A 56,850-nucleotide genomic window follows, 5' to 3' on the forward strand; every position below is an offset into this window, starting at 1 on the left:
CTTTCGATCGGGTCCAACAATAATGGATCTGTCTCGGCATCGGAACCTGCGACACGGTCGCAGGTTGGATTCACCGGCGGGGCACTATCAACATGGGAATGGTCCTGACCTGTGGTTTCCTGTCGGGCAGTTGGTGATTGAAGCCGATTACCAGCTATAAATCGACCACGCCGTCGCTGATTCGCGGGTGGCAGGGCAATTGGTTTGCGCGGAGGCGATGGCGGGGATCCCCGCGCCTGCGATGGTGACACCGGGTGGCCACGTTCGACGACTTGATGACAGATCTCCGTACGGTCCCGACGTGGGTCGCTGTTGTACAGGGGATTGCACGGTTGCTGGCGCGGGTGTGTGCTGTGGACTATGCGTCGATGGGATCCGCTCAACCTGCGAATGTTGGAGGTTCTGCGGGTGATCGCTGCTGGCGGTTGTGGGGATGATGCCGGGTCTGCAATGAAGGTGTCGGCGCGAGCACTGGAGGCGCGTGGGTTGGTAACCGTTACGAGGCGGGATGGGTGGTCTGCGGAGGTTACGGATGCCGGCCGCTTCTATCTCGAGCATGGGTATCATCCTGATCGCCCGACCGACTGCCGGTCCGGCGCTGCGGCCGCGAGAGTGCGTGCGCGAAATCCCAAGCAAGCGCTGCCCGAACAAAAACGGCAGTCGGCACCGGCGGCTACGGTTCGGGTTGCCGAGGATCGGCGGTCCGCGGCGGCAAAGCTGGTTGCGGACTTGGTTGGTGGCGACCGGTTTGTGGTCGAGCGACCGAGCGATGAATCGGTTGCCGAGTGGCGCAAGATCGTCGATTTCGCCAAGCGTCACGGAATGGTGCCGACAGGCCATACGTTGGTGAAGCGCCGGACGGATCTGGGTGCCCTGGAGATAGTGCTGGTGGCTGGGACTCACCCGAATTCCGGTCCCGCCAAGAGTGACCCGGCCCGTCGGGTGTTGGTTCCTGAGAGGGTCGATGAGCTGCATCCTCTGCTTGTGGATTTGCCCGATCTCGCGGCGGTTTTTGACATTTCAGCGTCACTGGTGCCGCGGGCGCAGAGGATTATGCACACGATTCTGGTGGAGGCCGCAGCGCGGGGATACGCGGTCGACTGGGCGGAGAACCCGTCCGACGGTGCCGAAATCACGGCCTGCAATCTGGTGTTCCGGGTGTCTTTGGCGGAGGAGCGTGAGGAACGCGAGGTCCTGCCCGATCCGGATGAACTGAACGGTCGGAAAGTGTATGAGTGGCAGCGGTTTCCGCTGGCCAAGCGCGTGGTGCCCTCCGGGCGGCTCGTGCTGTCGCTCACCGAGGTAGGCGATCCAAGCTATCCGTATCGCAGGTGGTGGGCGGATCGAAAGCGGTGGTGCGTCGAGGATCGTGTCTCGTCGTTGTTGGAGGCGGTGCCGCGTCGAGTGCGTGAAGTAGAGGATCGGCGTGTCGCTGCGGAGGAGGCCGCGGATCGACGTCGGCGCGATTGGGAAGCGGCGATGGATCGCGCGCGTGCTGAGTTAGCCGAGCACAGTCGTGTCTCGGCTCTCGATAGGCAGTTGGCTGATTGGCAACGGGCTCAGGCGATCCGCGCCTTCTGCGCTGCCTGCGAACAGCAGACAACCGAGGTGGAGGTGGACGGGTGGCTGCAGTGGTGTCGTGAGTATGCCGACCGCGTTGACCCGGCGTTGAACGGTACGGCCACATCGCCAGAGATCGACATGAAACCGGAGAATCTTCGGCCCTATCTGCGGAATTGGAGTCCGTACGGGCCGGATAAGCGGACCTACTGGTGAGCCGAGTCGCGTTGATGCGCTTGGCGTAGAGCTTCCAGCGGGATGCCGAGGTCGCGTTCGATCGCGTCGGCGTCGCGCTGATTTCCCGACGAACGTAGAGCTGTGACGGCTCGCTCGATAAGTGCGCCCAACCGATACACCTCGGCTCGGAGCGCAAGCAGTTCGTCGTAGCGATCGTGAGCCTCCGCGCCGCACCACTGCCGCACCAGTTCCCGAGCGGGTGCAAATTCTTGGTCCACCTCTGCACAGATTTCGGCGCTGATCCACCCATCGCGAGCACTGCTCGATGCGTACCCCCACCGATTTTGGTGTCGGGCTTCGGCCTCGCTTTCCTCGACCTGTGGCAGGACGACGTCCGCGAACTTGCGGGCAAGGCTCTTCGCGATGACCTGGGTCACGCGCCAGGGCACCAGCAGGCACCCCTCATCGTCGACAAACGACGCAGGGTCACCGGCGATGGACTCGCGGTCGAGGTCGAGATCTCGGGCGAGTGCGTCGACGTCATGGATCTTCAGGATGCCGGAATCGCTGTTGTACAGGAACTCAACGAGGTCATAGTCGGGTAGACCGCTTGCGAGCATATCGAGGGCATGGTCTTCGGTGCTGCCCCGAATGTATTCAGAGCCGTCACGCAGCGTCGCCCAGCGTTGTTCGCGGGCTGACCACTCCTCGGCCTGGTCCCACGGTACTTTGAGTCGTCCGGGCGGCACCCATTCTGATCGTCCTTCGAATTGATCGTCGGTGAACTTGACGAGCACACGCGGTGGTTTGGCAGTGCCGAGCCGAAGTACTTCCACACAAGTGACTGGGTCGGTACCTCGCTGCCGATACGCCCAAAGCTCGCCGACCGCCACCTCGGCCAAATCACGCGGCATGCTGTCTCCCTCGAAGATGCGGTGCTCCCGGTGTCGGATAACCAGTATGTGTACTCGTCGCGAATTCCGTGCCTGTGATCCGGACATGTTGATTGTCCGGCGTTCGGATAGCATTGCGCCGCTGGGATGTTCATGATGTCGAACGGGGGCTGTGCGTGGCCGAGTTGCGTACGGGAGAGGTGTTCGCCGGATATCAAGTCCAGGAAATTCTCGGCCGGGGTGGTATGGGGACGGTATACCTGGCTCAGCATCCGCGGTTGCCGCGGTTGACGGCGCTGAAAGTGCTTGATGCTGCGTTGTTTACGAATGCAGAGATCCGGGCCCGGTTCGAGCGGGAAGCAAATGTCGTCGCGCGGTTGGAGCATCCGAATATCGTCGCGATCCATGATCGGGGAATCGACGGTGAGTCGATGTGGATCGCTATGCAGTACGTTGCGGGCGGCGACGCGGCCTCGATAGGCATCGTCGACCCGCGTCGGGCGGTTCGGATCATCGCCGAGACGGCCAACGCGCTCGATTACGCCCATCGCCGGGGCGTGCTTCATCGAGATGTGAAACCCGCCAACATCCTGTTGGCCAACCGTGAGTCCGGCGAGCCGGAACGCGCACTTCTGGCCGACTTCGGCATCGCCCGACTACGCGATGAGGTTGGCGGGCTGACACGCACGGGGACGTTCACTGCGACCTTGGCGTTCGCGGCGCCCGAGCAGCTGGCGGGCGGCTCGGTCGATCATCGCTGCGACCAGTATTCGTTGGCGTGCACGCTGTTCGCGCTGCTGGCAGGGAGCGCGCCGTTCGCGGCGACCAACCCCGTGGCGGTGATCGAGGCGCATATGCGGCAGCCGCCGCCACCATTGAGCAGCCGACGCGGCGATATGCCGCCCGCGCTTGATGCCGTGCTGAGCCGCGCGCTGGCCAAGCATCCCGATAACCGGTACGGCAGCTGCAGCGAGTTCGCGGCCGCGGCTGGTGAAGCTCTGCTGGCGAGTGCAGCGCCTCCTCCCGCGCCGCCCACCGTGGCCCAGCAATGGGCACCGCCCTCCCCGGGATTGCCGTCCCACGGCCACCAATACCTGATGCCGATGCCGCAAGCGAACCTTCGGCCCAGTCTGCAGCCATCGATGCAGGCACCAGCCCCCAGTTACCGAGCATCAGGGGTTCGCCGCCCGATGCGGCGATGGTTATTGGGCGGTCTGGCCGTGCTCGTCGTTCTTGCGGCCGGTGTAGGGGTGGCCATTGTGGTGAACCAGCCGAAGTTGGGGCCGTCAACGACCTATGAGATTCTGGGCAATGCCGGGGGCCCGGTGACCGTCAGTTACCGGGACCAATCCGGTACGCACCGGGTAGCGAACATCTCGCTGCCGTGGCAGCTGACCGTTCGGGTACCGGAAGGACAGGAGTACTGGGTAAAGGGCGAAACCGCCACACAGCTGGGTCTGAATCACGATCTTCATTGCCGAATCGTGCGGGATGGCCAGGAATTGCATGCAGAATCGGCTCCCAGCTACCAGAACGCCATCGACTGCTCTGTGTAGTGGCGTTTGCCTCTCACACCAACGCCTTCGCCGACTTGCCGACCGCTGAATCCTTCGGCAACGCAACAACTCCCAAGACCGAGACGAAACAGCCGCCGAAGAACGGCACTCCGAAAGAGAACCGGCAGCGGTTGGATTCGCTGACCACGCAAGAGCAGGACGCGATCCCCATCATCCAACCCGCTTCGGTCGGCAACCGGGACGGCCTACCCGCCGACAGTCGGCCTAGTTGAGGAACGTTCGATCTCTGCGACCTTGTTGGTTCCCAGCGATAGGGCTCGGTGAATTGCGCTGCCACTCTTGCCCTCGGCGAACGATCTTGACGCGGTTCAGCCAGCGGGTCCTCGGCCCAGATCGCGTCGATCAGGACGCTTTGCTCGACCGCGCGCCCGCCCGCGAGCACCAACCGCACCAGCAGCCCCGCAATCGGGATCCAGGAACTGCCAGGACTGCGTCACCGCGAGACTGTCGAAAGGCATCGAGCAGCGCGAGGCGAGGCCGCTCATCCTCATCCACCGGTCGATTTTCGCGCAGATGTTCCTGACTCCGCCAACTCGAGCGATATAGGGCTTTCGCCGTCCGCGCCGTACTTCGGCAGGTAGATCCGCGAATGCCGTTGCGCTACACCGCATCACATCGCCGCTACAGCACCCCGGTCGTGCTGAGCTACCGTCGTCGGCGTCGAACCGCCCTCGGCTGTTGGACGCCGATCGAATACGAGACCTTCATGACCCCACCGGCCGGTCAGGCCGGGTGATCGAACCTATCACCCGGTCGTGCAGCAGTCCCCATAGCGAATTTCAGCAGCCGCTGGACTCGGCCCCTCCGCCTCGCGGCGCGATGATCGGGCCGTTGGTCCCGTCGGGTAGGCGTTGCGACACCGACGTGTACGTACTTATCGTGAACATGCGGTCGCCCAATGGATTCCAGTAGCGCAGATCGGTCAGCCACCCACGTAGCCGCGCGCGTACCGGGAGCCGCACCGACACCAGCGTCCCTCCCACCGCGGGAATCGGCTCACGGCGTACGTAGTGCTCCATAAATCAAGCATCGCTGCTCGGACTCACCGAGGAAAGACCCCGAAAATCTCAGCAAAGGTCAACCTTCAAAAGTTGCCGCAAACCTCGCGAAGGGCCGAATACCTTTGCGCCACACCCATCTCGCTGCCGCAGCAGCATCTCCGCCGGGCGCGCTGAGTCGGTGCGGAACCGTGGGTGTCAGCGCCGTGGGCTGTCGTGTCAGTGCCGTGTGCGGTGTGAGCGGCCCGGCTCACCCTTTGCCTGTTGGAAGAGAACAGGTTTCGGAAAGGAAATCATCTCATGTAGGACGTAGCGATTGTGGGCGTGCCTGGGTGGCGCGAGACATTGTCAAATCCTGTGGATGTGCTTGCCACACCGGGTGCTGAGACAATGCTCTGCGGGCGGTGCAAAGTCAGTAGCTCCCGTACGGCGGCGGATATGGCGAACTGGAGGGTTGTCGTCTGGCGGCGATCCATCGGCCGGTAGGTGTGGCAGCGGTGAGGCCGAGGATTGCTCCAGACAGACCGAGGGTAGCCACGCCGATGATGGGGCTGTAGCCGACGGTGCTGACCAGGCCGCCGACCACCCCCAATACCGAGACTGCCATCAGCAGCGCGCGGCCAGCGGTCTTGCGGGCAAACAGAAGTAACGCGCCGAGCACCCATAGCAAGGCAACGCCACCACTGATCGCTCCCGCAGTTTGAATCGCCCATCGCGAATCGCCGGGCGCATGGCTGGAGTTGATGATGGCGATAAACGCACCGATCACGCCGAGCAGCCCAAGGATCAATCCGAGGATTCCGGCCGTGACTGCCGTTGCTCCGGAAGGGGGCTCCGGTGCCAGGTAACCAGCAGGTGGCCCGTACGCCGGTGGCGGGGGATACATCGGCCGGGGCGGCTGAAACCTCTGCGGCGGTTGATAGTTCGGCTGTCCGTACGGGTTCATCGACTCTCTCCCCTTCGTTCCGATGGATTCTACGTAGGCTTCACGCGCACCTCGAATCGTGCCTCCGCTGCGGTCACGCGGGCGAGGGTTCGGAGTGTTCCAACGCCACGCGACACCACGCGGTCGGCGCCACCGACCCTCCATCCACGTGCCGACCGAGCCTGGAATCCGCTGTGCGATCTCAACTCCGGCGGACAGCTGATGTGAAGAGTTCACCTCCCAGGGGTAAGGCCCGCGCTGGGGCCCTGATGCACCGCGACGAGATGCCGGGAGATATTGTCGAAATCCTGTGGATCAGCCAGTTTCAGGCGACCACCGTTCCGGCGGTATCGGCCGCGCCGGTTGAGGCGGGGTGATCTCGCGCGGCCGTTCGAGGAGCTTGCCTTTGTGGAACAGCGCTCCGGTGCGGACGAGAGCACGAGTTCGGGTGCGTTGACCTTGTGCCAGCGGGCCTGGGTGGCTTCGATCAGCTTGTAGGCCATGGCAATTCCGGCGGCGCGAGAGCCCGGCCCCTTGGTGACCTTGGTTCGCAACCGTACCGAAGCGAAGGTCGACTCGATCGGATTTGTGGTGCGCAGGTGGATCCAGTGCTCGGCCGGGTATTTGAAGAACTCGAGCAGCACGTCGAAATCATCGTTGACCTTCGCGACAGCTTTGGGATACTTTGCGCCGTAATCGATTTCGAACGCTTTCACCGCGATCTGGGCCTTATCGATATCCTCGGCCATGTAGATGTCCTTCATCGCCGTGATAGCGCCGGGCTGTGCCGATTTCGGCAGCGCAGCAAGAACATTCGCCGATTTGTGAAACCAGCAACGCTGCTCACGGGTGGTCGGGAACACATCCCGCAGTGCGTTCCAGAACCCGAGCGCGCCGTCGCCGATCGCCAGTACCGGTGCTGTCATGCCACGTCGGCGGCAAGATGGGCACGACGGCATGGTGGAAGTGGTCATCGGCATCACCGCTCCAGCAGCCGCAGACTGGTGCCGAGCAACTCGTCCATCGCCGCTGGCGGATGGATGGCGAGCCGGTTCCGAGACCGGCGGCCGATGAGCAGCACGCGATCCCCAATGAACAGGCTCACGCGGCGACGGAGCCGGAAGGGGATCCGGAAGAACTCGTCTCCAGTTACGACAGCAACGCCGTCGACCGCCGGACTGGCGACGAGGAGCCCGTGCTTCTCGCAGCCGATGTCCAGGTGAGTCCCTGGCACCCACCCGAGCCTGGCGAGCAGATGCCGATCCAGGATCCGGCCGGCTTCACCGACTGTTGACATCCCGTAGACGACGTCGTCGCTGGCGCTTCGTACCCGGACGGGAACCGAGACCGGACCATGAATCAACTCCTGGAGGGGAGCTTGGGGCGGGACGATGGGCGCGATCATCGCAGCCACCTCCACCCCGGGAGTGCGGTGCCGCCCGACGGTGCCATGGAATCCGGCGTAGGCGTCAGAAGTTTTCGCAGGTCAGTTGCTATCGCCACAGATAACCTCCGTGTGTTCGAGTGCACTCGAACACCGGTCCGTCAGATGTGGCACGTATGCCGGATTTTTGTGCGCCTAACTCAAACCCTTTCAAATCTGCCGCGTCCCCTGGAACACCTCATCGCCAAGCTTGGCGAGCAGCCTGCTGAGGCAAGTAGTGCTCAACGCAAGAATCTCGTCCACAAGGTCTCATCGGCGAAGAGTGAGCGACGACCGTACAAGCCGAACCGGAAGCTGTCACCGGAAGAAGTACAGAATCTGGTGGCCCGTTATGAAGCGGGGATGTCGATCGCTGATCTTGCTCGTCAGTTCGGAATGCATACCCAGACGGTTGATTGTCATCTGAAACGACAAGGCGTTCAAAAGCGTGGAACTTTCAAGTTATCCCGTGAGCAAGTCGCTGAGGGAGTAGATCTTTACGCCGATGGCTGGTCGACCATAGAGATTGCCGGGAAACAACGGCGCGTTCGGATTCCGCGTCGGATCAGCGAAAAGTGCTGCGCCAGCGACTTTCTCGGCAGGTATAAGACCGTGTCCCTGGCCGACTTCCTGCACGAACATCGACGCCACATGCGAGCCCTGTGAGTACCCGACAATCGCAAAATCGGTGTTCGGGCATCGAGTTGCTTCGTCGCGCACCATATGCCGCGTGCGCTCGATACCCCCGGTGACCGACTCCGAATACGGCACGGCCGCACCGCCGTTCACGCCACCGAACGCCGCTTGATACGGCACGTATGCACGATCGACCTTACCTGCGGCCCGAACCATCAACGGCCCCAATACCGCATCTCCGAGGAACCCGGAATCGGTGTGCGGGTCGGCATCCGGCGCCGACTCCCGGTGCCCTGCACCCCAACCACGAACAACGGCATACACGCTCGCGAATCCGGCGGCTGCGCCGAAGCCACCCCGCCCACACTCGCAACCGCGAGCGCCGACACAGTCACCGCAGACAACATGCGCGGCATCAGAACCTTCTGTCGGCTGCCAGGAGGAAGGGACCACTTCGGAGCCGGTTTTGCCATGAGTATGGGACCACCCTGTTTGCCACTGATGGGACCACCTGACTAGCGGTTTTGCCAGTTATGGGACCACCCGGCGTGGCTTCGGGGCTTCCGGTCGCTCGGCCGCTGTATTGGCCAGATGAGCTACCGGGAGGTTTCGGTGATCGAGATCAGGGAGATGCTGCGGCTATGGCTGCAGGGTCGCGGCTTGCGGGAGGTGGCCCGGCTGTCGGGCACTGACCGCAAGACGGTGCGCCGGTATGTCGAGCGAGCGCAGTCGTGTGGCGTGGACCGCGACGAGGGTGTGGAGCAGTTGACCGATGAGCTGCTGGCGGCGGTGATCGCCGGGGTTCGCAGGTCTCGACCGAACGGTAAGAGCGATGTGTGGGAGACACTCGCCGGTCAGTCCGAGCAGATCAAACAATGGCTGGATCAGGGCCTGACCCTGACCAAGATTCATATTCTGCTGGCCCGCCGTGGCGTGGTGGTGTCGTATCGGACGTTGAACCGTTACGCCACAACGGAATTGGGGTTCGGGAAGCGGCGCACGACCGTGCGGGTGGCCGACTGCGAACCCGGTGCGGAAGTGCAGGTCGACTTCGGCCGGCTCGGGTTGCTGACCGACGTCGAGGGCCGTCGCCGGGTGGTGAAGGGTCTGATCTTCACCGCGGTGTATTCGCGGCACATGTTCGTCTTCCCGACCTACCGGGAAACACTCAACGACGTCATCGCCGGATTCGAAGCGGCGTGGGTGTTCTTCGACGGTGTGTTCGCTGTCGCGATCCCGGACAATATGAAAGCCATCGTCGACCGGGCGAACGCGACAGATCCCCGGTTGAACGATTCGTTCCGCGAATATGCCGAGTCTCGTGGGTTCGTGGTTGATCCGGCGCGGATCCGCAGCCCGCAGGACAAGCCCCGCGTCGAACGCTGTGTTCCTTACGCACGGTCGAATTTCTTTGCCGGAGAACAATTCCGAGACCTGGCCGACTGCCGGGAACGCGCGCAGCGGTGGTGCCGGGAGACCGCGGGAATGAGAATACATGGCACCACGCGACTACGTCCGGCCGAAGTGTTCACCACCGACGAGCACCCGAAGCTGAAACCGTTGCCCGACACTGCCTTCGATATTCCGACCTGGGTGAACCCGAAGGTCGCCCCGGACCGGCATGTTCAGATTTGTCAGGCGCTCTACAGCATTCCCGGTGATCTCGTCGGGCAGCGCCTGTCCGCCCGCGTCGACTCGCAGACGGTGAAGCTCTACTTCCGTGGCGAGTTGATCAAGGTCCACCCCCGAGTCGGAGCCGGTCGCCGCCAAACCGATCCGGCCGACCTGCCCAGCGAGCTCACCGCCTATGCGATGCGAGACCTGAATACGTTGCAACGCAAAGCATTCGATCACGGCGCTCATGTCGGTTCCTATGCGGCGGCGGTCCTCGAGCATCCACTGCCCTGGACGAAGATGCGGCAGGTCTACCGGCTGCTCGGGCTGGTGCGCCGCCACGGCGCCGACGCCGTCGACGATGCCTGCCGCCGAGCACTGGACGCCGAGGTCGTCGACGTCGGCGTCATCGACCGCATGCTCACCCGCGCCACCACCGGTCAGCAGCTGACGCTGCTGCCGCCACCGGCTCCGTCCCGGTTCGTCCGTTCCACCACCGATTTCGCGGTCAGGAGGCCGTCATGAGCGCCACTCGCCGTCCCGCCGCCGACCCGGCGGTCAAACCGATCGAGATCACCCCGGAGCTGAAGTCGCTGATGCGCAGGCTCAAGCTCGGCCAGCTCCTGGACACCCTCCCCGAGCGGTTGGCGTTGGCACGGTCGAATCGGCTGCCGCACCACGATTTCCTGGAAATGCTGTTCGCCGACGAGGTCGCCCGCCGCGACCGGCAATCCGAGCAACGCCGCGCCAAGACCGCCCACCTGGACCCGCAGATGCACCTGGCGGCATGGGACGACTCGACCGCGGTCACCTTCGACCGCGAACTCTGGGCCGAACTCACCTCGATGAGGTTCCTCGCCGACGCCTACAACGTATTGATCATGGGGCCGGTCGGGGTCGGAAAGACGTTCCTGGCCAACGCATTAGGACACATCGCGGTCCGCCGCCACCACACTGTTCACACCGAACGCGCCGACAAACTGTTCAAACGACTGCGCGGAGCACGCCTCGACAGCAGCTACGAAGACGAGATGCGCAAACTGCACCGCGTCGACTTGCTGATCATCGATGACCTGGCCCTGCACCGACTCGAAGCACCCGAGACCAACGACTTCTACGAACTGATCGTCGAGCGCCACCGCAAGGCCTCCACGGTGATCACCAGCAACCGGGAACCTCCGGAGATCCTGACCATGATGGCCGACCCACTGCTGGCGCAATCGGCGATGGACCGGCTCCAGTCCGCGGCCTACGAACTCGTCGTCGAGGGCGAATCCTACCGGCAACGGCAGAAGCCCCGCCGCGGCAAACCAGCCGATCCGGCCCACTCGGATTGACCAACAGCCCGATCGTCGGCCACCATCAGCACACGGCCCGCGACCGGACCCAACCCGGTCCCATGCTCATGGCAACCCAATGGTCCCTTCAGGCTGGCAGGCGACACCTTCCGCCGCTCAGCGAGACAACTCGTCATTTGAACGCCTCCCTCCCACAACAGATCCCGTCAGAACGAAGAGGGCACGACGGTGCACGCGGACGTGACAGCGCCAAGCAAGGTGCAGCAACGGACTCCTGCACCTGCCCCGGACAGGGGATCACTCAGATGGATTGATGGAAGATGACGCGCGAAACACGTTCCATGGCAAAGGAAGTGGTCGCGCCTTCGGGTTCTGTCATCACAGTTCCCCGGAATGCTCCGCCGCCTCGGCGCATCGCCGAAACGTCTTGGAGCGGTACTGCCCCGCAGCTCGGGCTAAACCTCGTTTGCTGAGGGTGTGCCCGCACTGGGTAGGGCCAGTTAGACCTACTGATGTGACGCTCGCAACAAAAATTCTTCAGCTGTGGTGCGTCTAGCCGCGAAATAGGCGGCAAAATGCTGTCCAACCAGGCAAAGCACGGGACGAGGCTTGTCTCCAATTCGATGGCATCCCGCAGTCGGAACTCGTTCTGGCTCGATGGGTTTGATGCCGACTGTCCTATGCCAGTGATCGTCCTCAAGGTGAGTGCCCTGACCTGCGGTGAGGAAGTAGGTGCCGATGTTGCGGTGGTTGATGGTCTGGAGGGTGAGTAGTCGATTCCTTCGGGACCGTCGAGGAGTAGGAGGCGTTGTCATCGACAGGCGTCAGCACCGATCACTTTGCGACACTGAGGGTTACGTTGTAGATGCTACCGCTGGGTGGCGGGTCCGCTGGACGGACTGCGACTGGACGGGTGGGAGACGCGCGGTCCAGGCTTGTCGACAGGAATCGGTGACGGCCGGTTCGTCGACGAAGGGGAGGGAACACCATGCCGTTGTACATGGCCTGGCGCGGGTCGCTGGAGGACCAAGGGCTATACTGGGCGCAGTGCGAGAACGGCCAGAGCTGGTCCGATCAGCAACTGGCGGTCGGGGGGTCGGCCGATCGTCCCACTCTTGCGAGTTGGCAGGGGCGTCTCTACATGGCGTGGCGGGGCATCGGATCTGACGACAGCACCAACGACAAAGGTCTGTACTGGGCGAGCTTCGACGGTCGGCAGTGGAGTGAGCAACAGCGGATCGAAGGCGTCGCTTCCAACTTCGGTCCATCGCTGGTGGCGACGTACGATCGGCTGCATCTGTACTGGAAGGGCTCGACCACCGGCGACGACACGGATGACCGGATCTATCACTCGATCTTTGACGGCACGGCATGGTCGCCCCAGCAGGTGCTGTTCGACGGACATGAGATCACCAACCACGCGCCGTCCGTGACCAGCACCCACACCTCGCGAGTATGGATGGCGGTGAAGGGTCGCGGGGCGGATCAGTCCATCACGTTGTTCTATTCGTCCGATGGAGTTTCGTGGAACTTCGGCGATGCTGTCCGCGGCCCCGACGGGGGCACACCTCTCGCACCGAGCGTCATCGGCCGAGCCACCTTCGGCGGAGGAGATGACCGGCTGCTGCTGACGTGGGTGTCGCCGGACTCGGCCGTGCACTGCGCGACTTCTGAGGACAGCGGTCGCCACTGGTCATCGGTCAATATTCCGGCCACCTCCAATGGGATCGTGGGGCTGGCGGCCTGGGGATCGGCCGACGCCTACGCTGTCTGGCGCGGGGACAGCGACGACCACAATCTGTACTGGGCCGATACCGAGGGCGGTACGACGTGGTTCGATCCGCTCACGAACGCGCCCCTTGCCGGAGGCGATCGGCTCATACCTTTCCGCGCATCGGTCGTCGGTCCCGCGATGGCCGCGTACGGCACCATGTGGAAATGACCAGGCGCCGGTCGATTTCGTGACGCGGATGAGCAACGGGGTTGCACCGGCTGCTTCGGGTTCAACAGGGAGGATCCCCAGGTCTAGGGATATCGGCGGGCCGCACGGGCGGACAAGGGTTGGGGGCAGCTCAACTCGCGAAAAGAGGTAATTATCATGGGTTCTGTCTTCGATGCGGCGGTCGGCAAGGACGGCACGCTGTTTTATACCGTCTCGGCCGACAGCAGCGTGCACGAGGGTTTCTCGAATGCGATACCGGTGCTCGGGCCGAGTTTCGCGCCGGCGGGAGCGGGTGTTGCCACCGGGATTCAGTCCGGCAACCAGTTCGACATCTTCGTGGTGGACAACTTCGGCAGGCTCACGGTCGCCTGGTCCGCGAACTTCGATCCGTTCCAGTCCAGTGCGCTGACCTCGAACGAATTCGCCCCTCCCGGAGCGCATCTGGCGACGGGCACGCAGGCCAACAATCAGCTCGATGTGTTCGTCGTCGGCAACGACGGGGCGGTGTACGTGCTGTGGGAGGCCCAGAACGGCGGATGGACGCAGCCTATCGCCCTCACGCCGGTCGGCTTCGCCCCTGCCGGAGCAGGTTTGGCGACCGGTCGGCAGGCCAACGATCAGCTCGATGTGTTCGTCGTCGGCAACGACGGCATCCTGTATGTGCTGTGGGAGGCCAACAATGGTGGATGGTCGCAACCGCTCCCCCTGACCGATCGCGAATTCGCCCCGCACGGAGCATATCTCGCGACCGGTTCGCAATCGACACTGAACGAACACAACAGCCAGCTCGACGTCTTCGTGATCGGCAACGACGGGGCCCTGTCCGTGCTATGGGAGGTGAACAACGGTGGATGGAACGGACCGTCGGCGATCACGCAGCCGCACTACCTGCCGCCAGGTGGCGGATTCGGTGTGTTCCTGCAGAAACTGCAGGGCGATCCGCCTTCGCATCAGCTCGATGTCGCGTTCGTGGCCCCCGACGGTTCGCTGTCGGTGATCTGGGAGGTCGACAACGGCGGATGGTCCGCGCCAGCCCCGATCAGCACGCCCGGTCTGGCGCTGCCCGGCGCGCCGGTCTCGGGTACGTTGTTCGACACGACGTTGTTCGCGGCGGTGCTGGTGCCGACGGTCGACCAGACCCTGGTGCAGTACGAGGTCTTCGGCGTCGGCGACGGCTGGAGCGGGCCGCATCAGCTCACTGCGGCCGGGTACATGTCCGAGCGTGCCAACAGCTCGATTTCGGTGCTGAAGACCGAGCCGCCGCACAACTCCGTCGACATCGTGCCCTTCATAACCTTCATCTTCTCGATCCTGGACGGACCGAAGGATCCCAAGACGCTGGCCCGAATCCGTTGGGAGGCAGGCGACCACGACCAGGGGGTCGCTCGGGCGCTCGAGTCCGTCGCCATGGCGCGTGAGCTCGTCTTCGAGGACGTGAAATACCGGCCGATGCTCGCGCAGCGGCTGCTGGATCCGGCCGGTCTGTATCTCGGACTGGTCGGACGCGCGGCCGAGGCCGCACAGTTGGATGCGGAATCCGCACAGATCTACGCGAGTCTCGCGAACGCCGACCCGGCCACGCACGACAATCGGTTCCAGCAGGCGCAGGCGCTGATCGCGCAGGCGCAGCAGCTGTTCGCGGCGAACCAGCCCGCCGATGCCATCGCCCGCGCCCAGGACGCGGTGGCGATCCTGCGAACCCTCGCGCCCGACAGCGACGCCTATCTCGGCGCGCTCGGGAACTGTCTGCTGTATCCGCTGACCGGATTCCTGATCTCGACGCAGCGCTGGGACGAGGCCATCGCCGCCGCACGGGAGGGCTCGGCGGCGTTCCAACAGCTCGCCACCACCGACCCGAATCAGCCGGTGCACCGATACGACCTCGCCCGCGCGAATATCCAACTCGGACAGGCGTGGTGGGGCAAAGGCGATCTCACGCAGGCGTTCGATCGGATCGAGGCCGCTCTCGCGATCGCGCGGAAACTGGTCGCCGAGGATGTGAGCTATCGGGGTGCGCTCGGCGAATGGCTGCTGTACCCGATGACGACTTTCCTCATGGTCCAACAGCGCTGGGACGAGGCCATCGCGGCGGGTGGGGAGGCGCTGACCGTGTTCGAGCAGCTGGCGGCCGCGGAGCCGAACGTTCCCGGGCACCGGTACGACACGGGGCGGGCGCAGATCGAGGTGGGAGAGGCGTGGTGGGGCAAGCCCGATCCGACTCGGGCCATCGACCATGTGCAGGCCGCGATCGCGATCATCCGCAGGCTGATCACCGACAATCCGACCTACCGCTATGCCCTAGCACAATGGCTGGAGTTCCCGCTGAGTGCGTATCTGCAGGCAACCGGTCGGCGGGCCGACGCGATCGCCGCGGAGAGCGAGGCCGTCGACATCCTGACCGTCCTGGCCGCCGCCGACCCCGACCACTACACCACCCGGCTCGCCGCGGCACGCCGGCGACTCGCCGACCTGCGCGCGGGAGCCTGAACGCGTCGCGCCCTCACTACCGTGAGCTGGCACGACCCCAATTGCCACATTAGACCGGAACATGATGGCGCAGCGATCGTTTCCGGGCAGAAAGTCCCAGCGTATCGGGTGGAAAATGGGCCACGATTACGGCCTTTCGTGACATGATCAAGTCGGTTGTCCAGATCCTCGCGGTGCCTCGTCAAGCTACGCATGGAAGGTAATCCGGCAGCCAGATCTTCGAGTCGACGGCGAAGTCGCGTTTGGGTTCGGCGTGCTGGTTGCGCCGGCGGATGTAAGCGCCGATGGCGTCGTCCTGTTCGCCGTGGCTGCGGCGGTCGGTGCCGCCCAGGGCGAAGTACCGCAGCGCGGTGAACTCGCACTCGATCCAGTTCAACCAGCTGGAATAGGTTGGCAGGAACACCAGCTCAACGTCGTTTCCTGTGCACCAGTCGAGCACCTCACGGCGTTTGTGCGGGGAGAAGTTGTCGACGATCACGTACAGTTTCTCACCGGGCCACCGAGACCGTAGCGACTGCAAGAACGAGCGAAACTCGGTCCAGCGCTTGCGATCTCGGATCCGGTAGTACAGCTGGCCGGTGGCCAGGTCGAAGGCGCCGAACATGTGTCGCACGCCCTGGGTGCGGTGATAAGTGGCCCGCAACCGCTTCGGCTCGCGTCGCGGCTGCCAGCCGCGGCCGGGCACGGGGTTGCAGGTTGAGCGGCCCGAACTCATCGACACAGACCACACGACCGTCGGCGGGCGGGTGGTCGTAGAGGTCCAGTACCCGGTTCATCTTCGCGGTGAACTCCGGATCTTTCCCGGCCTTCCAGGTCCTGGTGGCCTGCCATGAGATGCCCTGATCCTTCAGGATCTTCCGCAGCGTCTCCCGGCTGAATCCGGCGTAGGAGTCAGAAGTTTTCGCAGGTCAGTTGGTGTCGCCACAGGTAACCTCCTTGTGTTCGAGTGCACTCGAACACCGGTCCGTTAGATGTGGCACGTATGCCGCGTTTCTGTGCGCGAGGGGGGACTTGAACCCCCACGTCCGTGGACACCAGAACCTAAATCTGGCGCGTCTGCCAATTTCGCCACTCGCGCTTGATGGTACGACCGTCCAAACTCTACCGGGGTTGACCGGGGAAGCGAAGCTTGGGGCCGGGGTGTCGTACTCATGAGTAACCCTACCAGGGATTATAACAATCTGGTAACTGTCAACATGAGGGGCGCTCATGTTTCATACGCGTTGGTAACCGAGTGGACCAGCGGGTTCAAACATGAGGAGGGGTCATGTTTCTACCGATTCTGGTACGGAGGTACCTGAATACGTGTGGGTAGCGGGCGTGGCTGGGGGCAAACGTGAGGATTTCCTCATGATTTTGTGCCATCCTCGCCCGTACCAAGCCGATTGGCGCAGGAGCGGTCGTGCCCGGGAGGGAGCGGCGTGTCCCCGCAGGCGTGTCGCAACGAGAAGGAAGTCGAAGCGTCTTGACTATCAACGAGAGCACCGAGACCGGTACGGAACAGGCGAAGGTAGTTGGGGCACAGCGCGGTGCGAACGGTACTAATGGGGCGGTCAGGGCACCGCTCGTCGATCGTTTACTGACCGGGACGCCGTATGCACTGGCGTTCGGCGGTCAGGGCGCCCAGTGGCTGGGCGAGCTGGAGGAGATCGGGCGCGACAGCGCGCTGGAGCCAGAGTTGACCGCGCTGGTCAACGAGGCGGCCGCGCTGCTGGAACCCGTTGCGGCGCAACTGCTCGTCGTGCGCCCCGTCGGCTTCGATCCGATCGGCTGGATGCTCGAGGACGAACTGGTCGACGCCGACCAGGGCGAGACCTCGGCCGCGCCGTCGGCGGCGGAACTGCGCGCGGCGGCCGTCTCCATGCCCGGCGTGCTGCTGACCCAGATCGCGGCGCTGCGGGCGCTGCGGCTGCAGGGCCTCGACCCGGCCGCGCACGCGCCGGTCGCCGTCATCGGCCATTCGCAGGGCCGCCTCGCCGCGACGGCGATCGAGACCGGTGGCCGTCGCGACGCCGAACTGCTCGCCATCGCCCAATTGATCGGCGCCGCGGGCAGTTTGATCGCACGCAGGCGCGGGCTGATGCCGGTGGGTGAGGCCGCGCCGATGGTCGCGGTGTCGAATGTGGACCCGGAGCGGCTGCGCGCGGTGGTCGCCGAGGTGTCCGAGGGCGTCGATCCCGCTGCGGCGGCTGTGGTCTCGATCCGCAACGGCCGCAGGCGGGCCGTATTGTCCGGCACCCCGGCACAATTGGCGCGGGTGCGGGAGCACTGCGCACGGATCCACGAGGCGGAGAGCCGGGAGCGGGACGGAAAGACGCGCGGCGGTGCGGTTTTCGCGCCCGTCTTCGAGGACGTGGCCGTCGATGTCGCCTTCCATCACCCGGCGCTCGCCGAAACCGTCGACCTGGTCCGCGGCTGGGCCGCGCAGTGCGGTATCGACGCCGAGCTGGCCGGTGGGCTCACCCGGGAGATCCTGGTGGACCCGATCGACTGGGTCGAGGTGGTCGACGGTGCGGTTGCCGCTGGCGCGCAATGGATTCTGGACCTGGGGCCGGGCGATCTGCTGACCCGCCTCACCGTCGGCTCGCTGAAGGGCTCCGGGGTCGGCATCGTCGCCGCCGCTACCCGCGCGGGCCAGCGCAGCCTACTCACCCCCGGCGCCGCGCCCGAGGTGGCCAAGCCGTGGTCGGCCTTTGCGCCGCGCCCGGTGCGCCTGCCGAACGGGCGGATCGTGGTGGAGACCGCGTTCACCCGGTTGACCGGACGCTCGCCGGTGCTGCTCGCCGGTATGACCCCCACCACCGTCGACGCGAAAATCGTTGCCGCGGCGGCGAATGCGGGCCACTGGGCGGAGCTCGCCGGCGGCGGCCAGGTGACCGAGCAGATCTTCGCCGACCGGGTGGCCGAGCTGAAGACGCTGCTGCGGCCCGGCCGCACTGTGCAATTCAACTCGCTGTTTCTCGACCCGTACCTGTGGAAGCTGCAACTGGGCGGTAAGCGCCTGGTGCAGCGGGCCCGTCAGGCGGGCGCCCCGTTCGACGGCGTCATCGTCACGGCCGGTATCCCGGAGCTCGACGAGGCCGTCGCGCTCATCCGGGAGCTGACCGAAATCGGTTTCTCCCATGTGGCTTTCAAGCCGGGCACGGTGGCGCAGATCCGCGCCGTACTGCGCATCGCCGACGAGGTCCCGGACTACCCGGTGATCATGCACATCGAGGGCGGCAGGGCCGGCGGCCACCACTCCTGGGAAGACCTGGACGACCTGCTGCTGGAGACCTACGCGGAACTGCGCTCCCGCGACAACGTCGTCGTCTGTGTCGGCGGCGGCATCGGAACCCCTGAGCGCGCAACGGAATACCTCACCGGTGAGTGGGCGGCCGCGCACGGCTACCCGGCGATGCCGCTGGACGGCGTGCTGGTCGGCACCGCGGCCATGGCGACGCTGGAGGCCACCACCGCGCCCGAGGTGAAACAGTTGCTGGTGGACACCCCCGGCACCCCGCACTGGGTCGGCGCGGGCACCGCCTCGGGTGGAATGGCTTCCGGCCGTAGCCAATTGGGCGCCGACATCCATGAGATCGACAATGCCGCCTCGCGCACCGGCCGCCTGCTGGACGAGGTGGCCGGCGACGCCGCCGCCGTCGCGAAGCGCCGCGACGAGATCATCGCGGCCCTGAACGCAACGGCCAAGCCGTATTTCGGCGATGTGGCCACGATGACCTATCTGGAGTGGCTGGAGCGCTACGTCGAACTCGCCGTCGGCCTGGACCGCCGCAAGGATTTCGACTGCGGTAGCGACCTGGGTGAGGCGTTCCTCGACGCCACCCGCTCGGTCTGGCTGGACATCACCTGGCGCGACCGCTTCGCGGAAATGATGCGGCGCACCGAATCCCGGATCAACCCGGCCGACCGCGGGGAAATCCCAACGCTTTTCGGCACCGACGACGAATTCGAGAACCCGGTCGCCGCGCTGTGCGCACTGCGCGAACAGTACCCGTCGATCGCGAATACGCTGCTGCACCCGGCAGATGTGCCGTTCTTCATCGCGCTGTGCAAGACGCCGGGCAAGCCGGTGAATTTCGTCCCGGTGGTGGACGGCGACGTGCGCCGCTGGTGGCGTTCGGATTCGCTGTGGCAGGCGCACGATCCGCGCTACTCCGCCGATCAGGTGTGCGTCATCCCCGGCACGGTGGCCGTCGCGGGCATCACCCGGGTGGACGAGCCGGTCGGCGAGCTGCTCGACCGTTTCGAACAGGACACCGCCTACTCGCTGGTGCGCGCGGGCGTCGTACCCGTCGCGGTGGACGCGCGCCGGGTCGCCGGCGTCACCGCGGGCCCGATCGATACGGTGCTGGCCGCGCCGGACGTGCAGTGGGCGGGCCGCACCACCATCAACCCGGTGCACCGGCTCGGCGATCTGGACGAGTGGACCGTCGACGGCAAGGGCGCCGTGCATCCGCGGACCGGCGCCACGCTGGTGGAGACCACCGGACCCGAGGACGAGAGCGCCTACGTCGAGCTCACCGTTCCGCTGCTCGGCCGCGACGCGGTGCGGATCAGGATCACCGTTCCGGTCTCGACCTACAACGGTGGTGCCCCGGTGATCACCGCCGCCGATGCCGATACGGCGATGAAGGCGCTGCTGGCCGTCGCGGCCGGTAAGGAACTGCCCGAGGTGAAGGGGCGCACCGCGCACCTCAACCTGGCCTGGACCCCGGACCTGCGCGCCGACCATGCGGGCGTCACCGGCAGCGGCCTGCCCGCCAATCTGAGCACGCTGGGTCGCACCGTCCCCGACGTGCTGGTCGGCGCGTGCTGGCCCGCCGTCTTCGCCGTGCTCGGCGCGACCCGCACCGCCGATGACGAGAGCGTCATCGAGGGCATGCTCGACCTGGTCCACCTCGATCACCAGATCGATCTGGTCGGTGAATTGCCCTCGGCCACAAGCGTTCTCGCTGTCCGCGCGGAGGCGGGGGAGACGCTCGACACCGATATGGGCCGGGTGGTCGAGGTCAAGGTGAAGGTCACGGCGATGCTGGACCGGCCGGAGACCGGAATGTCCATGCCGACGGTCGCGACGCTCACCGAGCGCTTCGCCATCCGCGGCCGCAACGGGGCGGGCGTGCTCACCGATCCGCCGCGCGCCGCGGGCACCGCCGCCGCGGCCGCCGACACACCGCGCCGCCGCAGGCGCGATGTGGTCGTCACCGCGCCGCGCACCATGAACGCGTTCGCCGCGGTCTCCGGCGATCACAACCCGATCCACACCAGCGATAACGCCGCCAAACTCGCCGGGCTCGGCAGCCCGATCGTGCACGGCATGTGGCTTTCCGCCGCGGCACAGCATGCGGTTTCCGCCGTGGATCCCGAAAGCTCCGTTCCCGCAAGGACTTTGACCGCGTGGACGGCCCGCTTCCTCGGCATGGTCCGGCCGGGCGCGCAGATCGACGTCCGGGTCGAGCGGATCGCGGTCGACGCGGGCAGCGAGATCGTCGAGGTCTCCTGCCGGACCGGCGGCGACCTGGTGCTGACCGCCACCGGTCGCACCGCCGCGCCGAAGACCGTGTACGCCTTCCCCGGCCAGGGCATTCAGCGCAAGGGCATGGGGCTGGACGCGCGGAGCCGGTCCAAGGCGGCCAAGGAGATCTGGGACCGCGCCGACAAGCACACTCGCTCGGCGCTCGGCTTCTCGATCCTGGCCGTGGTGCGCGACAACCCGACCTACCTCAAGGCGCGCGGCGTCGAGCACCGGCACCCGGACGGCGTGCTGCACCTGACCCAGTTCACCCAGGTCGCGATGGCGACCCTCGGCGTCGCGCAGATCGCCGAACTGCGCGAGGCGGGTGCGTTCGTCGACGGTGCGATGCTGGCCGGGCATTCGGTCGGCGAGTACAACGCGCTGTCCGCGGTCGCCGGGGTGCTGCCGCTGGAGGCGGTGCTGGAGGTGGTGTTCCAGCGCGGCTCCGCGATGCATCAGCTGGTGCCGCGAGATACGCAGGGACGCAGCAACTATCGGATGGCCGCCATCCGTCCCTCGCAGATGGGGATGAGCGACGACGAGGTGGTGCCGTTCGTGCGGAGCGTCACCGAGCGGTCCGGTGAATTCCTCGAGGTGGTGAACCTGAACCTGCGCGGCTCGCAGTACGCGATCGCGGGCACGGTGGCCGGCCTGGAGGCGCTGGAGACCGAGATCGAAAGGCGGCGTTCCGAATTCGGCGGTAAGCGGGCCTTCATCCTGGTGCCCGGCATCGACGTGCCGTTCCATTCGACGGTGCTGCGCAAGGGTGTTCCGGAATTCCGGCAGAAGCTCGAACAGCTGCTGCCCGCCGATCTGAACGCGGAAACCCTTATCGGACGCTACATTCCGAACCTGGTGCCGCGACCGTTCTCGCTGGAGCGGGAATTCGTGCAGGAGATCGCGGATCTGGTGCCGTCCGAGCCGCTGACCGAGGTGCTGGCCGACTTCGACGGCTGGGCCGCCCGCCCGGCCGATCTGTGCCGGGTGGTGTTGATCGAACTGCTCGCCTGGCAGTTCGCCAGCCCGGTGCGCTGGATCGAGACGCAGGACCTGCTGTTCACCGATGCGGCGCACGGCGGTCTCGGCGTCGAGCGGTTCGTCGAAATCGGTTTGGGCGCAACGCCGACCGTCGCCAACCTGGCCAGCCAGACCTTGAAGCTGCCGCGATTCAGCGGCGCGACCGTCGAGGTGCTCAATATCGAGCGCGAGGCGGGCATCGTGTACGCGACTGACGCCGATCCGGCGCAGGTCGACGAGCCGGTCGACGAACCCGTCGAAACCACAAGCGCCGCACCGGCTCCCGTGGCCGCGGCGCCCGCGCCGGTGCAGAGCTCCGGCGGCCCGCGCCCCGACGACATCGCCTTCACCGCCGCCGACGCCACCCGCGTGCTGATCGCGCTGTGGACCAGGCTGCGGATGGATCAGATCGGCCCGGTGGACACCATCGAGGGCCTGTGCGACGGCGTTTCGTCGCGGCGGAACCAGCTGCTCGTCGACCTGGGTTCGGAGCTTTCGCTCGGTGCCATCGACGGTGCCGCCGACGCCGATATGGGCGCGCTCTCGGCCACCGTCGAACGGTTGGCCCGCACCTACAAGCCGTTCGGCTCGGTGCTGTCCGACGCCATCGGAGACCACCTGCGCAAGGTGTTCGGTCCGTCCGGCAAGCGGCCCGCCGCCATCGCCGAGCGGGTGAAGAAGGTGTGGGAACTCGGTGACGGCTGGGCCAGCCACGTCACCGCCGAGGTTTCGCTCGGCACCCGGGAGGGCGCCAGCGTGCGCGGCGGCGACCTTGGCGGGCTGGTGTCCGGCGCGCTCGGCGACGGTGCCGCGGTGGATGCCGCGATCGACGCCGCCGTGCAGTCGGTGGCCGCGCGCCGCGGTATCACGGTGTCGCTGCCGAGTGCGGGCGGTGGCGGCGGCGCGACCGTCGACGCGGCCGCGCTCGGCGAATTCACCGAGCAGATCACCGGCCGCGACGGCGTGCTCGCCACGGCGGCCAGGGTGGTGCTCGAGCAGCTCGGCCTCAGCGAGCGGGTTTCGGCGCCGGAGGCGACCGCCGATTCGCTGGTGGACCTGGTTTCGGCCGAATTGGGTTCGGACTGGCCGCGTTTGGTCGCGCCGGTATTCGATGCCCGCAAGGCCGTGCTGATCGACGATCGCTGGGCGACCGCCCGCGAGGATCTTGCCCTGCTGTGGCTGGGCGAGGACGCCGACAATGCCGAACTGCCGGTCACCGGATATCTGGGTGCGGGCGAAGCCGTTGCCGCACAGGCGAACTGGTGGCGGGATCGGGCGCGGCACGAGGCCCGCTCGGTGTTGGCGGGTGTGTACGAGCGGATCGCCGATGCCGCGCTGAGCACCGAGGAGCCCGGCCAGTGGTCCGCCGATATCGCCGTGATCACCGGTGCCAGTAAGGGTTCCATCGCGGCGGCGGTCACCGGCCGACTGCTGGCGGGCGGCGCCACCGTCGTCGTCACCACCTCCGGACTCAACGACGACCGGCTGTCCTTCTACCGAAAGCTGTACCGCGACAACGCGAGGCACGGTGCGGCCCTGTGGGTGCTGCCCGCGAATATGGCCTCCTACCAGGATGTCGACGCCGTCATCGACTGGGTCGGCAACGAGCAGGTGGACAGCGCGGGCGGGGCGAAGGTCAAGGTCAAGGACGCGATGACGCCCACCCTGCTGCTGCCGTTCGCGGCGCCGCGGGTCGCGGGCGATCTGAGCGATGCGGGCGCCCGCGCCGAAATGGAGATGCGGGTGCTGCTCTGGTCGGTGGAGCGGCTGATCGGCGGCCTGTCCAAGCTGGGCGCCGACCACGATGTCGACGCGAAACTGCATGTGGTGCTGCCGGGTTCGCCGAACCGCGGCATGTTCGGCGGTGACGGCGCCTACGGCGAGTCCAAGGCCGCCCTCGACGCCGTCGTCGCCAAGTGGCGGGCCGAGAAGTCGTGGTCGAGCCGGGTGACGCTGGTGCACGCGCTGATCGGCTGGGTGCGCGGCACCGGGCTGATGGGGCACAACGATCCGATGGTCGCCGCGGTCGAAAAGGCCGGCGTGCACACCTGGTCCACCGCCGAGATGGCCGACGAACTGCTCAAGTGGTGCACCATGCGTGCGCGGCAGGTGACCATCGCCGGGCCGCAGCAGATCGACCTGACCGGCGGATTGGCAAGGGCCAAGCTGGATCTGCCCGCGCTGGCCAAGGAGGCCGCCGAGGCGGCCGACCTCGCGGTCGAGGAAATCGCGGGCGGAGCGACCATTCCCGCGCTGCCCACACCGCCGACCGCTTCCTCGGCGCTTCCGGTGCCCGAATGGGGCAGTGTCACCGCCGATCTCGCCGATATGGTGGTGATCGTCGGTGCGGCCGAACTCGGTCCGTACGGCTCGTCGCGCACCCGGTTCGAGATGGAGGTCTCCGACGAGCTCTCCGCCGCCGGCGTGCTGGAGCTGGCCTGGACCACCGGCATGGTGCGGTGGGAGAACGAGCCCAAACCCGGCTGGTACGACACCGAATCCGGTGACTACGTACCGGAATCCGAACTCGCCGAGCGCTACCACGATGCGGTGGTGGCCCGGTGTGGCGTGCGCCGCTACGGCGACGACGGCGAAATGGTCGACAACACAGCGCCTTTGATGACGTCGGTGTTCCTCGACCAGGATCTGTCGTTCACCGTCGGCAGCGAGGCCGAGGCGCGCGCATTCCATCAGGCGAACCCGGAGCAGACGATCATCACCCCGGTCCCGGATTCCGGCGATTGGACGGTAACGCGCAAGGCGGGCACCGAGATTCGCGTGCCGCGCAAGGCGAAGCTGTCCCGCACGGTCGGTGGCCAGATACCCACCGGCTGGGATCCGGTGATCTGGGGTATCTCCGCCGATATGGCGAATTCCGTAGACCGCGTCGCGCTCTGGAATATCGCCTGCACGGTGGATGCGTTCATCGGCTCCGGGTTCAGCCCGTCGGAATTGATGAGCTGGGTGCATCCGAGCCTGGTCGCCAACACGCAGGGCACCGGTATGGGCGGCATGTCCTCGATGCGCTCGCTCTACATCGACAACCTGCTGGGCGAGTCGCGTCCGAACGACATTCTGCAGGAAGCACTTCCGAACGTCGCGCTGGCGCATGTGGTGCAGTCCTACGTCGGCAGCTACGGCGCGATGGTGCATCCGGTCGCGGCCTGCGCTACGGCGGCGGTATCGGTCGAGGAGGGCGTGGACAAGATCCGCCTCGGCAAGGCCGATGTGGTTGTCGCGGGCGGCTACGACGATCTCGGCATCGAGGGCATCGTCGGATTCGGTGATATGTCGGCCACCGCGGATTCGGCGGTCATGAGCGCCAAGGGCATCAGCGACCGCTACTTCTCCAGGGCCAACGACCGGCGGCGCGGCGGCTTCGTCGAATCACAGGGCGGCGGAACGATTCTGCTCGCCCGCGGCGATATCGCGCTGGAGATGGGGCTGCCGGTGCTCGGCGTCATCGCCTTCGCCCAGTCCTTCGCCGACGGCGTGCACACCTCGATTCCGGCGCCCGGCCTCGGTGCGCTCGGCGCGGGTCGCGGCGGCCGCGAATCCCGGCTCGCCGCCGAACTGCGCAAGCTCGGCGTCGGCCCGGACGATATCGCGGTGGTCTCCAAACACGACACCTCCACCGCCGCAAACGATCCCAACGAATCGGAGCTGCACGAGCGGTTGGCCGAGGCGCTGGGCCGCACGGACGGCAACCCGCTGTTCGTGGTGTCGCAGAAGAGCCTGACCGGTCACGCCAAGGGCGGTGCGGCCGCCTTCCAGCTGATCGGGCTGTGCCAGGTGCTGGAAAACGGTGTGGTGCCGCCGAATCGGAGCCTCGACTGCGTCGACGACAAGATGCGGGCCTACCCGCATCTGGTGTGGCCGCGGCAGCCGCTGCGGTTCGGCGAGCGATTCGCGCTGAAGGCCGGCCTGGTCACCTCGCTCGGCTTCGGGCATGTGTCGGGTCTGCTCGCGGTGGTGCATCCGCAGGCGTTCGTCCAGGCGATCGAGCCGGGGCGGCGCGAGGAGTATCAGCGCCGGGCCGAGGAGCGCGTGCTGCGGGGACGGCAGCGGTTCGCCGAGGCGATGTGCGGCGGCGCCCCGCTGTACGAGCGTCCCGCGGATCGCCGACTGGGCCCGGATGGCACGCCCGCCAAGCAGATTCGGCAGTTGGAGGCCGATGTACTGCTGTCGCCGGAGGCCCGTTTGGCCGCCGACGGCCGGTACCGGGCCGACGGGTTCGGATGCAATACCGGGCAGGGTAGTGACACAGCCGCGCGGGCCAGGTCGTAGGCTGCGCGTCTGTGACGATCCTCGGTATCGGTTTGGACTTGGTGACCATCTCCGAGTTCGCCGAACAACTGCAGCGCGCCGGAACCACCATGCTCCGGGAGAGTTTCACCGCCGGTGAACGCCGGTACTGCCAGAGCAAGGGGACCGATCCGGCGCGCAGCTACGCGGCGCGGTGGGCGGCGAAGGAGGCGGTGCTCAAGGCTTGGGCATCGTCTCGGTTCGCCCGCAGCCCGCAGATCGGCGACAATCCGTATCCGCTCATCGAAGTTGTCAACGACGCATGGGGCAGGCCGAGCATCAAACTGCACGGCCTCGCCGCCGAATTCCTGCCTCGCGCAAGGGTTCACCTGTCGCTGACGCACGACGGCGACACGGCTGCGGCGATGGTGGTGCTGGAGGATCCAGGCGAACTGGCCGATCTGATCGCGGGCCGCGAACCGAACAAGTGATTCCGTAAGAACATTGGGTAGCTCCTTGTAGTCACCGGGGCGTGCAGAGGTAACCGGTGATCATCGCAACGAGCTCGTTTTCCAGCCGCGTGGTATCGATGGGGTCCGGTGCGGCGATGAGCGGGTGCACGGTGAGTTCCACGGTGGTCGCCACAAGTCGGGCGGCGGTGTCCCTGTCCCGGACCCGGACTTCCGCGTGGCGTTCGAACAGGTCCCGCAGATCACCGACCACCTCCCACTCGTGCCCGATGAGCCTGGCCCGCAACTCCTCTGAGTTGGGCGCCTGTTCGATCATGATCCGCAGCAGCTGTGGGTCGTCGAGGTGATTCTCGATCACCACTCGCACGAACGCCCTGATGATTGCCTCGAGCGATTCGGGCCGATCCCGGTACCGGCGGATCGTGTCGGCGGCTCTGTCGTTGTCGAGGTGGCGGGTGAGCAGCTCGGCCAGGATCGAGTCCTTGTTCGGGTAGTACTGGTACAGCGATCCGATCGAGATTCGCGCCCGCTCGGCGATCCGGTTCGTAGTGCCCGCGGCGTAGCCGTGCTCGGCGAAAATGTGAGCAGCGGCGGTGAGAATGCGCTCGCGGGTGAGCTCGGCCCGGAGCTGTCGTGGCTGTTTACGTGGCTGAAGCCGGCGCTGTTCCGACGTCATGTCACCTCCTGCGAATAGACGGAAAGCGAGTAGTCAAAAACTGAGTAATTGCTCATAATTGTGCCATGACCTGGAGTAATGCCGTCAAAGAGATCCGTCCGCGTCGGCTGCCCTTCGACGCGGTCCGCGCACGGCTCGGTGAGCCGGGCGCATTGGCGAAGGCCAAGGTCCACGACCGCATAGACCGGCATTTCCACCACTTCATCGCGCATTCCCCGTTCCTGGCGATGGCGACCGCGGATGCGGCGGGTCTGCCCGACTGTTCGCCGCGCGGTGACTACCCCGGATTCGTCAAGGTGCTCGACGAGCGCACGCTCGCGATCCCCGACCGGCCGGGCAACAAACTCGCCGACTCGTTCCGCAATCTCGCCGAGAACGACGGGATCGGGCTGATGTTCGTCGTCCCCGGCGTGCGAGAAGTGTTGCGGGTCAACGGTCGTGCGTACCCCACCGATGAACCCGACGTGCTCGCCCGGATGCGGATCGAGGGCAAGGAGGCGGAGCTGGCGCTCATCGTGGAGGTGGCGGAGGCCTTCTTCCACTGTGGCCGCGCGCTGCTCCGGTCCCGGCTGTGGGATCCGGCGAGTCAGGCGCTGGGCGCGGAGTTGCCGTCCGCGGGTGAGATGGCCGCCGAGCAGGTCGCCGAGCGGATGGGGCTCGAGGCCGATCCGGCGGAGATCGATGGCTCGCTCGAAGCCGCCTACCGGCGGTTGTACTGAGGTGACGGGTATGCAGCGAACAATTCTCGAACGAGTGGAGCCGGTCGCGCAGGGCGTCGTCTCGCTCGTCCTGCGTGGCGCCGAAGGCCCACTGGTCCCGTGGGATCCGGGCGCGCACATCGATCTGGTCCTGCCCAACTGGCTGACCCGGCAGTACTCTCTGTGCGGGAACCCGGCCGATCACGACAGCTATCGGATCGCCGTCCGGCACGACCGGCTCAGCCGGGGCGGCTCGGAGTATATCCACCTGTTCCTGCGCACAGGCCGTACGCTCGAAGTCTCGTTGCCGCGCAACAACTTTCCCCTGTTGCCCGCACCGGAGTACCTATTCTCGCCGGCGGGATCGGTATCACCCCGATCATGCCGATGCTGGCTGCCGCGGTCCGGGCGGGGGCCGTTGCGAGATTGGTGTACGTGGGCAGGTCGGTGGCCACCATGCCGTTCGCCGACGAACTCCGGACCGTACATGGCGATCGGGTGCGCATCTACACCTCCGAGGAGCACGGCAGGCCCGACTTCGCCGCACTGGCGACCGGGCTCGGCCCTCGGGCGCTGGTGTACTGCTGCGGCCCTGCGGCGATGCTCGACGCGGCTGAGGCGGCGTTCGCCGCGCAACGGCTGCACCTCGAGCGATTCCGGCCCGCGATCAAGGAGTTCGCGCCCAATACGCCGTTCGAGGTGCACTGCGTCCGGTCAGGACAGACCGTGCCGGTCGACGCGGACGAGTCCGTGCTGGACGCGTTGCACCATGCGGGATATCCGGTACCGTCCGGTTGCCGCGAAGGGGTTTGCGGCAGTTGCGAAATCACCGTCGTCGAAGGGGAACCGGAGCATCGCGACGACGTCGGCGCACCGCCCGGCCGCATGTACTGCTGTGTCTCCCGCGCACTGTCGTCCCGTCTCGTCGTCGACCTTTGATCAGTGGCTCAACCGTGAATGCTGGCCTACCCCAACCCTTTTGCTGTTCCGATCCGGCTCAGCGGGCGAGCGCCACCGGGAGGATGCCGGCTTCGGCCTCGGCTTCGCGGACGTCGTAAGCGGTTCGCGCGGCGGCGATTTCGTTCTGATGCGCTTCGGTCCAGACGACCAGGGATTTGATGGTGGTGTGCAGGCTCGCGCCCATGGATGTCAGGGCGTAGTCGACGCGCGGGGGGACGGTCGGGTAGACCGTGCGGTCGACGAGGCCGTCACGTTCCAGTTGACGCAGGGTGCGACTGAGCATGCGCTGGCTGACGCCCTCGATCTTGCATTTGAGTTCACTGAAGCGCAGGGTGCGTTCCTCCAGGTGCGCGATGACCAGCAGGGACCATTTGTCGGCGACGCGGTCCAGGATCTGGCGGACCTCGCAGTCGTTGCGCGAGTCCCAGTGGTCGGTGTACTGGCCGGAGCCGGTATCCGCGCAGTAACCGGGTGATTCGAATGTGCCGTCTTCCACAAGATCGGATTCTGCCGAAAGCTCTTCTCGGTAACAAGAAGTAACCGACCACACCGTCGGAAACCAAAGTTTTCGGGAGAGCCTTCGATGTTGAAATCCAAACCCGCCGCGGTCTTCACCGAGATGTCCGTCCATGCCTGGGCGGTCCTCGCCGTGCTGTGCGGGGCGATCTTCCTGGAGGGCATCGACATCGCGATGCTGAATGTGGCATTGCCGTCCATTCGCGCCGACCTCGACCTGTCCACCGGAACCCTGAGCGGCGTGGTGTCCGCATATGTCCTCGGCTACGGCGGCTTCATGCTGCTGGGCGGGCGCGCCGCCGACCTGTTCGGGCGGCGGCGGGTATTCCTGTTCTGGCTCACCGTATTTGTGCTGTTTTCCGGCCTGGGCGGACTGGCGACCAGCGGCTGGATGCTGCTGACCGCCCGGTTCGTCACCGGCGTTGCGGCGGCGTTCATGGCGCCCGCTGGGCTGTCGCTGATCACCACCAATTTCGCCGAGGGGCCGGTGCGCAATCGGGCATTGCTGGTATACGCGGGGGTGGCCGCGGGCGGCTTCTCGCTCGGCATGGTGGCCGGTGGACTGCTGACCGCGCTGGGCTGGCGCTGGGTGTTCTTCGCGCCGGTCGTATTGTCGGCATTCATCCTGCTGGCGGCGAGTGCGCTGGTGCGCGACAGCGATGCGCCGCAGGCGATCCGGGGCCGGATCGACGTGATCGGCGCACTGTCGGTGACCGGTGCGATGATGGCACTGGTCTACGGGGTGGTTCGCCTGGAACACGCCGGTGACGGCGCCGCGGTGACCGCGCTCGTGTTCGCGGCGGGGGCAGTGCTGCTGGCGGTATTCGTGGTCAACGAGCGGCGCACCGCCGAACCGCTGGTCCGGCTCGGCATCCTGCGGTCGGCGAACCTGGTGCGCACCGATCTGATCGCGCTGCTGTTCGTGGGATCGTTCGCCGGATTCCAGTTCCTCGCCACCCTGTACTTCCAGGAACTGCGCGGCTGGAGCACGGTGCAGACGGGCCTGGCCATGGCCGTCATCGGCGTCGACGCGATTCTCGCGCCGGTGCTCACCCCGCGGCTGGTGGATCGGTTCGGCAGTGCCCGTGTGGTTTTCGGTGGGATCGTGCTGGCCGCGCTCGCTTACCTGCTGATGGCGCCGACCGGCCTGGACCGGGCATATGCGACCATGCTGCCCGCGCTGTTGCTGCTCGGCGTCGCGTTCTCGCTGGTCTACGGTCCGCTGACCATCGCCGCCACCGACGGTATCGCCGAGGAGGAGCACGGTCTGGCCGGTGGTCTGCTCTATACCGCCTTCCAATTCGGTTTCGCGCTGGGCATTTCCACGGTGACGGCGGTGCATGTCGCGGTGCTCGGATACGGCGCGAGCGGCATCGAGGCGATGCGTTCGGCGCTGCTGGTTCCGGTGATCGCCGCGATGGCGGCCGGGGTGGTCGGTGCGTTCGGCCTGCGCCGCGGCGCATCCGCCGCGGAAGCGGTGTAGGTCTTCTCGGAGTCAGCGCTCAAGCCTTGCCGCTGGAGCGCGACTCCTTCTCCGCCACAAGCAGATACGCGACCATGAGCCGCTTCAGCTCGGCCACCGCGTCGGCGTGGCTCTGTTCGTCCTGCACCGAGAAGTTCAGCATCGAATAGACCACGTGCACCAGCACCTCGGCCATCATGGTGCGCCGGACCCGGGGGGTGCGCGGGGTGAGCGGCCGCAACATCTGCGACACCACCTCTGCGAATTCCTTCTCGTGTATCGCGCCGGTGGCCCTGGTGGACGGGGTGGACTGCATGGCGAGCCACACCTCGCGCCGCGACGGGTCGGTGACCCAGAGGTTGGCCAGATGGTCGACGAACTGGTTCATATGCCGCAGCCAGTCCAGCGACGGGATTTCGCCGTGGAAATCGGCCAGCTCCTGTGAAACCGCCACCAGGTCTTGCCGATTCAACTCGCAGACGATCACATATTTGTTGGCGAAGAACTGATACAGCGTGCCGATCGGCACCTCGGCCCGCGCCGCCACCTCTTCACAGGTGAACGACTCGAAGCCGACCTCGACCAGCAATTCCCGCGACGCCTGCAACAGCGCGTCGAACTTGCGTTTGGAACGTTCCTGCGTCGGCCTGCGGCGCGGCATGAGCTCCTGTGGGTCGTCCTGGAGCTCCAACGCAGGGTCGAGCCGCTGCTTCGACCTGGCCTCCGCGCGTACTTCCACGCATCAAGGCTAGCGGTATGGACACGCAGGCGACACGCGCACGGCATCTGCGTGTCCGGGCTTGTCGGATCCGCCAACCCATCCGTGTTGTTTTCGGCACCGAACACATAACCGAATCCGTGTCCATAGTGACGCGTGTTTCGAGCAGGGGAATCCAAGGTGGCTCATGGGTTTCGCGCTCGTGAGCTCGGCCCAAGGGAGGCGTGGATCAGTGGTAGCACGAGCTGTGGTGACTCTCGGTGTTTCCACCGAACGCGGCGCCGTTCACGCGGTAGCGCTCGCCGAATCCGGCGAGAAGCTACCCGAGCGGGTGCTGTTTCATTTGGTGGAGAAAACGCCCGGCGACAGCAAGGCGGAATTGGCCGCCGCGGTCGAGACGGCGATGGATGAACTAGCCGCGCGGATCGGGCCGGACCGGGAGATCGGGGGCGCCGCCGTCGCCTACCGTGATGCCGCCGAGCGCCGTGCGATCGTCACCCGATTGGCGACGGGGCGGTGGCATACCGCCTCACTGGTGTCGGCGAAATCCGCACACCTGCATGTCGCCGGGGTGATGACGTGGCTGGACGAATTCGATGATCTGTTGATCTGTGAGGTGGTTCCGGGTTATCAGGCGTTCACCCTGATCGATCGGGGTAGACGCAGAGTGCTGGCCGCGATCGGCCAGGCGGGCGGTGCGACGGCGGAGGCCATGGGTTCGGCGGTCACCGCGGCATGGGATCAGTTCGAGGCGGCGGCGGTCCGCCCCGACGCGGTGGTGTTGATCGGTTCGGCCGCGGAGGAGCCCGAGGTGCTCGCCGCGGTGGACCGTTTCGGTGCACCGGTGATTCCGTGCAAGATCGCGGATTTCGCGCCCGCGGTCGGCGCCGCCCTCGCGGCGCTCGCCGAGCTGGAGGAGCCCGGCGGCGAGTTGGTGGAGCGGGTGCATCGCGGCAGGGGCGCCGCGGCGTTGTTCGCGGCGGCCAGTGTGCTGGCGGGTGGTCTGGTTGTGGGCGGCGTCTATGTGGCGGGCGGTTCGTCGCGCTCGATTCCGGGGGTCGTCGCCGATGCCAGAACCACCTCCGACGCGCATTCGGTCGGCGGCGAGCCGGTGGCAACCGGTCCCGGCCCGGTCGAGGTGCCGAGAAGACACGAGGTCGGGCATCCGACGGGCGTCGCGCCCGCCGTCGTGCCCGACCCGGAACCGGCGATGGTGACGCTCGATTCGGATATCCAGCAGCCGACGCAGCACATCGTGCAGCATTGGGGCAGTCCGGCGCAGGACCGGCCGGTACCGCTGGTGCAGGCCGAGCCCGCGATGCACGGCACCGACCCGGCGACCCACGAATCCGATCACGCGGTAACACCCGCGGTATCCGGTTCCGGGGTTCCTTCGCTCACCACAAAGGTCGGCGCCCCCGACGCCTCACTCCTCTTCCCAGGTGAATCCCCGCCACCCGCCGCCTTCACCGCCGAATCCGCGGCCTGGTGGGACAACCACTTCAGAACCATGGTGATGTGGGCAGCACAGCAAATATCGCCCTCATCGCCGGTATCACCCGTCTGACCGAACGCCAGAGGCCCGGTGCCCTTCGAGGCACCGGGCCTCTCCGTGTCTCCCGCCAGGATTCAAACCGACAGTTCGCGGCGCAGCTTCACAACGTGCCCGTCGCGCGCAGGTGTATTAGGCGCCACTTCGGCCAATGCTGCAGCCTACTTCTCGCCGAGCCGCCGTATGGGTGGCTGTATTTGTGGGGTCTGGACTGTCGCAAGCAGTGCATCGCGAGCTCGCAAACGAAATTCTGACGGTATTGCCAACCAGGATCTGTGCAAAGGGTTGTTCAGCTGGGTTGCGAGTGTCTTCATTCGTCGGAAGTCGCTGCCCGACATCTCCTTGGCGTACGCGCGCGGATTGGAGATCGCACATGCCAGCAACGCCGCATCGTCGAGGTGTCGGTCACGGTCACGTGAATCTTCGAGGTAGGCAGCACCTTTGAGCACAAGTGCGCCGAGGACGTTGGGTACGCTCACGGCGAGGGTGTGGCCGTCCGATACTTCGATCTCGCAGTTGACGGTTTTGCGGAGTGCTGAAGTCCCGGCAGGAATGCGAAATACCTCTCGCCCTGCCACGGTCGGGCGGTGTTTCGGTGCAAGGTGATCAGCGATCATGACGTCAATTTGCTGAGTTCCACGAAGGAACCGGTGCACAGGCGCGTGACGTCCGGTCGGGATGCTGAGCTGATAACCCATCGACTCCAAGGCGCATCGGGCCTGACCGAATGTCGTCGCGCCGGTCTCGATATGCAGGACCATATCGATGTCGATGGTTGCCCTGTTGATCGGCAGGCCAGCATGGACGGCGTGGATCTGGATCATCAAGCCGCCGACCAACGTCCAGAGGTCACCCGGGAAAACCGAGATGAGCTCCGTCATCTGGGGCCACGGGGGACCCCAACCGCCGACCGGGGCAGGTATCCGCCAGCGCTCACGGGGGCTACCGGTCACGTTGGCGCACCTCCTCGAGCAAGTTGGTGAGTTCGTGGTATCCGGCCCGGTGTTCACGAGTGTCGAGCGACTCGGTCAAATCGACGGCGACAGCCGCCCACGGGGTGCTACCGCCGACGAACGCCTCTTCGAAAGTCGTAGCGCGGAGGATTACCGCCCCTGCCGGGTCGGACATCAGGTGGAAATGGTCAACCAGCGTAGCTAGCTCCGTTGTGGGGATATAGCCGTCGACTCTTGTTGTCTGGGAAGTCAATTCGAGGCGCGACCAGTGGGGATGCCGTGTCGCGGATGATCCGGTCAGTGCGATGGTGGTCGATAGGTCCTGCACCGCGACCGAGTCGCCCCGGAAGCGATGAGTGATAGCGCGATTGGCACTGAGGTGAGCAAGCTCGTCGGCGTCCATTTTGCGGAGCCGATGGGTGAGCCGGGTTCGTTCGGCGGCGGACAGCCATCCCGGATCGGAGCCGGACAGCAACGTCAGCGCACCCCATGCGATGCGCTGCGTCCATATTCGTCCGGGATGTCTGCGCTGCCGGGCGAGCCGGTGCACCGAGCCTGCGTCGACCAACAGCGTCCTTCCGGCACGTCTCGCCACCTCGAGTCGACCGGCGGCTGCCATGCGAGCGACCTGCCGGGGCGTGATGTCCAGCAGCTCGGCGGCCTGTGCTGTCGTCATCTCGCTCATACACATATGGTCTCTCAAACGACCATATGTGTAAATAAATACCCTTCAGAGGCGGTTCGTGCCGGATGCGTCGCGGTCAGACGGACAGTTCGCGGCGCAGCTTCGCTACGTGACCTGTCGCGCGGACGTTGTATTGGGCGACTTCGATTTTGCCCTGTTCGTCTACCAGGAAGGTGGAGCGGATGACGCCGACTACGGTTTTGCCGTACATGGTTTTCTCGCCGTAGGCGCCGTATGCGGAGAGGACGGTGCGGTCCGGGTCGGACAGGAGCGGGAAGGTGAGTCGCTCGGTGTCGCGGAATTTGGCGAGTTTGGCCGGTTTGTCGGGGGAGATGCCGATGACGTCGATGCCCGCGCCCTCGAGTTCGGCGAGGCTGTCGCGGAAGTCGCAGGCCTGTTTGGTGCAGCCGGGGGTGCTGGCGGCGGGGTAGAAGTACACGATCACCTTGCGGCCGCGGTAGTCGGCCAGCGAGACGTCCTTGCCGTCGGCGTCGGGCAGGGTGAAATCGGGGGCTGGGTCGCCGGGGGCGAGCCGGTGGTTGTCGGTCACGTCCTGCACGGTAATCGAAGGCACCGACTCCGGGGCCGGGTACAGACCTGGCCTCGCCCGTTAGGCCCTGTGTCGAAGTCCCATCCGGCGCCTCCGTGGTCCAGCTCGCCGCCTGGCCGCGTTGTCGTCGTCGCCGATACAAACCCGGTATCGGCTCCTCCTCCGCCTTGCCAGGCGACGAGCTGGACCACGGGATGCATCCGGCCGGACTTCGACACAGGGCCTAGACTCGAGCGCGAGCCGCGGACGGCCCTGGCGGCAGACACTTACAGGAGGGTGAACGGTGGCAAGGGATACCGAGCGGATCGAGCGAGAGATCGAGGCCGCACGCACTCGGCTGGCGAATACGCTCGACGAGATAGCGGTGCGCGCCGATCCGCAGCGGATCGCCGACGACACCAAGCACATCGTGCTGGCCAAGCTGAATGAGCCCAAGGTGAAATACAGCCTGATCGGCGCGGGCGTCGTGGTGGTCGGCCTGGTGCTGCTGAAGATCTTCCGCTGACCGAAACGCGAAACACCCGGTGTGGCCGCTTGCCGCACCGGGTGTTTCGCGTTTCGAGGGTCAGACCGTCGGGCAGGCCATGCCGGTGCCTTCGGGGTCGAGCGCCGGGGTGTAGCCCGGTTCGCCCCGAAACAGCGGTGCGCGACCGGCCGCACGGGCCTCGTCGCAGTTGGCGAATCCGCCGCCGGCGGAACCGGTTTGGGTCAGGCCGGCGGAACCGGTCGCCCCGATGATCGAGTCCAGGCCGGAGGAGCCGGTGCCGGCGGACCCGGATGGTGCGGGCCCTGCCAGAGCGGTGGGTGCTGCTAGAAGCGTCAGTCCCGCGGCGGCGACGCTGACGGTGAGCCGGCGAACGTTCATGTATTCCTCTGTCGTGTGCTGCGATTGGTTCGTCGTCCTGAGGCGGACGCCGCATCCACTGTTGTGACGCTGGCTGCACTTGTCAACCGAGGGAAGGCCGAACTAGGGGTTTGGCGGAAGATGCCGATCGGTCCCATTGTTGGTGTCCGTGTCAACTAACATCCGGTTAAACTTGTAGCCATGGTCCGATGGCTGAACACCGACGAGCAGACGACCTGGCAGGCCTACATCCGGTTGCGCCAGCGAATGGATGCGGCGATCTCCGCCGGACTGGCCCGCGACGGCTTATCCACCGCCGATTACGAACTGCTGGTTGCCCTTTCGGCGGCGCCGGGCGATTGCCTGCGCGCCAAGGAGTTGGCGGCCGAGGTGTGCTGGGAGAAGAGCAGGCTGTCGAAACATCTGTCCCGCATGGCCGGGCGCGGGCTGGTCGATCGCCGACCCGCCGCCGACGACGCCCGCGGCATCCTGGTGCGATTGACCCCGGCGGGTCGGCGGGCGTTGGAGAATGCCGCACCCAATCATGTGGAGCTGGTGCGCCGGATCTTCATCGACTCGATGACGCCGGACGAGGCCAAAGCGCTGCGCTCACTCGCCGACAAGGTGGTTCCCGCGGCCGAGGGCAGCGACAACCTCGCCGACTGCGATCGTTAGCGGCGCAGCAACCTACGCCACCAGCCGACGGATTCGGTTGGCGCGGAAGGGGTTCGGGGCGGTGTCCGTCGCGTGGATGCGCGGTCCGCACGCCACTGCGCGACGACGGCCTCGGTGTCGAGCGGCCCGATCGGGACGTACGGACCGTGCGGGAGCCGCAGCCAGTCGGCGATGCGCCGGTTCAGCTCGGCGACGGTCGCACGCACCTCGCGCTCGGTGGGCATATCGCGCACCGTGTCCTGGATGCGCTCGGATTCCTTGCGCAACACCAGCGATGGCGGCAGCATGGCGTCCGCGCTCACGCCCTCGCGGCGCAAATAGTTGTGCAGCCACCAATTTTCGTCGAGATGGGTGCCCGCGCCGGGAAGCGGTTTGCCCTTACCTGCCAGGTTGTCGAATTCGCCCCGCTCTGTTGCCTCACGAACCTGCTTGTCGATCCATGATTCAAAGGTGAGATCGGGCGGCTTGCGCTCGGTCATACCACCATCCTACGGACCGAATTGTCCGGTTACAGAGGGTCGATCGACTCGGCGAGGCGTTGGGCGGCGTCCTTGTCTATCGGGTTGCGGGAATCGCTGAGCCAGGTCACCCACCAGCGGTTGTCGCCCGAGCGCAGCACCGCGGCGTACACCTCGGCCTTCGGCTGGCCCGCGTTGTCGAATTGGACGCGGTAGAAGGCGGAGGCTCCGGTCGTCTCGGCGCCCGCCAAGTGCTTCTGTTCCCGGTCGGTCCGGCGGCCGGAATCCGGGAAGAAGAATTCGCCCATGCCCGCGGCCAACTCGCCTGCCGCCTTCGCATCGTCGGGTTCGTCGGCGGCGAACAGTGCGTCATCCATCTTGCCGATCAGGATGATCTGGTTGTCATCACCCTTCTGCAGCGCGACCTGACCGTAGACGAGGCCGCTCTTCTCCTTGTCGGGCGTGCGCTGGGTCCATCCGGGCGGCGGGACGAAGCTGATACCGGCCGCATCGCTGACGATCCGGCCGTCCTCGGCGGACGAGGACGGCCGGGACATGGCGAGTCCGCCGATGCCGCCGAGCCCGGCGAGCAGCGCGAGCGCGCAGCCTAGCAGGACGAAGCGGGCGGACCGCCGCGAGAGTGGAGCCTGTTCTAGGTCCATAAAACGACGCTAGCAGGATAAATGCGGTATTCCGGGATCAGGCCCACGGCGCGACCGGCGGCTTCACCCAGAGGATTTTCTCGTCGAGGTGATGTCGTTGTGCCGCAGGGTGATCCGGATGCCGGTCGGCCCAGGCATCCTTTTCGTCGAGCAGCTGCGCGACGGCCTGCCAGGTCTCATCGGTGCTCGGTGGGTTGGTGCCCGCGGCCCTGGCCAGTTTGCGCAGCACGGCCGCGGGTAGCCCGGTGAGCTCGGCGCCGGTGATGCCGCGCTCCCATACATAGGTGGCCAGCCGCCGCGCTTTGTCGGCGCGGCTGCGATTGGCGAAGTCACCGTGGCTGTAGTCGGCCATGGCCGAAGGAGGCTAGTACGCGGAGTTGACGTTGTCCATCGACCCGTATGTGCGGGCCGCGTAATTGCAGGCGGCCACGATATTGGCGACGGGATCGTAGATATCCCAGGAGGTTCCGTCGATGTGGTACGCCTGGAAGGTCGGGTCGATCACCTGCAGCAGGCCCTTGGACGGAATGCCCGCGGCGGCATTGGAATCCCACAGGTTGATCGCATGCGGGTTGCCGGTCGATTCGCGCATCGCGTTGCGGTAGATGCCGTCGTAGCTGCCCGGGATGTTGTGCGCGTGCATGATGTCCAGTGCCTGACGGATCCAGCCGTCGAGGTTGTCCGGGTAGCTGGGGGCGGGCGGGGGCATCGGCGCCGGAACCGGAATGGGCAGCGGCATCGGCGCGGGTGCCGGTGCGGCCTGTACGGCGGGCGCCGCCGGGGCGGGCTCCTGCTGCGCGACCATGGTGATGCGAGACGGGACGCGATCGTCGGCCACCGATACCGCGGACGAGGCGCAGATGGCCATCACACCGACCGTCGCGACGGCGACGGTGATGCCATCGCGGAGCGAGGCGCGGCGAAGTAGCGGGATGCGTCTGTCAGGCATTGCGAATCGGTTCCTTGATCGGTTGGGTTCGGGTCCGGCCGCATGCGGCAGCACGGATCCACGACGGGCGCGTTGGTGCGCTCGCCGATCGGTCGCGATGTGCTGTTGTGTGTTTGTGTTGTGACGGGGACGGGTCCCCGGGAAAACGCGACGGTCGCGTTTATGACTCCGGCCGCGTCATGGCATGGCCGGGCCGCGCTCTATTGCGCGGAACTCCTCGTCCGGTGACGGGAGTGAGGCGGAAGGTTGGGAATCGCGGGCCCGATGCGGGTCTCCGCTCCGCCGACCGCGGCGGGCACGGTATGTGCCCATGCGGTCGTTTTCCGAATGTGTGTGAACAACTCCTCGGTGTAACCAAACTTCAGGTCGCTTTGTGACCCGATTGCAGAATGGTCACGAAAGGTTAACGGCAGGTGAACGAATGGCCAACGGATGGTTGGTTCGATCTTGGGCGATGTATCGCCGACCCTCCGGCACCCGGGTTATGCAGGGAGTTTGTTCCTAACCAGAATGTGCCGCGGATCACAGAACTTTTCCGTCGACGAGCCGGATTCGGCCATCGCGGACGGTCCGTGCCGCCGGGAACGAGCGCTCAGCAGTCGGCGATCGGCAGGGTGTAGACCCGGCGCACACTGCTGCCGAGCCTGCCGATGTGGCCGCCGTAGACGTGGATCGAAATGGCCTTCTCCGCGCCGCCGTTGCGCACCAGGTGGATATCGCCGGGCGGGGCGAAACCGCAGGTCGATCCGGTGCCGTTGACGGTGTCGGCCACCGGGACGAGCCGGGCCTCAGGGCCCGCGCCGCGCACCTCGTACTGCCGCTCTGTCTCGACGCCCCGGTAGACGCCGGTCACGCACCAGGCGACGTGATCGTGGATCGGGGTGGCCTGTCCGGGATGCCAGACCAGGGCGACCACCGAGAAGCTGCCGTCCTCCTCGGCATGCATCAGATGCTGCCGGTAACGCTCCGGATCGCCCTCGTCGCAGCCCGGTGGGAGCAGATCACGTTGCGCGAGAAAAGGTTCGACGCATTCGGCGACCAGGCGGGCCGTTTCCCCTGGCGAGCGCTCCAACCCGACGACTTCCCTTATCGCGCAAACGAGTTCGGCGAGCCGGGGCGTGCTGGGGGCGGTGCTCGGTGCGGCCATACGGCAAGTGTGCGCGCGGTGCGGCCGGGGGACCAGATACAGCTTCTTGCCGTTACCAAAGGAATGCTTATCGGTCGGAATGCTTGTGCGGTAATGGGTTTCGTTTCGTGCCCAGTCCTCGGGCCGCTCTGTCCAGCGCCTCCAGCATCATCCGGGTGACCGGAGCCTTCCGATAGCCCGGCAGCGTGTATGCCCGCACGGTCCTGGCCGCGGCGGGCAGTATCGGGCGGCCGACGATTTCGGGATGCCGCAGGAAGGACTGGACCATCTTCGGCATCACCGCGAGCCCGAGCCCGGCGGCGACCAGACTCTGCACGGCCAGGTTGTCATCGGTGGTCAGATCGATATTCGGTTCGAATCCGGCTGTGGCGCAGGACTTCACGAAGTGACTGCGACATCGCACACATCCGGCGATCCAGCGTTCGTCCGCGAGTTGGGCGAGCTCCACCGCTGGGTTGCCGGCCAGTGGGTGGGTCCGGGGTAGTAGCACGATCAGCGGATCGTCGAGCAGATCGATGGTGAAAAGGTCGGGCGCGCGCGGTGTTTCGGCCTCGGCACCGTAGGTGAAGCCGAGGGCGATATCGCAGTCGCCGCGGCGCAGCGCCTCCACCGAATCCGGTGGTTCACCCTCCAGCAGTTCGATATGTACCCCGGAATCGACGGATTTGAGCTCCTTCACCGCGCTCGGGATCAGCGTCGCGCTGGCACTCGGAAAAGCGCACACCCGGATCCGCCCCGACCGCAATCGGGTGATCGCGGTCACCTGCTGCTGTGCCGCCGAAATCGCGCTCAGTATGCCGGTGGCGTGCCCGGCCAGGATCTCCCCGGCGTCGGTGAGGCGCAGGCCGCGGCCGACCCGCACGAAAAGCGCGGTGCCGACGGCCTTTTCGAGCGCCTTCATCTGCTGACTGATCGCGGGCTGGGTGTAGCCGAGGCTGCGCGCCGCAGCCGCGAACGATCCGGTACGCACCACCTCGTCGAAGACTCGAACGTGCCTGGAATCGAACATATTTCGAGAATAGGGAGTGCGCGTAACCGGGGAATCAGCTTGCGCTGAGGGGTGGATGGGTACCGTCGGTACGGTACCGGCGGTATCGCAAAAGCTGTCTGAGATGCATTCGGAGCCAACAGGTTTGGGGTGATGTCACGATTCGACTCACAACCTGATCTGCGGTTTGATGAGGCCCGTGACCACATTCCCAGGTAGTGCGTTGTTACGTAGTATTCGGATGAAGGCATTGACATCGGCGCTATGCGTGGCGCTCGCCGGAGTTTGCACCGCGACGGCCACCGCGGAACCGGCCTATCCCACACCGGATTCCGATCCCTTCTACTCCGCTCCGGGCAACATCGCCGACCTACGGCCGGGTGACGTGGTGCAGTCGCGCCGAATCGATTCCGGATACTTCCCCAATGCCGACGGCTGGCAGATCTCCTTCCGCTCCACCAATTCCTCGGGGCGGCCCATTCTCGGCGTCACCACCGTCTTCCTGCCGCGCGGCGTGAAGAACCCGCCGCTCATCTCGTATCAGGCGCTGATCAATTCGCTCGGAACCAGATGCCAGCCATCGCGTTCCATCTTCAACGGTGAACTGCAGGACGGTCCGACGGCGATCGTTCCGCTGGCCCGCGGCTGGGCCATCTCGATCCCGGACTACCTGGGGCCTGATGTCGCGTACGGCGCGGCGCGGATGAGTGGCATGGTCACCCTGGACAGCGTGCGGGCGGTGAAGCGGGTCACCGAACTCGGACTCGCCGACGCGCCAACGGTTCTCGCCGGCTACTCCGGTGGTGGCATGGCCACCGCATGGGCCGCCGCCGAACAGCCCGAATACGCGCCCGAACTCAAACTGACCGCCGCGGTGGCGGGCGGCATCCCGGCCGATCTGGAGCAGATGGCGCGCGGACTCGGCTTCACCGCGCACCCCGGATTCGGGCTGGCCTTCGCCGCCGCCATGGGTCTGGAGCGGGAATATCCGGACCGGCTGCCGATCTCCGATCAGCTCAATGCCGCCGGGATGGCGTTCCGCGAACAGAACAAGGACGCATGCCGCCGCATGCTGCTCATCGACGGATTGGGTCACAGCGCGGACGAATTCGCCAAGTCCAAGAAGCTGATGGACACCCCGGAAACCTACAACGTGCTGCACGAGAACAGCCTGCGGTACTTCGACCGGGTGCCGACCGTGCCGATGTACATCTGGCAGGGCAAATACGACGAGCTGACCCCGTTCGACACCGTCTCCGGCATCGTCGACCGCTACAAGAAGGCAGGCGCCCGAGTCGATTTCACCCCTGTTGATGTCTCCGAGCATCTGACCGCCGCTGTTATCGGGTTTCCCGAGGCGTGGAATTACGTGGAGGCACGGCTGCGTGAGGCCGGGTCACACTGAAGTGTTCGGTGGATGGCCGATATCGGTCGTGGTGGCTGGGGGAGTGATCGGTGCGTTGGGGGGTGGTTGCGCCACTACGACGACTGGATCGCCTGAGATAGGCGCGTGGTGCGTTGACATGCGGTCTCCCGGTTCCCACCCCGGATGACGCTGTTCCCGCGTAGGTTCCGGCTTCTCGCGTATGCGATTGCTTGCGCGAGAAGCCGATTGCTGTGCGTGAACCGATTATCTACGTGTTCAAAGGTGAATAGGGCACGTCGCACCCTGGCTTCGAACCGCGCATTCGTTGTACGGGGTGTGCGGTTCGAAGCCGGGGTGCGGCTGGCTTTCCTTCGGCGTGCGGGTACCTACGGACGCTCGGTTGAGGCGTAGGCCGGTTCGGGGGTGGGGCGGGGGGAGCGCTCGGCCAACCAGCTGATCGCGGTGAAGATCAGGGTGAGGACTACCGCGCCGAGTATGGCGGTGGAGGGGGAGGCGTGGTCGAGGACGATGGCGCCGACGGTCGCGGTGAAGCCGTAGCCGACGCCGGACGCGGCGTACATCACCGAATAGGCCGAGGAGTGGTAGGCGGCTGGAAGACGTTCGCGCAGTGCGAGATTGCGCGCGACGATGACGGCGGACTGGAAGAAGCCCGCCACCGCGAGTGCGATGCCGATTCCGATACCGGGCAGCACCGCCAGCAGGGCCACCCATCCGGTGGTCACCACCAGCAGCACCAGCGAATGCGTCCGGACGCTGCCCGGCCAGGAGCGCAGCCCGTAGCAGAAGGCGCCGACGGCGGCGGTCACCGCGAATGCGGTCAGCATCGGCCCCGCCCAGCCGACCGGCACCCGCCGGAATTCCAGCAGCGCGGGCAGCAGCAGTTCGGCGATGGCGAGCAGCGACATCGCGCTGGCGCTGGTGAGGTAGATCGGCCAGCCGGATGCCACGGCGCGCCAGGGTGATTCGGCGCCGGACGGGCGCGGCGTCGCGGACGGTTCGGGGAGCAGGAAGATCAATCCGGCGGCCATCGCCGCGCAGAGTGCGGCCAGCGCTATCGGGGCGGCCGCGTCGACGCGCAGGGCGAGGGCGACGACCACCGCTGGCGAAATCGCCCAGATCACGTCGGCCAGCATTGTTTCCGCGCTGAGCGCGCGCGGCACATCGCGCTCGGGAACCATCGCGGTGAGCATCGACCGCAGCCCGCCCGGGCTCGCCGCCGGTCCGGCGCCCGCGATGCAGGCGAGCACGACGAGTACCGGCAGCGGAGCGTGCCGCGACAGGGCCAATCCGGCGAACGCGGCGGCGCCGACCGCAAGGCCGATCGCCAACTCGATCCGAACCCGACTGTGCCGCAACAGCATTCCCTGCATGGACGCCCCGGCCACCTCGCCGACCACATAGCAGGCGGCCAGGGTGGCGCCGAATGCGTAGCCATCGGTCGCGCGCATCAGGAAAACCAGCGCCAGCGGTGTCATGGCGATCGGAATCTTGCTGGTGAACGAGACCGCCGCCCAGATGAGCAACTCTCGTTTGATCAGTCCGCGATACCCCATACCCGCCCCCGGACCTCGCTCGAACATTGAAATCGACTGTGCCGCCGTCGCATTGGCTAAACGTTAGTACCGTTCAGAACATTCCGAAAGGTCTGTCTCATGGCGGCCACGCATGCGGAACCGGTCGGCTCGAGCTCATACGAAACGTCCGGTCACGACACGGCTCGTTCGGTGATATGCCGCAGTACACGTAGGCGATGACGCGGCCTTATCCGGGCGATATGGGCGTCCGACAAGCTGCCGCTGCGAAGGGAGCGGGTGCGCTGTTGGCATGCTGGTGCGGGTGTGGAAGATCTTGGCTGGGCTGGCTGCCGTGGCGGTGGTCGGCGGCTGGTTGCCGGTCGCCGATGCCGTCGACGTCGGTGTGGTGCGGTCGGGGCCGGTGCTGGGTTTTCTCGTCGCGGTGACGGTGCTGGCGGAATTGGCGGATGCGGCGGGGGTGTTCGAGCTCGCGGCGGTGTACTGTGCGCGGCTGGCCCGTGGGTCGACGCCGCTGCTGTTCGTTTTGGTCGCGGTGCTGGCGACGGTGACGACGGTCGGGATGAGTCTGGACACCACCGCGGTGCTGTTGACGCCGGTGGTGTTGGCGGTCACCGACCGGCTCGGGTTGCGGCCGCTGCCGTTCGCGCTGCTGGTGGTGTGGTTGGCGAATACCGCGAGCCTGCTGCTACCGGTCTCCAACCTGACCAATCTGCTCGCGCTGCAGCACGCCGACATCTCGACCGTGGAATTCGCGAGTCGGATGGCGTTGCCGGAGCTGGTCGCGGTGGTCGGGACGACGGTTTATCTCGGAATCCTGTTCCGCCGCAGCCTGATGGCGCCACCGGGCGGAGATCATCCGCGCAGATCCGTGCGCTACGCGGTGCCGAGCCCGCAGCGTCCCGACGACCCGGTGAGCTGTGCGGTCTGTGCCGTCGCCTGCGCCGGATTCGCGGGCGCGGTGCTCGCCGGTGTCGCGCCGTGGCTCGCGGCGACGGCGGGCGCGCTCGCGGCGCTGACGATATTCGCGCTGCGTGGCCGAAAACACCTGCACTGGAATCTGTTTCCGTGGCGGTTGGTGATCACCACCGAGGGCCTGTTCCTCGTCGTCGCCGCGCTGGTGAACCATGGTCTCGGGGATCTGCTCACCCGCTGGACCGACCATTCCGGCGCGCGCACCACCGCCGTCGCGGCCGCGGCGAGCAACCTGATCAACAACCTGCCCGCCTACCTGGCGATGGAAACCGCCGTCCCCGCAGGCACATCCGACGGCATCTTCGATGTGCTGCTCGGCACCAATATCGGCCCGCTCATCACCATGTGGGGTTCGCTGGCCACCCTCCTGTGGGCCGACCGGCTGCGCGCCCGCGGCGTGGTCATCCGCCCGATCACCTTCGCCGCCATCGGTCTACTCGGCGCACCACTGCTACTCCTCGGCACCTGGGCCGTGCTGCCGCGCTGAGGTCCGCGCATCGGAAAGCCGCGCTGAGACCGGTTGATGCCGGACATCATTGGCGCAGTAGCCGATTCCTGCACGCCGTTCTCGATTCTCACCATCAGGGCCGGAGGGCACCGGAGTCGGCGTCGTAGAGCAGCACCCGATCGGCCTGCGGGACCACCCAGCCCTCGGTGCCCAGCGCGGGTTCGTCGGTCTCCGGCACGGTGACGCCGACGCTGAATCCGGTCGCGTCGACGGTGACCAGCGAGGTCGCTCCGAGATGTTCCACCGCGGCGACCACGCCGTGCAGTGCGCCGTCCACCGCGGTGTGCGAGAAGCTCAGGTACTCGGGGCGGGCGCCCCAGATCACCGACCGATCGTGACCCACCAGCTCGCCCGGGATCAGATTCATCGGCGTCGACCCGATGAAATTGGCGACGAAGGTATCCGCGGGCCGGCGGAAAACCGCACGGGCGGTGCCGATTTGGCGTATTCGCCCCGCGTCGAGCACCGCGATCCGGTCGGCGAGCGCCAGCGCCTCGGCCTGGTCGTGCGTGACGAAGACGGTGGTCACGCCGAGCTCGAGCTGCAGTTTCTTGAGGAAGGTGCGGGCCTCCAGCCGCAGCCGGGCATCCAGGTTGGACAGCGGCTCGTCGAACAGGAAAACCTTGGGATGACAAGCCATGGCCCGCGCCAGCGCCACCCGCTGCTGCTGCCCGCCGGACAGTTCGGCGGGGCGGCGGGCCAGCAGACCCTGAAGCGAGAGCTGATCTCCGGTTTCGGTCGCCTTGGCCGCGCGCGTGCGCCGGTCGGCGCCGCGAATCTTCAACGGATAGGCGATATTGTCCAGCACGGACATATGCGGGAACAGGGCATAGTCCTGGAAAACCATTGCCACGTCGCGTCTTCCGGGCGAGACCCGGGTTACGTCCTTGCCGTCGATCAGGATTCGTCCGCTGGTCGGCGTCTCCAGTCCGGCGATGGTGCGCAGCAGGGTGGTCTTGCCGCAGCCGGACGGCCCGAGCAGCGCGAAGAATTCGCCGTCGGCGATCGTGAACTCCAGGCCGTCAAGGGCTTTCACGTCGCCGGGGTAGGTCTTGGTGAGCTCCGCCAAATCGATCCGCGCCATCTAGGACTTGATCCCTCCGTGGATCCGGAAGCCGTAGCGCCGGTTGACGAATAGATACATCAGCACCACCGGAATCGAATACAGCAGTGAGAACGCCGAAATCGGTCCGAGCAGCGCGCCGCCGCCCTCGTCGTAGAAGGTGCGCACCACCACCGCGGCCGGTTGTTTGTCCTGGTCGCGCAGCAGCAGGAAGGGCACGAGATAGCTGCCCCAGATGTTCACCACGGTCCACACCGCGATCGTGGCCAGTCCCGGCCTTGCCACCGGCAGCACGATATCGCGCAGGATCCGGAACGGTCCGGCTCCGAATACCCGCGCCGATTCCTCATAGGACCTCGGCACCGAATCCATGAAATCCTTGAGGATGAATATGGCCGCGGGCAGCAATCCGCCCGAGAGCACCAGCACCACGCCCAGTTGCTGATCCAGCAGGCCCAGCTTCCAGATCATCAGGAAGATCGGCACCATCGCCGCGGTACCGGTGACCACGCTGGACAGCAGCAGAAGCAGATACAGCAGCGCATCGCGGCCCGGAATCCGCACCCGGGAAAGGGCATAGGCCGCCAACGCCGCGGTGCCGACCACCAGCACCGTGCACGCCGCGGACAGCAGCACCGAATTACACAGCGAACCCATCGTCAGGCTGTTCTGGAACAAGGACGAAAAATGTTGCAGCGTAGGGTGTTCCGGCAGTCTCGGGGCATATCCTGGATTCGCGTCGAACGGTGCGGAGGCCAGCCACAGCATCGGCAGCGCGAACAGGCCGGTCACCACGGCGACGAAGGTGTAGAAGCCGATCCTGGCCAGCAGCTGCCGGGGATTCATGACGCCCGCCGCCGCAGCAGTCGCAGATAGAACAGCGCGAGCACCAGATTGATCGCCAGCATCAGCACCGATGCCGCCGCGCCGTAACCCAGTGCGCCGATATCGATTCCCTGCCGGTACAGGAAGATCGGCAGGGTTTCGCTGCGATGGTTCGGCTCGCCGCGGGTGAGCAGGTACGGCGTGAAATCGTTGAAGGTCCACAGGCTGATCAGCAGCGTATTGGTCAGGATGTGCCCGCGCAGATGGGGAAACACCACATCGCGCAGGGTCTGCGGCCCCGAAGCGCCTGCCAGCCGGGCGCTTTCGAGCTGCGAGGGCGGCACGGTCGACGCCGCCGCCGAATAGAGCAGCATGGAAAACGCTGTGCCGCGCCAGATGTTGAATACGATCAGCACCGGCAGCGGGTAATGGATCAGCCAGGCGTAGCCGGGGGAGTCGAGCAGCCGGTTGACGGTGCCCTGGTCGCGGTCGAGCATCGCGATCCACAGCACCGCGACCACGCTGGAGGGCAAGATCCAGGCAAGCAGCACAACGCTTTCCACCACGGTGCGGATCCAGCGGGCGGCCGTGCGCAGCGTCCAGGCCAGCGCGAAGCCCAGGCCGTTCTGTCCGATGACGGCCGAGATGAGCACGTACAGCAGGGTGATCAACAGGCTGTTGCCGAACAGCGGATCATCGATCGCCCTGGTGTAGTTGCCGAGTCCGATGAAGGACACGTCCACCGAGGTGCGCCCGGATACGGTCAGGTCGGTCAACCCGATCCACAGCAGCCACAGCGCGGGAAATACCAGGAACGCGGCGATCAGCAGCAGTGCGGGCAGCACGAACGTGCTCGCCGTCGCGCGGCCCAGCCCGGCGACGTCGGTGTCGGCACGTTCAGCCATTGGCCACCTTGTCCTTGCCCACCACCTTCGCGACGGTGTCGCTATAGGTCGCGGCGGCGTCCGCGGTGCTCCTGCCGGTGATCACGTCCAACGTCGCCTGCTGCATCGCCTGCGAGACCTGGGTGTACTCGGGCAGCGCGGGCCGCAGCGCGGTGATCGGCAGCACCTGTTTGGCGATGAAGGTCAGCATCGGATCGCCGCTCAGCGTATCGGTGTTCACGTCCTGCCGCGCGGCGATCCGCGGCCCGCCGCGGGCGATGAACGCCTTCAGCGCATCCGGTGAATTCATGAATTGCAGGAGTTCCCAAGCCAATTGGATATGTTTGCTCTTCGGGTTGAGCACCCGGCCGCCGCCACCGGACATGCTGACGAAATCCTGCTTGTTCAACCCGGCGCCCGGTGCCTGCGCCGGGATCTTCGCCCAGCCGACGGCGGTGTCGCGGTCGGCCATCGGGTAGTTGCCGCCATCGGTGTTCAGCACGCCGCGCCACAGGTAGTCGCTCTCCAGCAGGATGCCGACCTGTCCCTTGGCGAATTTCTCGAAGCTCTTCTCCCGGCCTTGGGCGTCCTGCTGCAATTCCGCGTCACCGAGCTTCTCGCCGTACACGGTGCGGTAGAAGTCCAGCACCTTGCGGAAATTCGCGGTGTCGCCGATCCATTTGCCGTCTTGATACATGCTCGCGCCGGTGCCGGCCAGCAGCGGCAGGATCCCCTGCATGGTGGTCGCCTCGCCGAAGCTCGTCCCCGCATCCAGTTGCAGCGGAAGAACTCCCGGCAGCGCCTTCAGTTTGCGCGCGGCGGCGAGTATGTCATCCCAGCTCGCCGGTTGCCAGTCGGCGGGCAGGCCCGCCTGCGCGAACAGCTTGCGGTTGAAGAACAGCACCCGTCCGTCGGTCTCCAGCGGGATGCCGTACACCTTGCCGTTGTATGTCATCGACCGGCGCACCGATTCCGGGATCTGCTGCCAGCCATCCCAGGCCGCGACCTTGTCCGCACCGATCAGTTCGTCCAGCGGCATGATCTGCTGCCCCTCGGCGAACTCACCGATCCAAATGCCGTCCACCGAAACAACATCCGCGCCGGTTCCGGTCTTCAGGTCCTTGGCGATGCGGCTCTTGTAATCCTCGTCGGGCACGCCGGTCGCCTGGAATTTCACCTGAACGGTGACACCCTTGGCCTTCTCCATATCGATGAAGCGCGGAATCACCCAGTCCGCAATCCATTTCGCCTCGGCCGCGTTCTTCCCGCCCGCCGTGTCGATGGCATTGGCCGTGATCGTCAGCGTATTACCGCCGCCGGACCCACAGCCGACCGCACCCGTCAACACCAAGCCGAGACTCGCCACCGCCGCCAACACCCGCCGCCTCATGGAACCTCCCGAAGACGTGTCGGTACTTCCATTCAGACGTTGGCACAGGATTGATCGGATCGATGCCCGATCGGTGGAATTGCGTTGGCGCGGATGATTTTCCGGCACAGCTGTCCGGCAGTGCCGTCGAACGGATTTCTGGGCCATGATGGCCTCGAACGGATGAGGAGGACGCCCATGCCGGTCGGCGGTGATCATCGGCTGCGCGATCGCCGCGGTGCTGACCGCGCTGGCATTCCTCGGCCTATCGGGCAATGCGGCCGGACGGGTGGCATCCTGGATCGTCGAGCCGCTGAGCCGCTGGTGCTGGTCGGGGTCGGCTGTGTGACGACCATGCAGGTGTTCGCCTCGCGGATCACCGCGCGCATGCTGGCCAAGGCCGACGACCCACGGCTGCGCGGCCTCGACGTCCGAATCGTGCTGCGGGACGCCGTGGCCGCGCTACCTGCCTGGTATCGGTACGCGATCGTGGTGCGCTGGATCCTGGCGACCGCCGGTTCGATCGCGGTGATCGTGCTGCTGTCGTCGCGGTCGGCCGATACCTACTTCGCGTGATCGGTCAATTGCCGTTTCTGTTGTGGGTGGACTGCGGGTCGGCATCGATGGTGGCGAGTGATCGCGGGTTGCGCTTCTATTGAGGCGCTTGCTATTTCGGGGCGGGTAGGGTGCGGCGGGCCAGGCGGGCGGCCAGCGATGGCGGCGGGTGCCACGGTTCGTAATCTGTTGCGCGCCATGCATATACGGGGACTTCAAGGCGCAGGAGAGCGCGCAGGTCGGGTATCTCCAGCGTTTTCGCGGACCAGTCGTACAGGTGCCCGAGGCGGGGCATGATCATGCCGACATCCAGCAAATGGCCGAAGCCGTGCTCCATTTCGACATAGGTCGGCACATCGTCGCCGAGCGGGTAGCGGGCCGGGAGCACCCGGGACAGCGAGAGGAAGATTCCGGTCATCCCCAGGCGCGGGTCGCCGAGCAGTGGGGCGAGCGGACCCAGCGGACCGAGTGCCAGGCGGGGCGCGGCGACCAGCGCATGGGCGTAAAGCACCCGGATCAGCACGAGATTGACGAAGAAACGCTCGACCTTGCCCTCGGCCCATGCCAAATCCTCGTGCTCGAGATAGGCGGAGACGACGCCGACATTGTGCGCCCGATACCAGGACTGCGCGCTGGGACGCCTGATGAAATCGAGGGTGTGCAGCACGCCGGCCCCGGACGGCGCGCCGTCGTATCCGCTGTGGATCGCCTGCGCCTCACAGAAATCGCGGAGCAGACGCTCGTTGATCGCACGCCACCACGGACTCCCCGGCCGCGCGCCATCCGCCGGATTCAACAGTCCGCGCCGCAACTGCCAACCCATGAACGCCAGCGCCGCCCGGCGATACGGCAGATGCGTGCCACCCGGCCCCGGCGGCCCCTCGTACAGGCGCCGCATCAGCGCGAACCGCCCGGCCGGGTCATCCAGAACCCCCGCCACCGTGGCCGCCGCATAATCCGCCGCCGAACGCTGCACGCCCGCGATTATGGCACTAGGTATAGCGCCCGTATTTCGACTATGACGATCGGGCGTTGGACGACGTCCGGTGGATAAGGTGCCGCGGATGTCGCGTTAGGTAAGGCTACCTTACTATCGTCGGGTGGTAGTTGAGACGCGGAACCGAATCGCACGGCGCAAACAGCCGGTGCTCGCACGTCATCGGGCACTGCGCGAGTTCGTCCGCCGGACGCGGATCGCGCATCGCTGGACGACACCGGTGATGGGCCTGTTCCTGCTGATCCAGGTGATCTGCGGGACCATCCTGCTGTTCCGTCCGCAACTCGACCAAATGCTCCATCCGGAGCTGTTCGCGAAAACCGAATCGGCGCAAGCGATCACGGCCACCCAGGCGATCGCGGCCGCCCGGGCGGTGAAACCGGATCTGACCGGGCCGACCGCGACACTGGTGGACGGCGTGTTCCAGGTGCGCAGCGGTAAGGCGGGCGAGGCGGTGTACGTCGACCCGGGCTCCGGCGCGATTCTCGGCACCGTCGATCCGGACGGCGGCGTACTCGGATTCGTGACGAATCTGCACTCCTGTGCGCTGTCCTGCGAGCGATACCCGGGATATCAACCGTGGCTCACCGCCAAGGTGCCCGTCATCGAGCTGAAGATCAGCCAGCTGACACTCGGCGGCATCGGTCTGACCTTGGTTTGGTGGTCGCTGAGCGGGCTGCTCATCTGGTGGCCCGGCATCCGAAATATCAAGCAGCGGTTGACCATTCACCTACGCCGTGGCAAGTACCGGCGCAACCGGGATCTGCACGCGGTGATCGGTGTCGCCTCCTGCGCGTTCCTCCTGTTCTGGGGTATTACCGGCGCCGGCTTCGAACTCCCCGCGATCGGAAAGGTCTGGTACGCACTGACCGGCGGCGCCCCGGCGAAATCGGAATACAACTCGGCGCGCGCCACCGGACCGGATATCGGTGGCGACCGCGCCATCGCCGCCGCGGCCGCCGTCGTACCCGGCGGCAGGCTGGTCTATCTCGCCGAACCGTCGCCGAAACCCGCCGATACCTACCGCGTCGCCTTCGCGGTCAATACCGATATGGGCCGTTACGGCGGCACCGTCCCGCTCCCGTCCGTCATTGTCGCGGTGGACCGGCACACCGGCGATACCCACTTCATCAAGGGCGGTACGGATATGTCCGCGAGTACCACCCTGTGGCAGAAGTGGAGTTACGGACTACATTTCGGCTATCTCGCGCCTTGGCCGGTGCGACTGCTCTGGCTGGTCTTCGGCCTCGCGCCGATCGCCTTGGCTGTCACCGGTTTTCGTACCTGGTATCAGCGTCGACGCCGGGCCGCGCCGCCGACGTGAGCAGGCGTGGTTCCGCTGCTGCGGCAGCCCACGCGCCGAATGCGAAATTCGTTCCCGCGCGGCGGATTTCGACTGCTGCCGAGCCGCCGAGATGCGCCGGTATCACCAATTCCCGTTGGTCCGCGGCCTGTTCGAGGATGCGGCGGCGGGTGGTCGCGGCCTGCCGCGGGTCGAGGCACAGGCAGCTGTCGCAGGATGGGTCGAGCAGTTGGATCGGGCTGTGCACCAGGTCGCCGACGAAGACCGCGCGGTCCGCGCCCGACCGCAGGTGCAGGACCGAGGATCCCGGCGTGTGGCCTGGTGCGGATTCCAGGGTGAGGCTGTCGTCGATGCGGTAGCTGTCCTCCCAGAGAACGGCCTGGCCGGCGCGGTGGATCGGGGCGATGCTGTCTTCGTAGAGCAGCCGGTCGTCCAGGCGCGTGCCGCCCGCGTAGCCGCCCGCGGGGCCGAAGTAGGCGTCGTCCGCGGCCGGGATGAGGTACTGCGCGTTGGGGAATGTTGGTGTCCACCGGCCGTCGACATCGTGGGTGTTCCATCCGACGTGATCGCCGTGCAGGTGGGTGTTGATCACGAGATCGACATCGTTCGGGCGCACACCGGCCCGGCTCAGGCGCTCGATGAAGTCGCCCTGTCGGTGGTGAAATATTGCGCGGCTTGGGCGTTCGCGTCCGTTGCCGACGCCGGTGTCGATCAGGATCGTGCGTCCACCGCTGCGCAGCACCCAGGTTTGGATCGCGGCGACGACCAGCCCGGTATCGAGATCCCAATGATCCGGTGCCAGCCAGTCCGCGTTATCCCGCCAGGTCTGCTCGGTGGTGCCGGGCAGCAGATCGGGACCCGGCATCAGGGTGTCCTGCCATTCGATGACGCGGAAGATCTCGACATCGCCCAGCGCAATACTCTGTGAGCTTTCCATGCCTGTGAGCCTACGGACGCGGATTCGAGCCGAACAATGCTTATTTAACTCACCTTGATACGTAATCGGCTCACCATTGAGTGTTCTCAGTACCATTGACCCATGGATGTGCTGAGCGACGCGATCGCTGCCATACGCCTGGGGCAACCGTCGTCGAACCGGCTGTATACCCCACAGCCCACCTGGTGCACCCGACTCGCCCCGTACTCCGGCGCGGGCTTCCACATCGTGCTCCAGGGTGGTTGCTGGCTGCTGCCCGACGAGGGTGATCCGGTGACATTGGGAACCGGTGACGCGGTGTTGCTGCCACACGGAACCGGGCATGTGCTCGCCGATCGGCCCACCGACACAAAGACTTTGGCGCGGGCCGTGCCGTTCGAGCGATGGAGTGCCGAGCAGACAGCCGAAAGATCTTCGGACACAGCCGGATTCGAGGCCCTGTGCGGTAAGTATCGGCTCGACCGCCGCGGGCAGCATCCCCTCGTTGCGGAGCTGCCGACGATCATCCACCTACCGGCCCGCATCGGCGACCACCCCGAGCTACGCGCCGCCATCGACCTACTGGCGCAGGAGGCCGACCAGCGCCGCCCCGGTTCCTGCATCGCCGTTCCGAGCCTGCTCGACCTGCTGCTGGTCTACCTGATCCGCGCGTGGATGACCGACAACAAGGCAGGTGTCTGGTCGGCCGTGCTCACCGATCCGGTCACCGCCACCGCGCTGCGGGCACTGCACACCGATCCGGCCGCACCCTGGAGCAACGACCGGCTCGCCGCCGAAACCGGCGTCTCCCGCGCCACCCTCACCCGCCGATTCGCCACCCTGATCGGCCAGCCGCCGATGGGCTATCTGACCTGGTGGCGACTGACCCGCGCCGCCGCGCTGCTCCGCGACACCACCGATCCGCTGTCCGCCATCGCCGATCAAGTCGGATACGCGACCGCCTACGCGTTTTCCAACGCGTTCAAGAAGCAGTTCGATATCTCACCGGGCCGCTACCGGCGTGAACACGGATTGGCGGTTGTCGTCGAGTGAGCGTGCCTGCTACCGAATTCCAATGTCGCTGAACGTAACTGGATGCGATCGGGCAGCCACTCGACCGGCCGCGCCGGAGAAACCCTCGGCTCTTTCTCGCGCTATCGCTCGAACAGTTCCCTGGGCCGTCGCGCACAGCACCGGATCGCCGTCGGCGGGAACCGCGAAGACCTGGCATGAACAGACTGCCTGGCGGCCGGTGGCGTCGATGACGTGGGCGATCGCGCGCAGGCGAACGCCATCGGCGGGGCGCAGATAGGTGATGGTGAAACCGCTGGTCAGAACGTTCGGGCCCAGGGCGGCGCCACCGGCGTAGGTGATGGTGTTGTCGGCGAGATAGGCCAGCACACCGCCGTGGACGTAGCCGAACTGTTGGCGCAGGTTGTCGTGGATCGGGATCTCCAGGGTGGCCCCATTGGTGTCGAAGGCGGTGAGTTCCGCGCCGAGCAGGACGCTGAACGGCTGGGCGGCCAGCACGGCGCGAGCCATGTCGAGGGAGGGTGTGGTGGTTGTCATCGGACGACGTCCAGATTCAGCGTGGTCGCGATGGCATCGGCCAGTTCAACGCCTTTGATCTCGAAGTGGTGGGCGAAGTACGCCAGATGCTCTTCATGCTCGTGGAAGTGGTGCGGGGTGAGCACCGCGGAGAACACCGGGACATCGGTATCGAGCTGAACCCGCATCAGCGCGTCCACCACGGTGGCTGCCACGAAGTCGTGCCGGTAGATGCCGCCGTCGACCACCAGTGCGCAACCGGCCAGCGCGACGTACTCGCCGCTGATGGCCAATCGCCTTATGCGCAAGGGTATTTCGAAGGCTCCCGGAACTTCGAACACATCGACATCGGTGAATCCGCGCTCGGTCAGGCGGGTCCGGCAGGCCGCCACCGCCCGGTCGACGATATCGGCGTGCCAGCGCGCGGCGACGAGGGCGATGCGGTTCGGAGTGGGTGACATGGTTCCTCCTTGCCCAGCCAACAGTGGAACAGCCTGTCCCAGGCGGGGTCTGGGCGTTGTCGTGCCGAAAGCTTCGGCGTCAGTGCTGATTCTGGTGGACCCTGTTCTTGCGAACCTGATCGCTGTGGATCCGCCCGCGCAGAAATCGAACGTATCGGCTGTGCCGGCTTCGCGCCGCCGTCCCCGGAACCAGCGCGGTCTCGGCGCGGTCGAGTGCGTCCTCCAACGCGGCGTCGTGTAGCCAGCGCCAGGCGAGGGGCCAGGTGAACCGATCTTTTCCGTGAGTTCGCATGATCAGCTCATGCGTCAGGCGGGTATGTGTGGCGTCCAGCTCGTCGACGATGAATCCGTGCGTCCCGTCGAATCCGGTCGGCCGATGGAACCGGAACTTCACCTCGCGTCCGGGAACGTACTTGACGCAGGTGTAGCGGATCGGTCCGTGGCCACCGGTGGCATCGACTTCCAACGGCCGATCGAACCGCATCGCGGGCCACTGCTGGACCGGCCACAGCCGGTCGTCGTCGGTCGCCAGCGTTTCGAGCAGCCGACCCACCGCCTCGGCATCGGCCGCGATCACCCGACTGTGGATATTGCTCACCATGACCCGGACCTTTCATTTAGCGACTGACCTCTAATTTCAATTAGAGGGTAATCTCTAATACGTGTCAAGGAAACCAGCGCACACCCTGGACTCGCTGCTGGACGCCGCTGCCGACCTGGCCGCGTCGCACGGTGCCGCCGCGGTCACCATGAGCGCGGTCGCGGCCGCCGTCGGCGCGCCGAGCGGCTCGGTCTACTACCGCTTTCCCGACCGGTCGGCGCTGCTGGCAGGTCTGTGGTTGCGTAGCGTGGATCGATTCCAGCGCGGGTTTCTCGAGGCCCTGCAAATCGACCCGCCACAGCAAGCCGCCATGCGGGCCGCGCATCACGTCACCGACTGGTCGCTGCGACATCCGACGGAGGCCGCGGTATTGCTCGCGGGCCCACAAGCCTTCGGGTTCGCACAGTGGAGTGCCGAATCCCGGGAGGCGGCGGCGGCGCAGCGGGCCCGAAACGACGACGCCGTAAGGGAACTGGGCGATCGGCTGGGTTTCCACAGCCCAGCCGATCGCGAACGACTGGCTCTCCTGATCATCGAGTTGCCATATGCCGCAGTACGGCGATGCGCCCGCAAGTCCGCCGCCGACCTGACCGCCGCCGCCGAGGCCGTCGACCGGATCGTCCGTGACGCACTCGGTGAAGACGGCAATGCGT

General features: G+C 66.2%; 50 protein-coding genes, 1 tRNA gene and 2 pseudogenes (1 of these 53 cut by a window edge). 22 read left to right on the top strand and 31 right to left on the bottom strand.

Annotated features, from left to right (window positions below; all coding sequences use genetic code 11):
- Positions 1 to 360 precede the first annotated feature (360 nt).
- Entirely contained in the window at positions 361 to 1,776 is a 1,416-nt protein-coding gene (locus F5544_RS09195) for a hypothetical protein (RefSeq protein ID WP_167472799.1), read from the top strand.
- On the opposite strand, the gene F5544_RS09200 is transcribed toward F5544_RS09195, so the two are convergent.
- The gene (locus F5544_RS09200; RefSeq protein ID WP_167472800.1) at positions 1,767 to 2,651 is read right to left on the bottom strand and encodes a hypothetical protein; all 885 of its coding nucleotides are present in this window, start codon (positions 2,649 to 2,651) and stop codon (positions 1,767 to 1,769) included. The genes F5544_RS09195 and F5544_RS09200 overlap by 10 nt on opposite strands.
- Before the next feature lie 155 nt (positions 2,652 to 2,806).
- Between F5544_RS09200 and F5544_RS09205 the strand changes: the two genes are divergently transcribed.
- On the top strand, positions 2,807 to 4,186 hold the full coding sequence (locus F5544_RS09205) for an MmpS family transport accessory protein (protein ID WP_167472801.1): 1,380 nt from the start codon (positions 2,807 to 2,809) through the stop codon (positions 4,184 to 4,186).
- An 800-nt stretch (positions 4,187 to 4,986) separates the two neighbouring features.
- Here the strand turns inward: F5544_RS09205 and F5544_RS09210 are convergent.
- The 4 genes and pseudogenes from F5544_RS09210 to F5544_RS09225 form a co-directional block, all read right to left on the bottom strand.
- Positions 4,987 to 5,226 carry a hypothetical protein gene (locus F5544_RS09210; RefSeq protein WP_167472802.1) on the bottom strand — a complete coding sequence of 80 codons (240 nt, stop codon included), beginning with the start codon at positions 5,224 to 5,226 and terminating at the stop codon, positions 4,987 to 4,989.
- A gap of 391 nt (positions 5,227 to 5,617) precedes the next feature.
- Positions 5,618 to 6,151 (bottom strand): hypothetical protein, encoded by a 534-nt coding sequence (locus tag F5544_RS09215; RefSeq protein ID WP_167472803.1) that lies wholly within the window; start codon positions 6,149 to 6,151, stop codon positions 5,618 to 5,620.
- 294 nt (positions 6,152 to 6,445) lie between these two features.
- Positions 6,446 to 7,074: pseudogene (locus F5544_RS09220) on the bottom strand (transposase); the annotation flags it as partial.
- A gap of 35 nt (positions 7,075 to 7,109) precedes the next feature.
- The gene (locus tag F5544_RS09225; RefSeq protein ID WP_167472804.1) at positions 7,110 to 7,535 is read right to left on the bottom strand and encodes an AbrB/MazE/SpoVT family DNA-binding domain-containing protein; all 426 of its coding nucleotides are present in this window, start codon (positions 7,533 to 7,535) and stop codon (positions 7,110 to 7,112) included.
- 144 nt (positions 7,536 to 7,679) lie between these two features.
- On the opposite strand from F5544_RS09225, the pseudogene F5544_RS47465 reads away from it, so the two are divergent.
- Positions 7,680 to 7,973, top strand: a pseudogene (locus F5544_RS47465) (helix-turn-helix domain-containing protein); the annotation flags it as partial.
- Positions 7,974 to 8,015: 42 nt separating this feature from the next.
- Here the strand turns inward: F5544_RS47465 and F5544_RS09230 are convergent.
- Complete coding sequence (locus tag F5544_RS09230) at positions 8,016 to 8,513, bottom strand: cutinase family protein (protein ID WP_238847166.1); 498 nt, start codon at positions 8,511 to 8,513, stop codon at positions 8,016 to 8,018.
- A gap of 267 nt (positions 8,514 to 8,780) precedes the next feature.
- Between F5544_RS09230 and istA the strand changes: the two genes are divergently transcribed.
- From istA to F5544_RS09250, 4 genes are all read left to right on the top strand, one after another.
- On the top strand, positions 8,781 to 10,328 hold the full coding sequence (gene istA, locus F5544_RS09235; protein ID WP_167472022.1) for an IS21 family transposase: 1,548 nt from the start codon (positions 8,781 to 8,783) through the stop codon (positions 10,326 to 10,328).
- On the top strand, positions 10,325 to 11,140 hold the full coding sequence (locus F5544_RS09240) for an ATP-binding protein (RefSeq protein WP_167472021.1): 816 nt from the start codon (positions 10,325 to 10,327) through the stop codon (positions 11,138 to 11,140). The genes istA and F5544_RS09240 overlap by 4 nt, the downstream gene beginning before the upstream one ends.
- A gap of 949 nt (positions 11,141 to 12,089) precedes the next feature.
- Complete coding sequence (locus tag F5544_RS09245; RefSeq protein WP_167472805.1) at positions 12,090 to 13,043, top strand: exo-alpha-sialidase; 954 nt, start codon at positions 12,090 to 12,092, stop codon at positions 13,041 to 13,043.
- A gap of 156 nt (positions 13,044 to 13,199) precedes the next feature.
- A complete protein-coding gene (locus tag F5544_RS09250; protein WP_167472806.1) occupies positions 13,200 to 15,530 on the top strand; it encodes a tetratricopeptide repeat protein in 2,331 nt (776 codons plus the stop codon).
- 181 nt (positions 15,531 to 15,711) lie between these two features.
- Here the strand turns inward: F5544_RS09250 and F5544_RS09255 are convergent, their stop codons facing one another.
- Both F5544_RS09255 and F5544_RS09260 read right to left on the bottom strand, forming a co-directional pair.
- On the bottom strand, positions 15,712 to 16,215 hold the full coding sequence (locus F5544_RS09255) for a transposase (RefSeq protein ID WP_238847167.1): 504 nt from the start codon (positions 16,213 to 16,215) through the stop codon (positions 15,712 to 15,714).
- Between the two features lie 311 nt (positions 16,216 to 16,526).
- A tRNA-Leu gene (locus F5544_RS09260) sits at positions 16,527 to 16,608 on the bottom strand.
- 387 nt (positions 16,609 to 16,995) lie between these two features.
- Here F5544_RS09260 and F5544_RS09265 point away from each other — a divergent pair.
- Positions 16,996 to 26,352 (top strand): type I polyketide synthase, encoded by a 9,357-nt coding sequence (locus F5544_RS09265; RefSeq protein ID WP_167472807.1) that lies wholly within the window; start codon positions 16,996 to 16,998, stop codon positions 26,350 to 26,352.
- An 11-nt stretch (positions 26,353 to 26,363) separates the two neighbouring features.
- Positions 26,364 to 26,801, top strand: coding sequence for a holo-ACP synthase AcpS (gene acpS / locus F5544_RS09270; RefSeq protein WP_167472808.1), 438 nt, complete (start codon positions 26,364 to 26,366; stop codon positions 26,799 to 26,801).
- A gap of 31 nt (positions 26,802 to 26,832) precedes the next feature.
- Here the strand turns inward: acpS and F5544_RS09275 are convergent, their stop codons facing one another.
- Positions 26,833 to 27,456 (bottom strand): TetR/AcrR family transcriptional regulator, encoded by a 624-nt coding sequence (locus tag F5544_RS09275; protein ID WP_167472809.1) that lies wholly within the window; start codon positions 27,454 to 27,456, stop codon positions 26,833 to 26,835.
- A 65-nt stretch (positions 27,457 to 27,521) separates the two neighbouring features.
- On the opposite strand from F5544_RS09275, the gene F5544_RS09280 reads away from it, so the two are divergent.
- Entirely contained in the window at positions 27,522 to 28,175 is a 654-nt protein-coding gene (locus F5544_RS09280) for an MSMEG_1061 family FMN-dependent PPOX-type flavoprotein (protein ID WP_167472810.1), read from the top strand.
- 360 nt (positions 28,176 to 28,535) lie between these two features.
- Entirely contained in the window at positions 28,536 to 29,093 is a 558-nt protein-coding gene (locus F5544_RS46240; protein ID WP_238847168.1) for a flavin reductase family protein, read from the top strand.
- 58 nt (positions 29,094 to 29,151) lie between these two features.
- On the opposite strand, the gene F5544_RS09290 is transcribed toward F5544_RS46240, so the two are convergent.
- Complete coding sequence (locus tag F5544_RS09290; RefSeq protein ID WP_167472811.1) at positions 29,152 to 29,610, bottom strand: winged helix-turn-helix transcriptional regulator; 459 nt, start codon at positions 29,608 to 29,610, stop codon at positions 29,152 to 29,154.
- A gap of 87 nt (positions 29,611 to 29,697) precedes the next feature.
- On the opposite strand from F5544_RS09290, the gene F5544_RS09295 reads away from it, so the two are divergent.
- Positions 29,698 to 31,113 (top strand): MFS transporter, encoded by a 1,416-nt coding sequence (locus F5544_RS09295; RefSeq protein ID WP_238847169.1) that lies wholly within the window; start codon positions 29,698 to 29,700, stop codon positions 31,111 to 31,113.
- 19 nt (positions 31,114 to 31,132) lie between these two features.
- Here the strand turns inward: F5544_RS09295 and F5544_RS09300 are convergent, their stop codons facing one another.
- The gene (locus F5544_RS09300; RefSeq protein ID WP_167479081.1) at positions 31,133 to 31,753 is read right to left on the bottom strand and encodes a TetR/AcrR family transcriptional regulator; all 621 of its coding nucleotides are present in this window, start codon (positions 31,751 to 31,753) and stop codon (positions 31,133 to 31,135) included.
- Between the two features lie 307 nt (positions 31,754 to 32,060).
- On the opposite strand from F5544_RS09300, the gene F5544_RS09305 reads away from it, so the two are divergent.
- Positions 32,061 to 33,377 carry a hypothetical protein gene (locus F5544_RS09305; protein WP_167472812.1) on the top strand — a complete coding sequence of 439 codons (1,317 nt, stop codon included), beginning with the start codon at positions 32,061 to 32,063 and terminating at the stop codon, positions 33,375 to 33,377.
- 146 nt (positions 33,378 to 33,523) lie between these two features.
- Here the strand turns inward: F5544_RS09305 and F5544_RS09310 are convergent, their stop codons facing one another.
- The 3 genes from F5544_RS09310 to bcp form a co-directional block, all read right to left on the bottom strand.
- Entirely contained in the window at positions 33,524 to 34,243 is a 720-nt protein-coding gene (locus F5544_RS09310) for a hypothetical protein (RefSeq protein ID WP_238847170.1), read from the bottom strand.
- Positions 34,244 to 34,304: 61 nt separating this feature from the next.
- Positions 34,305 to 35,000: a helix-turn-helix domain-containing protein gene (locus F5544_RS09315; protein ID WP_167472813.1), complete on the bottom strand. Its 696-nt coding sequence runs from the start codon at positions 34,998 to 35,000 to the stop codon at positions 34,305 to 34,307.
- A 76-nt stretch (positions 35,001 to 35,076) separates the two neighbouring features.
- On the bottom strand, positions 35,077 to 35,550 hold the full coding sequence (gene bcp, locus F5544_RS09320; RefSeq protein WP_167472814.1) for a thioredoxin-dependent thiol peroxidase: 474 nt from the start codon (positions 35,548 to 35,550) through the stop codon (positions 35,077 to 35,079).
- A 283-nt stretch (positions 35,551 to 35,833) separates the two neighbouring features.
- Between bcp and F5544_RS09325 the strand changes: the two genes are divergently transcribed.
- Positions 35,834 to 36,055 (top strand): DUF3618 domain-containing protein, encoded by a 222-nt coding sequence (locus F5544_RS09325; protein ID WP_167472815.1) that lies wholly within the window; start codon positions 35,834 to 35,836, stop codon positions 36,053 to 36,055.
- A gap of 60 nt (positions 36,056 to 36,115) precedes the next feature.
- Here the strand turns inward: F5544_RS09325 and F5544_RS09330 are convergent, their stop codons facing one another.
- Complete coding sequence (locus F5544_RS09330; RefSeq protein WP_167472816.1) at positions 36,116 to 36,415, bottom strand: excalibur calcium-binding domain-containing protein; 300 nt, start codon at positions 36,413 to 36,415, stop codon at positions 36,116 to 36,118.
- A 180-nt stretch (positions 36,416 to 36,595) separates the two neighbouring features.
- Between F5544_RS09330 and F5544_RS09335 the strand changes: the two genes are divergently transcribed.
- The gene (locus F5544_RS09335) at positions 36,596 to 37,069 is read left to right on the top strand and encodes a MarR family winged helix-turn-helix transcriptional regulator (protein WP_167472817.1); all 474 of its coding nucleotides are present in this window, start codon (positions 36,596 to 36,598) and stop codon (positions 37,067 to 37,069) included.
- Here F5544_RS09335 and F5544_RS09340 read toward each other — a convergent pair.
- From F5544_RS09340 to F5544_RS09365, 6 genes are all read right to left on the bottom strand, one after another.
- Positions 37,066 to 37,548, bottom strand: coding sequence for a DUF1992 domain-containing protein (locus tag F5544_RS09340; RefSeq protein WP_167472818.1), 483 nt, complete (start codon positions 37,546 to 37,548; stop codon positions 37,066 to 37,068). The genes F5544_RS09335 and F5544_RS09340 overlap by 4 nt on opposite strands.
- A 29-nt stretch (positions 37,549 to 37,577) precedes the next feature.
- On the bottom strand, positions 37,578 to 38,189 hold the full coding sequence (locus F5544_RS09345) for an APA family fibronectin-binding glycoprotein (RefSeq protein WP_167472819.1): 612 nt from the start codon (positions 38,187 to 38,189) through the stop codon (positions 37,578 to 37,580).
- A 37-nt stretch (positions 38,190 to 38,226) separates the two neighbouring features.
- Complete coding sequence (locus F5544_RS09350) at positions 38,227 to 38,541, bottom strand: hypothetical protein (protein ID WP_167472820.1); 315 nt, start codon at positions 38,539 to 38,541, stop codon at positions 38,227 to 38,229.
- 12 nt (positions 38,542 to 38,553) lie between these two features.
- Positions 38,554 to 39,138, bottom strand: a complete 585-nt coding sequence (locus tag F5544_RS09355; RefSeq protein WP_167472821.1) for a transglycosylase SLT domain-containing protein — start codon at positions 39,136 to 39,138, stop codon at positions 38,554 to 38,556.
- 592 nt (positions 39,139 to 39,730) lie between these two features.
- On the bottom strand, positions 39,731 to 40,285 hold the full coding sequence (locus F5544_RS09360; protein WP_167472822.1) for a cysteine dioxygenase family protein: 555 nt from the start codon (positions 40,283 to 40,285) through the stop codon (positions 39,731 to 39,733).
- Between the two features lie 67 nt (positions 40,286 to 40,352).
- Complete coding sequence (locus F5544_RS09365) at positions 40,353 to 41,294, bottom strand: LysR family transcriptional regulator (protein ID WP_167472823.1); 942 nt, start codon at positions 41,292 to 41,294, stop codon at positions 40,353 to 40,355.
- Positions 41,295 to 41,514: 220 nt separating this feature from the next.
- On the opposite strand from F5544_RS09365, the gene F5544_RS09370 reads away from it, so the two are divergent.
- Positions 41,515 to 42,678 (top strand): lipase family protein, encoded by a 1,164-nt coding sequence (locus tag F5544_RS09370; protein WP_167472824.1) that lies wholly within the window; start codon positions 41,515 to 41,517, stop codon positions 42,676 to 42,678.
- Positions 42,679 to 43,025: 347 nt separating this feature from the next.
- On the opposite strand, the gene F5544_RS09375 is transcribed toward F5544_RS09370, so the two are convergent.
- Positions 43,026 to 44,240: an MFS transporter gene (locus F5544_RS09375; RefSeq protein WP_238847171.1), complete on the bottom strand. Its 1,215-nt coding sequence runs from the start codon at positions 44,238 to 44,240 to the stop codon at positions 43,026 to 43,028.
- Between the two features lie 244 nt (positions 44,241 to 44,484).
- Here F5544_RS09375 and F5544_RS09380 point away from each other — a divergent pair, with 244 nt between their 5' ends.
- Positions 44,485 to 45,654 carry an SLC13 family permease gene (locus F5544_RS09380; protein WP_167472825.1) on the top strand — a complete coding sequence of 390 codons (1,170 nt, stop codon included), beginning with the start codon at positions 44,485 to 44,487 and terminating at the stop codon, positions 45,652 to 45,654.
- 94 nt (positions 45,655 to 45,748) lie between these two features.
- Here F5544_RS09380 and F5544_RS09385 read toward each other — a convergent pair whose 3' ends face one another.
- From F5544_RS09385 to F5544_RS09400, 4 genes are read right to left on the bottom strand one after another with little or no spacing between them, the layout of a single operon-like run.
- On the bottom strand, positions 45,749 to 46,759 hold the full coding sequence (locus F5544_RS09385; protein ID WP_167472826.1) for an ABC transporter ATP-binding protein: 1,011 nt from the start codon (positions 46,757 to 46,759) through the stop codon (positions 45,749 to 45,751).
- The gene (locus F5544_RS09390; RefSeq protein ID WP_167472827.1) at positions 46,760 to 47,584 is read right to left on the bottom strand and encodes a carbohydrate ABC transporter permease; all 825 of its coding nucleotides are present in this window, start codon (positions 47,582 to 47,584) and stop codon (positions 46,760 to 46,762) included. It abuts the gene before it with no gap.
- The gene (locus tag F5544_RS09395; RefSeq protein ID WP_167472828.1) at positions 47,581 to 48,468 is read right to left on the bottom strand and encodes a carbohydrate ABC transporter permease; all 888 of its coding nucleotides are present in this window, start codon (positions 48,466 to 48,468) and stop codon (positions 47,581 to 47,583) included. The genes F5544_RS09390 and F5544_RS09395 overlap by 4 nt, the downstream gene beginning before the upstream one ends.
- Entirely contained in the window at positions 48,461 to 49,837 is a 1,377-nt protein-coding gene (locus F5544_RS09400) for an extracellular solute-binding protein (RefSeq protein WP_167472829.1), read from the bottom strand. Before F5544_RS09400 ends, F5544_RS09395 begins: the two co-directional genes overlap by 8 nt.
- 190 nt (positions 49,838 to 50,027) lie before the next feature.
- Here F5544_RS09400 and F5544_RS09405 point away from each other — a divergent pair, with 190 nt between their 5' ends.
- Complete coding sequence (locus tag F5544_RS09405) at positions 50,028 to 50,165, top strand: hypothetical protein (RefSeq protein WP_167472830.1); 138 nt, start codon at positions 50,028 to 50,030, stop codon at positions 50,163 to 50,165.
- Entirely contained in the window at positions 50,162 to 50,392 is a 231-nt protein-coding gene (locus F5544_RS09410; RefSeq protein WP_167472831.1) for a hypothetical protein, read from the top strand. Before F5544_RS09405 ends, F5544_RS09410 begins: the two co-directional genes overlap by 4 nt.
- A gap of 91 nt (positions 50,393 to 50,483) precedes the next feature.
- Here F5544_RS09410 and F5544_RS09415 read toward each other — a convergent pair whose 3' ends face one another.
- Positions 50,484 to 51,347, bottom strand: coding sequence for a hypothetical protein (locus tag F5544_RS09415; RefSeq protein ID WP_167472832.1), 864 nt, complete (start codon positions 51,345 to 51,347; stop codon positions 50,484 to 50,486).
- Positions 51,348 to 51,471: 124 nt separating this feature from the next.
- Between F5544_RS09415 and F5544_RS09420 the strand changes: the two genes are divergently transcribed.
- The gene (locus F5544_RS09420; protein WP_167472833.1) at positions 51,472 to 52,692 is read left to right on the top strand and encodes a PepSY-associated TM helix domain-containing protein; all 1,221 of its coding nucleotides are present in this window, start codon (positions 51,472 to 51,474) and stop codon (positions 52,690 to 52,692) included.
- Here the strand turns inward: F5544_RS09420 and F5544_RS09425 are convergent.
- The gene (locus F5544_RS09425; protein WP_167472834.1) at positions 52,637 to 53,608 is read right to left on the bottom strand and encodes an MBL fold metallo-hydrolase; all 972 of its coding nucleotides are present in this window, start codon (positions 53,606 to 53,608) and stop codon (positions 52,637 to 52,639) included. The genes F5544_RS09420 and F5544_RS09425 overlap by 56 nt on opposite strands.
- Before the next feature lie 102 nt (positions 53,609 to 53,710).
- Between F5544_RS09425 and F5544_RS09430 the strand changes: the two genes are divergently transcribed.
- The gene (locus F5544_RS09430) at positions 53,711 to 54,640 is read left to right on the top strand and encodes an AraC family transcriptional regulator (RefSeq protein WP_167472835.1); all 930 of its coding nucleotides are present in this window, start codon (positions 53,711 to 53,713) and stop codon (positions 54,638 to 54,640) included.
- A 9-nt stretch (positions 54,641 to 54,649) separates the two neighbouring features.
- On the opposite strand, the gene F5544_RS09435 is transcribed toward F5544_RS09430, so the two are convergent.
- The 3 genes from F5544_RS09435 to F5544_RS09445 all read right to left on the bottom strand — a co-directional run bounded on the left by F5544_RS09435 (position 54,650) and on the right by F5544_RS09445 (position 56,197).
- A complete protein-coding gene (locus F5544_RS09435) occupies positions 54,650 to 55,156 on the bottom strand; it encodes a PaaI family thioesterase (RefSeq protein WP_167472836.1) in 507 nt (168 codons plus the stop codon).
- Positions 55,153 to 55,596 carry a 6,7-dimethyl-8-ribityllumazine synthase gene (locus tag F5544_RS09440; RefSeq protein WP_167472837.1) on the bottom strand — a complete coding sequence of 148 codons (444 nt, stop codon included), beginning with the start codon at positions 55,594 to 55,596 and terminating at the stop codon, positions 55,153 to 55,155. The genes F5544_RS09435 and F5544_RS09440 overlap by 4 nt, the downstream gene beginning before the upstream one ends.
- A 79-nt stretch (positions 55,597 to 55,675) precedes the next feature.
- Positions 55,676 to 56,197, bottom strand: coding sequence for an SRPBCC family protein (locus F5544_RS09445; RefSeq protein ID WP_203217509.1), 522 nt, complete (start codon positions 56,195 to 56,197; stop codon positions 55,676 to 55,678).
- Between the two features lie 61 nt (positions 56,198 to 56,258).
- Between F5544_RS09445 and F5544_RS09450 the strand changes: the two genes are divergently transcribed.
- On the top strand, positions 56,259 to 56,850 hold the 5' portion of the coding sequence (locus tag F5544_RS09450; protein WP_167472838.1) for a TetR/AcrR family transcriptional regulator. 26 nt of this gene lie beyond the right edge of the window; the window shows 592 of its 618 coding nt (coding positions 1-592); the start codon lies at positions 56,259 to 56,261; the stop codon falls past the right edge of the window.

It is taken from the genome of Nocardia arthritidis (genome assembly GCF_011801145.1).
Classification (GTDB): domain Bacteria; phylum Actinomycetota; class Actinomycetes; order Mycobacteriales; family Mycobacteriaceae; genus Nocardia; species Nocardia arthritidis_A.

What these genes read in the sequence shown, in the direction of transcription:
- F5544_RS09250 (WP_167472806.1), top strand. Translation starts at nt 13,200, where the DNA reads ATGGGTTCTGTCTTCGATGCGGCGGTCGGCAAGGACGGCACGCTGTTT.
- F5544_RS09200 (WP_167472800.1), bottom strand. Translation starts at nt 2,651, where the DNA reads ATGCCGCGTGATTTGGCCGAGGTGGCGGTCGGCGAGCTTTGGGCGTAT.
- F5544_RS09245 (WP_167472805.1), top strand. Translation starts at nt 12,090, where the DNA reads ATGCCGTTGTACATGGCCTGGCGCGGGTCGCTGGAGGACCAAGGGCTA.
- F5544_RS09310 (WP_238847170.1), bottom strand. Translation starts at nt 34,243, where the DNA reads ATGACGGAGCTCATCTCGGTTTTCCCGGGTGACCTCTGGACGTTGGTC.
- F5544_RS09370 (WP_167472824.1), top strand. Translation starts at nt 41,515, where the DNA reads ATGAAGGCATTGACATCGGCGCTATGCGTGGCGCTCGCCGGAGTTTGC.
- F5544_RS09350 (WP_167472820.1), bottom strand. Translation starts at nt 38,541, where the DNA reads ATGGCCGACTACAGCCACGGTGACTTCGCCAATCGCAGCCGCGCCGAC.
- F5544_RS09275 (WP_167472809.1), bottom strand. Translation starts at nt 27,456, where the DNA reads ATGACGTCGGAACAGCGCCGGCTTCAGCCACGTAAACAGCCACGACAG.
- F5544_RS09360 (WP_167472822.1), bottom strand. Translation starts at nt 40,285, where the DNA reads ATGGCCGCACCGAGCACCGCCCCCAGCACGCCCCGGCTCGCCGAACTC.
- F5544_RS09295 (WP_238847169.1), top strand. Translation starts at nt 29,698, where the DNA reads ATGTTGAAATCCAAACCCGCCGCGGTCTTCACCGAGATGTCCGTCCAT.
- F5544_RS09435 (WP_167472836.1), bottom strand. Translation starts at nt 55,156, where the DNA reads ATGACAACCACCACACCCTCCCTCGACATGGCTCGCGCCGTGCTGGCC.
- F5544_RS09240 (WP_167472021.1), top strand. Translation starts at nt 10,325, where the DNA reads ATGAGCGCCACTCGCCGTCCCGCCGCCGACCCGGCGGTCAAACCGATC.
- F5544_RS09445 (WP_203217509.1), bottom strand. Translation starts at nt 56,197, where the DNA reads ATGGTGAGCAATATCCACAGTCGGGTGATCGCGGCCGATGCCGAGGCG.
- F5544_RS09345 (WP_167472819.1), bottom strand. Translation starts at nt 38,189, where the DNA reads ATGGACCTAGAACAGGCTCCACTCTCGCGGCGGTCCGCCCGCTTCGTC.
- F5544_RS09330 (WP_167472816.1), bottom strand. Translation starts at nt 36,415, where the DNA reads ATGAACGTTCGCCGGCTCACCGTCAGCGTCGCCGCCGCGGGACTGACG.
- F5544_RS09225 (WP_167472804.1), bottom strand. Translation starts at nt 7,535, where the DNA reads ATGATCGCGCCCATCGTCCCGCCCCAAGCTCCCCTCCAGGAGTTGATT.
- F5544_RS09340 (WP_167472818.1), bottom strand. Translation starts at nt 37,548, where the DNA reads ATGACCGAGCGCAAGCCGCCCGATCTCACCTTTGAATCATGGATCGAC.
- F5544_RS09315 (WP_167472813.1), bottom strand. Translation starts at nt 35,000, where the DNA reads ATGAGCGAGATGACGACAGCACAGGCCGCCGAGCTGCTGGACATCACG.
- F5544_RS09425 (WP_167472834.1), bottom strand. Translation starts at nt 53,608, where the DNA reads ATGGAAAGCTCACAGAGTATTGCGCTGGGCGATGTCGAGATCTTCCGC.
- F5544_RS09440 (WP_167472837.1), bottom strand. Translation starts at nt 55,596, where the DNA reads ATGTCACCCACTCCGAACCGCATCGCCCTCGTCGCCGCGCGCTGGCAC.
- F5544_RS09395 (WP_167472828.1), bottom strand. Translation starts at nt 48,468, where the DNA reads ATGGCTGAACGTGCCGACACCGACGTCGCCGGGCTGGGCCGCGCGACG.
- F5544_RS09375 (WP_238847171.1), bottom strand. Translation starts at nt 44,240, where the DNA reads ATGTTCGAGCGAGGTCCGGGGGCGGGTATGGGGTATCGCGGACTGATC.
- F5544_RS09430 (WP_167472835.1), top strand. Translation starts at nt 53,711, where the DNA reads ATGGATGTGCTGAGCGACGCGATCGCTGCCATACGCCTGGGGCAACCG.
- F5544_RS09300 (WP_167479081.1), bottom strand. Translation starts at nt 31,753, where the DNA reads ATGCCGCGCCGCAGGCCGACGCAGGAACGTTCCAAACGCAAGTTCGAC.
- F5544_RS09215 (WP_167472803.1), bottom strand. Translation starts at nt 6,151, where the DNA reads ATGAACCCGTACGGACAGCCGAACTATCAACCGCCGCAGAGGTTTCAG.
- F5544_RS09390 (WP_167472827.1), bottom strand. Translation starts at nt 47,584, where the DNA reads ATGAATCCCCGGCAGCTGCTGGCCAGGATCGGCTTCTACACCTTCGTC.
- F5544_RS46240 (WP_238847168.1), top strand. Translation starts at nt 28,536, where the DNA reads ATGCCGATGCTGGCTGCCGCGGTCCGGGCGGGGGCCGTTGCGAGATTG.
- F5544_RS09385 (WP_167472826.1), bottom strand. Translation starts at nt 46,759, where the DNA reads ATGGCGCGGATCGATTTGGCGGAGCTCACCAAGACCTACCCCGGCGAC.
- F5544_RS09400 (WP_167472829.1), bottom strand. Translation starts at nt 49,837, where the DNA reads ATGAGGCGGCGGGTGTTGGCGGCGGTGGCGAGTCTCGGCTTGGTGTTG.
- F5544_RS09380 (WP_167472825.1), top strand. Translation starts at nt 44,485, where the DNA reads ATGCTGGTGCGGGTGTGGAAGATCTTGGCTGGGCTGGCTGCCGTGGCG.
- F5544_RS09335 (WP_167472817.1), top strand. Translation starts at nt 36,596, where the DNA reads ATGGTCCGATGGCTGAACACCGACGAGCAGACGACCTGGCAGGCCTAC.
- F5544_RS09365 (WP_167472823.1), bottom strand. Translation starts at nt 41,294, where the DNA reads ATGTTCGATTCCAGGCACGTTCGAGTCTTCGACGAGGTGGTGCGTACC.
- F5544_RS09195 (WP_167472799.1), top strand. Translation starts at nt 361, where the DNA reads ATGCGTCGATGGGATCCGCTCAACCTGCGAATGTTGGAGGTTCTGCGG.
- istA (WP_167472022.1), top strand. Translation starts at nt 8,781, where the DNA reads ATGAGCTACCGGGAGGTTTCGGTGATCGAGATCAGGGAGATGCTGCGG.
- F5544_RS09280 (WP_167472810.1), top strand. Translation starts at nt 27,522, where the DNA reads ATGACCTGGAGTAATGCCGTCAAAGAGATCCGTCCGCGTCGGCTGCCC.
- F5544_RS09355 (WP_167472821.1), bottom strand. Translation starts at nt 39,138, where the DNA reads ATGCCTGACAGACGCATCCCGCTACTTCGCCGCGCCTCGCTCCGCGAT.
- F5544_RS09210 (WP_167472802.1), bottom strand. Translation starts at nt 5,226, where the DNA reads ATGGAGCACTACGTACGCCGTGAGCCGATTCCCGCGGTGGGAGGGACG.